General features: G+C 52.0%; 51 protein-coding genes (1 of these 51 only partly in view). 10 read left to right on the forward strand and 41 right to left on the reverse strand.

Annotated elements, in window-relative coordinates:
- Positions 1–102 carry the 3' end of a serine hydrolase domain-containing protein gene (locus MKX51_RS30995; RefSeq protein WP_340995094.1) on the forward strand. It extends 900 nt beyond the left edge of the window, so 102 of the gene's 1,002 nt are visible here — the last part of the coding sequence; the start codon falls outside the window, past its left edge; it ends in the stop codon at positions 100–102.
- Here MKX51_RS30995 and MKX51_RS31000 read toward each other — a convergent pair.
- The gene (locus tag MKX51_RS31000; protein ID WP_340995096.1) at positions 99–293 is read right to left on the reverse strand and encodes a hypothetical protein; all 195 of its coding nucleotides are present in this window, start codon (positions 291–293) and stop codon (positions 99–101) included. The two genes, MKX51_RS30995 and MKX51_RS31000, sit on opposite strands and share 4 nt — an antisense overlap.
- Positions 294–376: 83 nt before the next feature.
- On the opposite strand from MKX51_RS31000, the gene MKX51_RS31005 reads away from it, so the two are divergent.
- Complete coding sequence (locus tag MKX51_RS31005) at positions 377–1,219, forward strand: sialate O-acetylesterase (protein ID WP_340995098.1); 843 nt, start codon at positions 377–379, stop codon at positions 1,217–1,219.
- A gap of 328 nt (positions 1,220–1,547) precedes the next feature.
- On the opposite strand, the gene MKX51_RS31010 is transcribed toward MKX51_RS31005, so the two are convergent.
- Positions 1,548–1,970 carry an Lrp/AsnC family transcriptional regulator gene (locus MKX51_RS31010; RefSeq protein ID WP_445322090.1) on the reverse strand — a complete coding sequence of 141 codons (423 nt, stop codon included), beginning with the start codon at positions 1,968–1,970 and terminating at the stop codon, positions 1,548–1,550.
- A 170-nt stretch (positions 1,971–2,140) separates the two neighbouring features.
- On the opposite strand from MKX51_RS31010, the gene MKX51_RS31015 reads away from it, so the two are divergent.
- Positions 2,141–2,605: a VOC family protein gene (locus tag MKX51_RS31015; protein WP_326078279.1), complete on the forward strand. Its 465-nt coding sequence runs from the start codon at positions 2,141–2,143 to the stop codon at positions 2,603–2,605.
- A 69-nt stretch (positions 2,606–2,674) separates the two neighbouring features.
- On the opposite strand, the gene MKX51_RS31020 is transcribed toward MKX51_RS31015, so the two are convergent.
- From MKX51_RS31020 to arr, 6 genes are all read right to left on the reverse strand, one after another.
- Complete coding sequence (locus tag MKX51_RS31020; protein ID WP_340995104.1) at positions 2,675–3,541, reverse strand: SDR family oxidoreductase; 867 nt, start codon at positions 3,539–3,541, stop codon at positions 2,675–2,677.
- On the reverse strand, positions 3,538–4,047 hold the full coding sequence (locus tag MKX51_RS31025) for a hypothetical protein (protein ID WP_340995105.1): 510 nt from the start codon (positions 4,045–4,047) through the stop codon (positions 3,538–3,540). Before MKX51_RS31025 ends, MKX51_RS31020 begins: the two co-directional genes overlap by 4 nt.
- Before the next feature lie 130 nt (positions 4,048–4,177).
- On the reverse strand, positions 4,178–4,723 hold the full coding sequence (locus MKX51_RS31030; protein ID WP_340945898.1) for a MarR family winged helix-turn-helix transcriptional regulator: 546 nt from the start codon (positions 4,721–4,723) through the stop codon (positions 4,178–4,180).
- Between the two features lie 86 nt (positions 4,724–4,809).
- Complete coding sequence (locus MKX51_RS31035) at positions 4,810–5,691, reverse strand: anti-sigma-V factor rsiV (RefSeq protein WP_340995106.1); 882 nt, start codon at positions 5,689–5,691, stop codon at positions 4,810–4,812.
- 1 nt (position 5,692) lies between these two features.
- The gene (locus MKX51_RS31040; protein WP_340995108.1) at positions 5,693–6,190 is read right to left on the reverse strand and encodes an RNA polymerase sigma factor; all 498 of its coding nucleotides are present in this window, start codon (positions 6,188–6,190) and stop codon (positions 5,693–5,695) included.
- A gap of 306 nt (positions 6,191–6,496) precedes the next feature.
- A complete protein-coding gene (gene arr / locus MKX51_RS31045) occupies positions 6,497–6,913 on the reverse strand; it encodes an NAD(+)--rifampin ADP-ribosyltransferase (RefSeq protein WP_340995110.1) in 417 nt (138 codons plus the stop codon).
- Between the two features lie 605 nt (positions 6,914–7,518).
- Here arr and MKX51_RS31050 point away from each other — a divergent pair.
- From MKX51_RS31050 to MKX51_RS31060, 3 genes are all read left to right on the forward strand, one after another.
- A complete protein-coding gene (locus MKX51_RS31050) occupies positions 7,519–8,109 on the forward strand; it encodes an urea carboxylase-associated family protein (RefSeq protein WP_340995112.1) in 591 nt (196 codons plus the stop codon).
- Between the two features lie 85 nt (positions 8,110–8,194).
- Positions 8,195–8,821, forward strand: a complete 627-nt coding sequence (locus MKX51_RS31055) for a LysE family transporter (RefSeq protein ID WP_340945883.1) — start codon at positions 8,195–8,197, stop codon at positions 8,819–8,821.
- 92 nt (positions 8,822–8,913) lie between these two features.
- Complete coding sequence (locus MKX51_RS31060) at positions 8,914–9,687, forward strand: YqcI/YcgG family protein (protein ID WP_340995114.1); 774 nt, start codon at positions 8,914–8,916, stop codon at positions 9,685–9,687.
- A gap of 4 nt (positions 9,688–9,691) precedes the next feature.
- Here the strand turns inward: MKX51_RS31060 and MKX51_RS31065 are convergent, their stop codons facing one another.
- The 6 genes from MKX51_RS31065 to MKX51_RS31090 all read right to left on the reverse strand — a co-directional run bounded on the left by MKX51_RS31065 (position 9,692) and on the right by MKX51_RS31090 (position 18,470).
- Positions 9,692–11,002: an amino acid permease gene (locus MKX51_RS31065; RefSeq protein WP_340995115.1), complete on the reverse strand. Its 1,311-nt coding sequence runs from the start codon at positions 11,000–11,002 to the stop codon at positions 9,692–9,694.
- Between the two features lie 238 nt (positions 11,003–11,240).
- On the reverse strand, positions 11,241–11,720 hold the full coding sequence (rlmH, locus tag MKX51_RS31070; protein ID WP_036699737.1) for a 23S rRNA (pseudouridine(1915)-N(3))-methyltransferase RlmH: 480 nt from the start codon (positions 11,718–11,720) through the stop codon (positions 11,241–11,243).
- 157 nt (positions 11,721–11,877) lie between these two features.
- On the reverse strand, positions 11,878–13,083 hold the full coding sequence (locus tag MKX51_RS31075; protein WP_340995116.1) for a DUF4179 domain-containing protein: 1,206 nt from the start codon (positions 13,081–13,083) through the stop codon (positions 11,878–11,880).
- Between the two features lie 42 nt (positions 13,084–13,125).
- Positions 13,126–15,213: a M56 family metallopeptidase gene (locus tag MKX51_RS31080; RefSeq protein ID WP_340995117.1), complete on the reverse strand. Its 2,088-nt coding sequence runs from the start codon at positions 15,211–15,213 to the stop codon at positions 13,126–13,128.
- A gap of 2 nt (positions 15,214–15,215) precedes the next feature.
- On the reverse strand, positions 15,216–15,623 hold the full coding sequence (locus MKX51_RS31085; protein ID WP_076161349.1) for a BlaI/MecI/CopY family transcriptional regulator: 408 nt from the start codon (positions 15,621–15,623) through the stop codon (positions 15,216–15,218).
- Positions 15,624–15,878: 255 nt separating this feature from the next.
- Positions 15,879–18,470, reverse strand: coding sequence for an S-layer homology domain-containing protein (locus tag MKX51_RS31090; protein WP_445322042.1), 2,592 nt, complete (start codon positions 18,468–18,470; stop codon positions 15,879–15,881).
- A gap of 208 nt (positions 18,471–18,678) precedes the next feature.
- On the opposite strand from MKX51_RS31090, the gene MKX51_RS31095 reads away from it, so the two are divergent.
- Positions 18,679–21,039 (forward strand): helix-turn-helix domain-containing protein, encoded by a 2,361-nt coding sequence (locus MKX51_RS31095; RefSeq protein ID WP_340995118.1) that lies wholly within the window; start codon positions 18,679–18,681, stop codon positions 21,037–21,039.
- A 12-nt stretch (positions 21,040–21,051) separates the two neighbouring features.
- Positions 21,052–22,719, forward strand: coding sequence for an ABC transporter substrate-binding protein (locus MKX51_RS31100; protein WP_340995120.1), 1,668 nt, complete (start codon positions 21,052–21,054; stop codon positions 22,717–22,719).
- Positions 22,720–22,770: 51 nt separating this feature from the next.
- On the opposite strand, the gene MKX51_RS31105 is transcribed toward MKX51_RS31100, so the two are convergent.
- Positions 22,771–23,112 (reverse strand): ArsR/SmtB family transcription factor, encoded by a 342-nt coding sequence (locus tag MKX51_RS31105; protein ID WP_340995125.1) that lies wholly within the window; start codon positions 23,110–23,112, stop codon positions 22,771–22,773.
- 141 nt (positions 23,113–23,253) lie between these two features.
- Here MKX51_RS31105 and MKX51_RS31110 point away from each other — a divergent pair, with 141 nt between their 5' ends.
- On the forward strand, positions 23,254–24,666 hold the full coding sequence (locus MKX51_RS31110) for an MFS transporter (RefSeq protein ID WP_340995126.1): 1,413 nt from the start codon (positions 23,254–23,256) through the stop codon (positions 24,664–24,666).
- Positions 24,667–24,785: 119 nt separating this feature from the next.
- On the opposite strand, the gene MKX51_RS31115 is transcribed toward MKX51_RS31110, so the two are convergent.
- The 9 genes from MKX51_RS31115 to MKX51_RS31155 form a co-directional block, all read right to left on the reverse strand.
- On the reverse strand, positions 24,786–24,953 hold the full coding sequence (locus tag MKX51_RS31115) for a CxxH/CxxC protein (RefSeq protein ID WP_063829067.1): 168 nt from the start codon (positions 24,951–24,953) through the stop codon (positions 24,786–24,788).
- Between the two features lie 102 nt (positions 24,954–25,055).
- Positions 25,056–26,852, reverse strand: a complete 1,797-nt coding sequence (locus tag MKX51_RS31120) for a M3 family oligoendopeptidase (protein WP_340995127.1) — start codon at positions 26,850–26,852, stop codon at positions 25,056–25,058.
- Between the two features lie 433 nt (positions 26,853–27,285).
- Complete coding sequence (gene cydC, locus MKX51_RS31125) at positions 27,286–29,061, reverse strand: thiol reductant ABC exporter subunit CydC (protein ID WP_340995128.1); 1,776 nt, start codon at positions 29,059–29,061, stop codon at positions 27,286–27,288.
- Complete coding sequence (cydD, locus tag MKX51_RS31130; protein WP_340995129.1) at positions 29,058–30,827, reverse strand: thiol reductant ABC exporter subunit CydD; 1,770 nt, start codon at positions 30,825–30,827, stop codon at positions 29,058–29,060. The genes cydC and cydD overlap by 4 nt, the downstream gene beginning before the upstream one ends.
- Complete coding sequence (gene cydB, locus MKX51_RS31135) at positions 30,827–31,840, reverse strand: cytochrome d ubiquinol oxidase subunit II (RefSeq protein ID WP_036728016.1); 1,014 nt, start codon at positions 31,838–31,840, stop codon at positions 30,827–30,829. The genes cydD and cydB overlap by 1 nt, the downstream gene beginning before the upstream one ends.
- 3 nt (positions 31,841–31,843) lie before the next feature.
- On the reverse strand, positions 31,844–33,232 hold the full coding sequence (locus tag MKX51_RS31140) for a cytochrome ubiquinol oxidase subunit I (RefSeq protein ID WP_340995130.1): 1,389 nt from the start codon (positions 33,230–33,232) through the stop codon (positions 31,844–31,846).
- Between the two features lie 223 nt (positions 33,233–33,455).
- Entirely contained in the window at positions 33,456–33,686 is a 231-nt protein-coding gene (locus MKX51_RS31145; RefSeq protein ID WP_036699797.1) for a cold-shock protein, read from the reverse strand.
- A gap of 91 nt (positions 33,687–33,777) precedes the next feature.
- A complete protein-coding gene (locus MKX51_RS31150) occupies positions 33,778–33,978 on the reverse strand; it encodes a cold-shock protein (RefSeq protein ID WP_019914582.1) in 201 nt (66 codons plus the stop codon).
- Between the two features lie 393 nt (positions 33,979–34,371).
- A complete protein-coding gene (locus tag MKX51_RS31155; protein ID WP_340995131.1) occupies positions 34,372–35,619 on the reverse strand; it encodes a S1C family serine protease in 1,248 nt (415 codons plus the stop codon).
- Between the two features lie 355 nt (positions 35,620–35,974).
- Here MKX51_RS31155 and MKX51_RS31160 point away from each other — a divergent pair, with 355 nt between their 5' ends.
- Complete coding sequence (locus MKX51_RS31160; RefSeq protein ID WP_209879260.1) at positions 35,975–36,181, forward strand: hypothetical protein; 207 nt, start codon at positions 35,975–35,977, stop codon at positions 36,179–36,181.
- On the opposite strand, the gene MKX51_RS31165 is transcribed toward MKX51_RS31160, so the two are convergent.
- The 17 genes from MKX51_RS31165 to MKX51_RS31245 form a co-directional block, all read right to left on the reverse strand.
- Positions 36,150–36,956 carry an MBL fold metallo-hydrolase gene (locus MKX51_RS31165; protein ID WP_340995133.1) on the reverse strand — a complete coding sequence of 269 codons (807 nt, stop codon included), beginning with the start codon at positions 36,954–36,956 and terminating at the stop codon, positions 36,150–36,152. The genes MKX51_RS31160 and MKX51_RS31165 overlap by 32 nt on opposite strands.
- A 16-nt stretch (positions 36,957–36,972) precedes the next feature.
- Positions 36,973–37,713 (reverse strand): two-component system regulatory protein YycI, encoded by a 741-nt coding sequence (gene yycI / locus MKX51_RS31170; RefSeq protein WP_340945843.1) that lies wholly within the window; start codon positions 37,711–37,713, stop codon positions 36,973–36,975.
- Between the two features lie 48 nt (positions 37,714–37,761).
- Positions 37,762–39,054, reverse strand: coding sequence for a YycH family regulatory protein (locus tag MKX51_RS31175; RefSeq protein ID WP_340995135.1), 1,293 nt, complete (start codon positions 39,052–39,054; stop codon positions 37,762–37,764).
- Complete coding sequence (gene walK / locus MKX51_RS31180) at positions 39,051–40,883, reverse strand: cell wall metabolism sensor histidine kinase WalK (RefSeq protein ID WP_340995137.1); 1,833 nt, start codon at positions 40,881–40,883, stop codon at positions 39,051–39,053. Before walK ends, MKX51_RS31175 begins: the two co-directional genes overlap by 4 nt.
- Positions 40,883–41,614: a response regulator YycF gene (gene yycF, locus MKX51_RS31185; protein WP_036728027.1), complete on the reverse strand. Its 732-nt coding sequence runs from the start codon at positions 41,612–41,614 to the stop codon at positions 40,883–40,885. The genes walK and yycF overlap by 1 nt, the downstream gene beginning before the upstream one ends.
- Positions 41,615–41,816: 202 nt before the next feature.
- Positions 41,817–43,367 (reverse strand): M23 family metallopeptidase, encoded by a 1,551-nt coding sequence (locus MKX51_RS31190; RefSeq protein ID WP_340995139.1) that lies wholly within the window; start codon positions 43,365–43,367, stop codon positions 41,817–41,819.
- 255 nt (positions 43,368–43,622) lie between these two features.
- Positions 43,623–44,300, reverse strand: coding sequence for a hypothetical protein (locus tag MKX51_RS31195; protein WP_340995141.1), 678 nt, complete (start codon positions 44,298–44,300; stop codon positions 43,623–43,625).
- 427 nt (positions 44,301–44,727) lie between these two features.
- Positions 44,728–46,014, reverse strand: a complete 1,287-nt coding sequence (locus MKX51_RS31200) for an adenylosuccinate synthase (RefSeq protein ID WP_340995142.1) — start codon at positions 46,012–46,014, stop codon at positions 44,728–44,730.
- 215 nt (positions 46,015–46,229) lie between these two features.
- Positions 46,230–47,591 (reverse strand): replicative DNA helicase, encoded by a 1,362-nt coding sequence (gene dnaB / locus MKX51_RS31205; RefSeq protein WP_036699821.1) that lies wholly within the window; start codon positions 47,589–47,591, stop codon positions 46,230–46,232.
- 1 nt (position 47,592) lies between these two features.
- The gene (rplI, locus tag MKX51_RS31210) at positions 47,593–48,039 is read right to left on the reverse strand and encodes a 50S ribosomal protein L9 (protein ID WP_036728030.1); all 447 of its coding nucleotides are present in this window, start codon (positions 48,037–48,039) and stop codon (positions 47,593–47,595) included.
- Positions 48,036–50,039 (reverse strand): DHH family phosphoesterase, encoded by a 2,004-nt coding sequence (locus tag MKX51_RS31215; RefSeq protein ID WP_340995144.1) that lies wholly within the window; start codon positions 50,037–50,039, stop codon positions 48,036–48,038. The genes rplI and MKX51_RS31215 overlap by 4 nt, the downstream gene beginning before the upstream one ends.
- Positions 50,040–50,050: 11 nt before the next feature.
- Entirely contained in the window at positions 50,051–50,968 is a 918-nt protein-coding gene (locus tag MKX51_RS31220) for a DUF2232 domain-containing protein (RefSeq protein ID WP_340995146.1), read from the reverse strand.
- Between the two features lie 6 nt (positions 50,969–50,974).
- Positions 50,975–51,277, reverse strand: a complete 303-nt coding sequence (locus MKX51_RS31225) for a MazG-like family protein (RefSeq protein ID WP_179090524.1) — start codon at positions 51,275–51,277, stop codon at positions 50,975–50,977.
- A 158-nt stretch (positions 51,278–51,435) separates the two neighbouring features.
- Positions 51,436–51,861 (reverse strand): CBS domain-containing protein, encoded by a 426-nt coding sequence (locus MKX51_RS31230; protein WP_036728036.1) that lies wholly within the window; start codon positions 51,859–51,861, stop codon positions 51,436–51,438.
- A gap of 190 nt (positions 51,862–52,051) precedes the next feature.
- Positions 52,052–53,104: an LCP family protein gene (locus MKX51_RS31235; RefSeq protein ID WP_340995148.1), complete on the reverse strand. Its 1,053-nt coding sequence runs from the start codon at positions 53,102–53,104 to the stop codon at positions 52,052–52,054.
- A 394-nt stretch (positions 53,105–53,498) separates the two neighbouring features.
- The gene (gene opp4A, locus MKX51_RS31240; protein WP_340995149.1) at positions 53,499–55,220 is read right to left on the reverse strand and encodes an oligopeptide ABC transporter substrate-binding protein; all 1,722 of its coding nucleotides are present in this window, start codon (positions 55,218–55,220) and stop codon (positions 53,499–53,501) included.
- Between the two features lie 230 nt (positions 55,221–55,450).
- On the reverse strand, positions 55,451–57,415 hold the full coding sequence (locus tag MKX51_RS31245) for an endonuclease MutS2 (RefSeq protein ID WP_340995150.1): 1,965 nt from the start codon (positions 57,413–57,415) through the stop codon (positions 55,451–55,453).
- Positions 57,416–57,671: the final 256 nt, after the last annotated feature.

Here is a 57,671-nt window from a genome sequence, read left to right on the forward strand (position 1 = left end):
GTTAGAATGTATAACCAAGCAGGTTCAAATCCACCGGGGTACGACTACTTGGAGGATATTAAAGCATTTGGAGACAAAGTCTTATCGTGTACTTTGAACTAATTATTAATTCCGCTTATTGCTTTAGCAATAACCCCGCGTTGTACATGCGATGCCGAGACGACGCCTATCCAATAGGAACGCAGATGGAGAACCGTATTTCGAATAAGTTGTTCAAGACTTGAGCCAGCCAATTCTTGAATATTACCGCTGACCGCTTCCTCAAAATTACACAACGTTTCTTTCGTATTCATTGCTGAACCCAGCATAGAACAACGCTCAGACTATAAAATAATTCAATTAGTCTATAATAGTTAGGTAAAGGAGTGAAAATTAAATGATAAAATCATTTTTAATGTTGGGTCAATCTAATATGGCAGGCCGTGGATTCTTGCATGAAGTCGACCCTATATATAATGAAAAAATAAAAATGCTGCGTAACGGACAGTGGCAGATGATGACAGAGCCGATTAATTATGACCGTCCGGTTTCCGGAGTAAGCCTGGCGGCGTCTTTCGCCGATGCCTGGTCGAAAGCGAATTCTGACGAAGAAATTGGTTTGATTCCTTGTGCAGAAGGTGGCAGCTCTTTGAATGATTGGCATCCGGAGGGCATTCTTTTTCAGCATGCTTTGTCCGAAGCCCGCTTCGCCTTGCGGTCCAGTCAGATCTGCGGAATTCTTTGGCACCAGGGTGAGAGCAACAGTTATCATTCGCTGCATGAAACGTATTACGAGAAGTTAACCCTTATCATCGAGACCCTAAGAAATGAATTGAATCTTGATGAGGTGCCGTTAATTATTGGCGGACTTGGTGATTTCCTTGGGAAGACTGGTTTTGGACAACAAGCGACAGAGTATAGACAGGTCAATGAACAATTGTTGCGCTTTGCTAACGAACAGCAAAATTGTTATTTTGTAACGGCAGCAGAGTTGACCGCGAATCCTGATGGCATTCATATGAACGCAGTCTCGCAACGCAAATTCGGCTACCGCTATTTCGAAGCTTATTCGAACAAGTGTCATGTCCTGGAGCCCCTCCAGGGGGAGGAGCAGTCACTGAAAGTGAAGCGCGACTATTCGAAAACAGAACAAATCTACCTTCACAGCATGGATTTGGCTTTGGGTAAAATCACTTACGCCGAATTCGAGGCGCAGATGGTGAAGGTTATGAAGCTTTGATCCCTTAAGCTTAACGGGTCTATCGGGAAAACAAAGGGCGGCCCGGAAGGCCGCCACTGTTGTTTATATTATGAATAGATAGGCTTGATTCATAATGATTCTTTATAATAATTCCTTCAGTACATTTTTAGCCACACGTACCTTCTCCTCGGCGTTCTATAATCGGAATAGCGGGAGATATTCGCTTTTTCCATCATTGTTGCAAATCGTTTTTCAAACTGTGGTGCATCACGCATCATATACTTGAAATTCATCACCCAGAGCTTCATCAAATAATGCTATTGTAACATACCATCTTTGCTGGGGAACAAGCTGCGCACGTAACAGGTTAGAGCAAAATCCTGTTTTCCAATATATTTTTCAAACTGATATGAGACTTTGAAGGTCCGAACTTTATAAGGTAATCTTGAAATTCGGCAAGTTCCTCAATAGATGCGGTTTGTACCTTAATGAGATAATTGTATTCCCCACTAATGCGAAATAAATCAGTTACTTCCATAGCATTCTTACAAAAATCAGTGATCTCTTGGCAATGTTCTGTTTTTAATAGAATAAAAGTGGTCGTACCCCGATTCAGATCCCGTAAATTAAAAACTGTGTTATACCCAGAAATGATGTTTTTTTCTTCTAACTTGATCATTCTTTCTTTAACGGATGGTTGCGACATCGAAACCTCTTTGCTGATTTGAGAAATGGATATTCGCGCATTGTACTGAAGTAATGCCATGATCTTTTTATCAATGTCATCCATAAGATGTTCCAAATCAAGAACCCCCTGAACCTATTTAATAAAATAAACCCATTTAACTAAAACACCTTGTATTCAATAACCATATTACTATAAAACCCTTATCTTTTGTATGTATCTCACATTTTAATATAACTATAATAAACATATATTATTTAAGGGAGCGATTTTAGATGAGCGTAAAAGGCCTTTCACATGTAGCGATCCAAGCCAGAGATTATAAAGAAACTATTACATTCTATATTGAAGTTCTAGGGTTCAAGTTAGGGCATCATTGGAGTCTACCACTATTTCAAATCAAAGAAGCTTCCATGCTGATTTCACCTGACCAAAGAACCTGCATTGAGATCTTTGATAACGATGCAGTCATCCCAGCTCAAGGGAAGAAAGCATCTTCCGAAGAAGATATAGCTCACGGAGCGTTATTACATTTTGCCTTCTATGTAGATAATGTAGATGAAATGTATCAAAAAGCCCTTGCTCATGGAGCAAAGGCTTTTATAGAACCGGATAACCTTTCTCTCGGCGAACCGCCTCTTCTGATAAAGAACGCGATCATTCACAGTCCCAACGGAGAGATTATCGAATTAATTGAAGATGTTGATTTTGATATGTCCAACAAAAACCAAGTAAATTAAGCTTTTCAGAAAAAACTTGCCCCTACTTATGATACGGTTCACCGGAATGTTCCTTAAACTATGGTGCCTCTACCGGAAATTGTCTACACTCTCATGCAGAAAATCTTCCAGCTTGCGCGGCCCTCTGCCAAGCAAGCGCTGCACAGTGTCATTTGGACGTTCTGGAACCACCGTAGCCATGGATTGAATTTCCACCACGTGGTTCGCAAGCCAAGGAGGCATATGCCCGTGTTCGATAAGATTACGGAGTAGCTCTTGGGGTTCCATGTTGATGTAACTTATTGGCCGATTAAGCAGGACGGATAGCCGGTCCGCGATCTGAGGATAGCTGAGAATCTCTGAACCCGTAAGCGTATATATTTGGCCTGATACCTCAGGGTTGGTTAGGGCTTCTGCAGCAACATCTGCGATATCCCGGCAGTCAATGTAGTTACACGGTGAATTGCCCATGGAGCCGAAGAAAGCATTTTGGGTTGTAATCGTTGGTACAAAGCGCATGATGTTTTGCATGAACGCATAAGGGCGCAACACGGTGTGGGTGAGACCTGATTCCCTCAGCACTTTCTCGATTTCCTGATGCCAGCCCGCGACTGCGACGGGAGAGCTCTGCTCAAAGGCAGGGCTGGATATTTTCACGATGTGTTTGATTCCAGATTCGCCTGCAATCTGAATGATTGAAGTTTCCAATTCGATTTGTCTTGGACTGTTGGACATGGCGAGGAAGAGCTGGCTGGCACCTGTAAATGCGCGGCGCAGCGATTCGGGGTCGGCAGCATCTGCCGATGCGACCTCGATAGTCGACCGGCCTTTTTCTCCGATCTGATGACGCAATTTCTCTGGGTCTCTGCTCAGAGCCCTGACGGGCACGCCAAGATCAACCAATCGTTCCACCAGCGCACTGCCTATCGTACCTGTTGCTCCCATAATAACTATCATTTTTCTCTTCTCCTTTTGGATAAAAAATTATTTGTGACGGCCAGACGCCACCGCCATGTCACTATCGTGCTTGCTATGAATCCGGACAACGGGAAATCGGTCCAGACGCGATCGACCCAGGCCAAGTGATGGCCAGGCATCATAAGTTCTAGTACACCAGATATCACCCATGCCACGCATAGGCCACACAAGGACCCGGCTAATGCGAACCCTCCTAGCACAACCAAGTGAGGTGCACCTATGACCCATCGCATATGGCCCACTCGGCTGCGCAACAAAAGGCCCAGCATCAAGGCCATGAAGGCCGATGCACCGCCGATTGTGGTCAATGCCCCTATCTGAAGCCCCCTATCAGCAGTAACCAATCCCCCAATACCTGCCATGATGGCAGGAGCGACATAGGCCATTACAACTTCACGCCATAGTACAAAGGCCTTTTTTCTGGAACCCACAGTCTTGATACCATGAACATCATCTGTCTGATTCGGGTATTTCATCTGGTTCATTTCGTTGCTCCCTTCTTTCTTAGAGATCATTCAATCAACGATACTTTCAGCGAAATATAATTAGGAGCCTAACTATATAGGAGTAAAAATAGGCTAGCATTACTAGCCCATTCTACTCATTACTGATGTTTCACTTTGGTTTCGTGCCTGGTTCGTCCGTAAGTGCAGAGATGCCTTGTGTAACCCGGCCTAGCAAGTCGAGGAATACGCTGCGCTCGTCTATACTGAGTAAGCCCACCGTGGCCTCCAGCCAAGCGAAATGCTCAGGAGCCATTTCACGTAGCTTCTTCGCTCCTTCTTCCGTCAAAATAACCGATCTCTGGCGGCCATCTTTTGAGCTTAAGCGTCTAGATACTAGGCCATCTCGTTCAAGAATGTCGATCAGACCAGTCACTGTAGCACGTGTAACGCCTAGATGCTCTGCTAATTGCGAAGGCAGCTCTTCTCCTTCGTAATCCTCAAGATCTGCCAATACACGATATCGGCCTGTTGATAAGCCGAATCTGGAGAAATGAATCTCCGAGGCCTGACCAAGCTGGGCTCCCGCTGCCATTAGCCTAGACGCGACGAGTATAGCCTGGGCGTCTATGTCCAGGTTATAGCGATCAATCTGACGCTGGGATTGTACAAGGGAGGGAATAGCCTCCATGTCATTTATTTTTCTATTGTTCTTCATACACATAGTATGGCACCTAATTACTTTCGTGTCAACAAGGAGATGCTCCCGCATGTCCCCACTTCAGACCGCCCTGCCGCTATGCCCTAATTAATATATTCCTGGCTGACCAGCAGCGAGTTAATTACTTCTGTCGGTATTACAAATTGAACAGGTCCCATAATTCCCGGAGCAACATCATATTCGTTAAAGGAAATAACCAATTTTCCGTCTGCATTAATGTAGAAGCTCTGAGTCTTCGAAATGCTGTCGAATCCACGTGTCGGATACTCCTCACTTTCGCCCTTTATCCAATAATGCTTATTATCTGGGTCCGCCTTCATTTGCTCGTACATTTGCTCCTTGATATTTTCGCTGATAACAGATACATAACTTCCATCCTTGAAGAGACTTGGCAAAGTGAGCAGCACTTGATTTTTTTTGTCAATCGTATCGTATTTCATCGTTTCATAACCGGATGCCGCCGTTTGCACGACCCAGCGCCGAATAGAGAGAAGCTGATCCGTATCGGTGACAACCTCATACCCGCTGTCTACTCCCATATTGGGTCTGCCCTTGTCCTTCAACTGATCAATCTCGGCCATGAATTCCTTGTACAGCTTTTGATCCTCCGCAATATACTTCTCGTTCAACATATCTTGCAACTTCATATCGGGCATATTCGTAATTGCTGGAACCTTCACATCCGCATGGTAGCCGTCTCCCTCCGCTGTATATTCCGTGAAGGTTACCAGCTTCACCAATGCACCGACAGCCGGCAGCTCTGACATGGATTGTGCAAACGTCGGGCTTATATTCACCCCAGACACGAACAGAGCAATCGCAGCTGCCGCCGAGCCAAGGTACCATTTGATGCTGCGTTTGCGCTGCGGGGCAGGCCGCAGCGATTGTGTGACGAGCGTATCCAATTCAGTAGGGATTTGTATATTCATATAATCTTGCTTGAGCTTTTCCATTTTTTTGTCCATATTAATAGGTCTCCTCTTGCTTCATATTGATGCGAAGAATTTTCAGTGCTTGATATAACCGGGATTTAACTGTGCTTAACGGTATATTGAGAACGAGAGCCACATCCTCCAGCTTCATATCCTCGAAGAACCTCAAAATAATGACTTCCCGATACATCATAGGCAGCTCCTCTAAGGTCTCTGACAGATGCAAATCCTGAATCACATCATGATCATTCACTCCCTGCTGCTCCAGCACCTCATCAGCAACGGGAACGAGCTTTTTTGCTCTCCGCAAATAATCGAGCGCCGTATTGACCACGATGCGGTAAAACCAGCTCTTTATGGATTCTGGCTTTGTCAGCGAATCGCTCTTGGTCAGCGCCTTCTGTATCGCATCCTGTACCACATCCATGGCGTTCTGCGGATGCTTTACATAGCTGTAAGCCAATCGGTACACATTCTCCTTGTAATCCCTCATAAATTCTGTCAATATCTTGTGAAATAGCTTGCTATTCATCAATAGGCCTCTCTTCCTTCTTTACTGCGCGCGCATTTCTTTATTTACCGCCTTTCATTATGCAAGACGAATCAGACCGTGAAAAAGTTTGAAGCCATAATTTTCTGCGAATTGCGAAATGCCATAGCCGATGTCGTCAACCATATTTTCAAAGTGAGGATGCAAGAGGTTTGGGGTGAGGGTACAACGTCCTGCGCGGATCAGTACCTCATGACGGAATGAGGGATCAACAAATTTCCAATATAACCTATACGTTTGCACTTGGTGACAGCGACGCTGGTATTACCCCATTTAATAATGCAGGATTCAATCATATATTATATTTTTTCCTTCTTCAGTCAGTTTTTTCAAAGATGTAAGCATATGATTTATTTCCTCATCGGAATGTCTTTCCCATGAACTTAATTCCGCTACTATTTTCAGAGGCGATTTAGACCTGTATGAACGTGTTGGGTTTCCTGGAAATCTTTTATCTGTTAAGTTTGGATCATTCTCGAAATCACCTACGGGCTCCACAATATAAATTCTCTCTTTTGAATTAGATTTTGCCAATTCAGCCCCCCATTTAGCAGCGTCTAAGGTTGCAGTAAAATATATATGATTAGATTTTTTATCCTGATAATTGGATACATACAATGGTTCAAGCAAGTCTCCTATCTTCAATGCTGCTTTAGTCCCATGAAAAAACGGACCTGGATCTAAGATGTTTTTTTTGTCATTCATATAGGCACACCCCTTTTTGTTTTAGACTTTCGTTTAAGAGTATACGGCTATAGGGGCGCAAAAAGTAGTCTATAAAATAATTCCAAACCCGGTTAACTACTGCAAAAAGCACAAACCAATGGCTTGCGCTTTTGTTTCTAACGAACTTTTTTGCCCTCGTTAATGGGGAGGGGAAGGAGTTAGAGATGATAACGGACGAGGATATGAAGAGAGTGATGAGACGGGCGAGTGAGGTTTTGGAGGAGTTGTGTTGGAGGATGGGGATGTAGAGAGAGGTACTCATAGCGAGGAAAATACCTTTTAGCGCTATTGTGAATTTACTTTCCATAAATCAAGAAGAGCCAGACCAGTCACATGTCTGACTCTAACTTTCCGCTTACTACTACTTATGATACGGTTTACCGTAACATTTATAGAGCGAAATTTTAATGGCACCTAATTGATTGACCTTATCCACTAGTCGCTATTAAGGCGTTGGTTCCCCCGGCCCCTAATAAGATAGATCTCTTTTCTCATAGCTATAATGGCTCTTACTATGCATGACTTTTTTGACAAACAGCCATACTAACTTGTATAGACTATGAACATCCAAGAGGAGATTACTGATGACTGAACAACAATGGCTGATACCAGCAACGCAGAGATTGGGCTTCAAGCTGGACAAAGGGCAGATCGTCCGAGTGACCGATGTGGAGGGAGAGCAGGTTGCTGATTTTACTGCCTATAATGCCTCTCGCCCCAATGAGCGGATTGATCCCGGCGTAACGATAGATGCTCTCGGGAAGATAAATGTAATGCCAGGAGACATCCTCTATTCCAATCAATATAGACCCTTACTTACAATTATGAAGGACACCGTGGGCCGCCATGATTTCATTAATTCTGCCTGCCGTCCCGAGATGTATGAGGTGTTATATAACAGAAAAGATCACGCCAGCTGCTACAACAACCTAAATGAAGCCCTGAAAGAGTTTGGTCTGCCCGCTCCCGATCAGCATTATCCATTCAATCTTTTTATGAATACCGTCATTGAGCCTTCCGGAAAAGTTAGCGTGGAGCGTCCGCTATCTAAAGCAGGTGATTACATTGAATTGCGGGCTGAGATGGACCTTATTATTGCTATATCTGCTTGCCCCTGCTCCGAAAGTGCTTGCAACGGTTACAAATGTACCCCTATTGCGGTGAAGATCCTTTAGAATCCATTAAGCTCGTCTTCTATCTGGCCCACTTTTTGAATAGAATGACTTGTACAAGATACTTCTCATTCAAGGGGCGATGTCCATGAATAGCTTTTTAACCTATATAGTGCTAGGGATTTCTTTATCTGCACCTATGGGCCCCATCAATGTAGCCCAGCTCGATCGGGGAGCGCGGATGGGATTCTTGCAATCCTGGATGATCGGACTGGGCGCCATGTGTGCAGATTTAGTATACATGCTGCTCATCTACTTTGGGCTAGCGCACTTCCTTAATACCCCATTCATGAAAACCTTCCTGTGGACTTTCGGCAGCTTTGTTCTTCTTTATACCGGGATTGACACCTTAAAAAACATGAATACCGCTTCCCAAACCGCCTTGCGCGGTGAACAGACAAGCATCAGCGCCTTTCATTCTGGATTTCTGATGGCACTGATGAACCCCCTCAGCATTTTGTTCTGGTTAGGTATTTACGGCTCAATTCTGGCCAAAAGCATGGAGAATCAACAGTTCGATCAAGTGCTGTGGAATAGCATTGGTATTTTTGTTGGCATCTTATTCTGGGATCTGGTAATGGCAATGATATCCAGTTTATTCCATCAGTTTACCGGCCCTGCTGTACTTCGATTCATTTCCCTTGCGGCTGGCATTTGCTTGCTTAGCTTTGGTCTGTATTTCGGATATCAGGCATTTATACAATTGTTCGCCTAATAAGTTCACCTGGCAAGAGTGTTTCTATGCTTTCACCCATCCCCCTTCTAGCGCATAGGATGTTTTGTGCGTAACGAGGAGGGTGTTTTAGGATGGTCTATTTGAAAACAAAGCAATGGCTGGATGAACATATGTCCGAGATACCGGACTGGCAACAGGATGCTTTTCGCCAATTTACAGCTATGATTGCAGATCCCGAAGGGAAATATCCCTGTATTCCGGGAAGGCAGGGTTTTTTGTCTAATCATTTACGTTTTGGATTTGCAACTGATCCACGAAACGAAGCGTCAACTTTGGAAGTCGCCGATTTCCTTCGCCAATATGGCGAGTGCTCGCGGGATACCGGCAAATATGCTTCACTTGTTCTCTTTTTCGAAACTCCGGAAGATTTAGCAGAGGGCCGCTCCATTGAGGACAATGAAGCTTTGTTCTGGTCCGTCCTGAGCCGCGTCAGCGCGGTAGATACAGTACCTTGGCCGGATCAGATTTCTACAGACCCCTCGAACCCTTCCTGGGAGTTCTGCTTTGATGGGCAACCATATTTCGCCTTTTGTGCAACCCCGGCACATCAGTTGCGGAGAAGCCGCCATACTCCTTATTTTGTGATTGCCTTTCAGCCTCGATGGGTATTCGAAGATATTAATGATTCTACTGCATTTGGCCGCAATATGAAGAAGCTAATCCGCAAGAAGCTTGCCGACTACGATAGTATTCCCGCGCATCCTTCCCTTAAATGGTATGGGCAGGAGAACAATTTGGAATGGAAGCAATATTTTCTACGCGATGACGAAAGTGCACCCTCTAAATGTCCCTTTACGTATATGAAGAACAAGTTCAAAGGACTAGGAACCAAATTCCACTCTTGAAAGCTTAAAAAAGCTGTCCGCGCTTCTTCCCGTGATGCTGCTTAAACCAAGTGATCAAAATAATAATACCGACGAGCAGAAGGCTAGACCAGAAGCCGGGACGACCGCTTTTCTCTAAGAGTACACCTGCCACGGCAGCAATAATCAGCACCATAGCGATACTCGATCTGATCCATCCCCCCATCTTCGGCTTCAATAACTTAAGGTACGAAGCTAAGATGAATAGCCAAGTGTACAAAATAACTAATCCTGCCGCTGTGGTGATATGCTCGAATATTTGCTTCGGCAGCAGTACGCCTAGCACAATCGTCACGCACAGGCCCAGCGTATTAATGCCAAGTGCGTAGATCGGCAGTTTTCTTTTCCCTTTGGTCACCGCTAGCCAGGAAGGAGCATCTTTATCCTCAGCCAAGGCTACCAGCATAGTTGAGACCGCGTACAATGATGCAACGAGGATTGAGAATCCGGCCACTATCATTACTCCATTTAGCACATACACAAGGATGGGTAGGCCCATCGCTACAAGTGCAGCAATTATTGAGCTTTGGGCAGGAGTTACTTTCTCAGGACTGACGAATAGCAGCGCAAGCCCTATAGACAATACATATAGTATGGTCACCCCTAACAGCATAAATCTTCCTGCTTTTGGAGCTTCTTTCGGATTACGTAGATCCGCCGCCATAAAGCCCATCACCTCAATGCCTCCAAAAGCATAGAACGCATAGAGTAGCCCTTTCCAGGCCCCTATCCATCCTTTATTCAGCCATGCTTCCAGGCTGTAAACCGTAACCCAGTTTCCCTTCCCCCTCACAAGTGCGGCCACGGCGACCCCTATGAACGTCAGCACAGCTGCGATTTTGATCATGGCAAATAAATTTTCCGCTTTATTAATCCCTCTGCTACCTAGAAGAATAACCAGCAGCCCCAGCACTGTATAAAATAAGGTGAAACTCCAAAGTGGCCAACTGGGAAACCATAACCGCGAGAACAGTCCCAAGGCAGTCAATGAACTCCCGATTATTAGAATCTCTGAACACCAATAGATCCAGCCCATACTGAAGCCGGCCCAGCTACCAAAAGCATCTTTGGCATAACTGCGGAAAGATCCCTTTTGAGGATTCTGCATCGTCATTTGACCCAAGGCTTCATAAACGAATAAAGCTGCTATAGCGGCTAACACAAAAATAACCAACACCAATAATCCGCTTTTTCGGATAGCGATGCTGGAACCAAGAAAGAAACCGGTGCCAATCGTGCAGCCAACACCAAATAAAGTTAACTGCCACCAGGGTAATTTACCTGTTGGAGTACCCAAAATCTATAATCCCTCCCTCTGCTTCTGCTGTTACTATGTGCTTCGCAGTGTTATTCTATTCCGCAATAGAACGATGGGAAAGTCTGTGCTGCAAATGATGGGTGCGACAGCGCAACTTAAAAGGGTACAAATCTCTCAGAACGTAAGTCTCGGAATGCGTGAGCGTAGTAAACAGGGTAAGTTCGTGGAATCTTGAAAAACTATAACTACATTGGAAAAATTCAATACTAATTTCGCCCTACTTATGATACGGTTCCCCCCTATTAATCTTCACCGCCCGGTACACCTGCTCCACCAGCACCAGGCGCATGAGCTGGTGGGGCAGCGTCATGCGGCCGAAGCTCATGCGCTGCTGGGCGCGGCGCATGACTTCATCGGAGAGGCCGTGGCTGCCTCCGATGACGAAGACGACGTGGCTCGTCCCGTAGGTGCCGAGCCGGTCGATCTCGGCGGCAAGCTCCTCGGAGCTCCAGAGCTTGCCGTCAATCGCGAGCGCAATGACATGCGCCTCGCTCTTAATCTGCGCGAGGATACGTTCGCCCTCGCGCACCTTCACCTGAATAACCTCTGCGTCGCTGAGGTTATCAGGGGCCTTCTCATCCGCCACCTCAATCATCTGGAACTTGAGGTAGGGCGTGAGCCGTTTGGCATATTCTGCGATGCCGAGCGTCAGATACTTTTCCTTCAATTTTCCTACGCTTATCAGTTGAATTAACATAGTTCCTCCATCGGTCTGATCTTGTCATGTCCCTGTATTTTATCACATCCCTGTCCATAACATGCCCTCCATAAGAGACAATCCCCGCTCACCCTATACCGACACAAGAAGAGCCATCCTTCACGGATGGCCCTAAGATACTTCGGATGCCCTTCCCTTATTGGTTAGGCATATCCACAATCAACTGCTGTGTAATCTTACGGTCTTTCATATTGGTGAAATCCAGGCGAAGCGATTGCGGCTTATTCAAGAAGAAGTAGCTTTCCGACACGATTCTCATCTCATGGTCTGCATAGGTATAGGCAGAAGCTCCCTCTTGCGATTTATAATCACCGGTTCCGTTCTTGACCAATAGCGATGGATTATATTCCATATAGAAGGTCTCCATAAACTCTCTGTTTTTAAACAAAGCTTCGTCTGAGGATAGTGTGGTTACCGTCGTGAACGGTGTCAATTCCAGCTTCACTTTGATCTTATGCCCTGCCACATCAATGGTTTCCTCCGGCATCAGTGTCCGGGTCTCCTGCTTCCAGACCTTGGGATTGATATCAAAAGCCACCTTCAGCACAGGGCTATACTTCACGTTGGACTTGAGCGCGTTATACTTCTTTAGCAGTTCAGGACTGTAGCTGAACGATGAGGTCTGGTCCGGGTCGTCCGCATGGGCCTTTTCGGCGGCAGCGAGCATTTCAGCATCCAGCGCCTTTAACTGATTCAGCTCAATGGCGGTTAAGGTGCCTAGCTGAAACTCAGCAGCTACTTTTTTGGGCGGCGTGGTCAATGGACTGCTTAACCGGATTTTAGCAATTCCATATAGAATATGATCTTTCTTTGCCGGACTTGCGCCTATGACTAGAGCATCATTGAATTTTTTGCCACTGATGACCTTGCCTGTAACCGCATCGGACAATTGGAGACTATGACCCTTTGGCGGCATGGACACGAATGCTCTCTTACTGTCGGCTTGGGCTGTAAAAAGGATGATCAGCTCATATTTGTCTGCGATAAAACCATTTACTATCAATTTATAACCGTCTTTTTTGACGACTGTGTTCAGCGGCTGCACCAGATTGTGTTTGATGGCATACTCAACCTGTCGATAACCCTGAATCTCGGGATTTACAAAGGGGGCAAGCGCTGCCGACGGTTTCGCGGCGGTTGCCGAGGCGGCCAAAGCTTGACCTGTCACGGCAAAAGGGCTAAGCACCAGCGCTGCGGTTGTCATGACTGCGACGATGGCGGTAGATAGCCCGGTCCTGGAGGACCGCCGTTTATCTGGCGCTGACCCTTGCTTTTGCTCCTGTATGGGCTGCGCCTGCGCCGCATGTGAGATATCCAGTTCATTCCGCTTCATTCTAATCATTGTTACACTCTCCTTCAATACAAGTTGGTTGTTTCATCCGGATCAGCTCTGATCCTGTCCGGGGACATCAAAGGTCATCTGGTATGTATGCTCAAGATCATTCATTCCAGTAGGTTTCGCCGGACTCTTCATGAAATCCAGCCGCAGAGATTGCAACTTATCCAACAAATAATAGCTTTCTGTAACCATCTTCATTTCATAGTCTGTAAACGTAATTGATGAAGTGCCTGGCTGCTGCCTATAGTCTCCCGTTCCAGTCTTGCTCCACCACAGGAAGGGTGAACCGTACTTCTCATGGAATGATTTAATAAATTCCTTATTCTTAAACAAAGGTTCATCTGAATAAAAAGTGGCTATGGTTGTTAAGGGTGTCAATTGTAATTTCACTCTGATCTTGTGTCCGCCTACATTAAGCGTTTCTGGCGATGTGATTGTATGCGTCTCTTGCTTCCAGTAATTTGCCCTCACATCAAAGGTTGTCTGGAGTGCCGGAGACTCCTGAATGTTGGACTCATTGGCTGCCAGTGTGCGCAAATGGAACTCCACCTTAATCTTTGAGGGCAGGTCCGTCAAAGGAGTCGCGAACTTAAGTCTGGCAACCGCATATGCAATATGCGGCTCCGGGCTGCTGCTGCTGACCAGCGCGTGGGTCCGGCCGTTAATCACCTTGCCAGTAATACCATCCGTAATGATGCATTCTACAAAACGAGGATCACTGGAGAATAGTGACCTACCGCCGTCCACTTTCGCAGTATAGAAGATAAGGAATTGGTTCTTGTCTGCCATGAAGCCCGTCACTGTGACCTGGTAACCATCTTGCTCAATCTCCACATTCATCGGCACCAGAAGATTATGCCTGATGGCATACTCCGTCTGTTGTTCATCTATGCTCGTTAACGGCACCAGAGTCTCCCCTTGCTCCGTTGCCGTATCTACGCGTTCCCCCACAGCAACGCCTTCTGCATGAGTACCAGCGGAATTGGCCTCAGGTTCCGTGACAGCAGAGTCACCAGCTTCTCCAGAGACACCTGTAAGCGTCACGACGCTGAGCAGAGCTACCAGAACTACAGCGGTTGCGGAGATGCGGTAGGAGCCTTTTTTGAAAGATTGAATCATACTGATTCTTCTTCTGATCTGTTGCCGCTGCTGCGGATTGAAGAAATAGAGCTGCTCCCGCCTCTCCCGGACTCTTGAAAAGCGCTTCAGGAACTCTACCAGAGTAAGCCCGTAATCAATTGCCTCCTCTTCTCCCAATACCTCCAGCACATAGGCGTCGCACGCAACCTCCCTATCGATCTTCATCCGCCGGATCGCCAGCCACATCAGGGGATTGAACCAATGTATCGTTGCGGCTAGGCTCCCTAGCAGGTTCCACAGCATATCCCTCCGCTTGTAGTGGGCAAGCTCATGCGCGAGGATGTGCCGCAGCCGGGAAGCATCCAGTTCCCGCAGAGCTTGCTCCGGGACAAAGATCCATGGACGCAGGAGTCCTGACAGATATGGGTTGTTAGCGGAACCTCCGGTATAGATAGGTATCGCTCTCCTTATTCCAAACTGGCGTCTGGTGGCAAGAACCACCTTAAGAATCTCCGGGGCATTCACCCGTCTAAGCTGTCTGCGTTCGCGGTGCATCCGCCGGATGTACAGGAGTCCATTCAGCAGCATAAGCATAGCGCCCAGCAGCCAGATCACGGTGCCTATCTTCATCCAGAGCGGATAGCCTGCGGCCCCCGCAGAGCTGCGGTTAACGGCTGCCGATTCATCGTTCTGTTCGATTGGGCCTGTCTGTCCCGCTTCATTCAGGACGTTACTATTCGCCGGATATGTAGTCTTAGCTCCCTCTCCAGGCGGAAGCTCCTGATAATCACCCTTAGAAGCTCCAGTGCCCGGCCCCTTGTCCAGGACAGTAGTTAAGAAGTGCTTACTATTGCCAAGAATATGCAACATGCTGACAGGGCTGTCCGGTACAGCAGGCAATAACAGCCGGGCGATAACAAGCAGCCACAGGAGGTAACGCACCCGGGCGTTGATGAATCTCCGCAGAACATATTGAATGAACAACACAGCCAGAATCACCATGCTTGCCGCGAGTGTCTGTTCTGCGATACCGGCAAACCATCCGTAGACCATATTCATTCCTGCTTACCTGAGTTGCCGCTGGTGCCCTGCGACTTCTTCTCCCTCAGCAGCTGTTCGAGTTGTTCAATCTCCTGCTTGGACAGCTCGACATCCTCCAGGAAGCTGGTCACCATTAACTGGGTGGCCCCGCCGAATACGCGCTTCAGGAAGGAGCGGCTCTCGGCCCGGACACACTCATTCTCTGACACCAGCGGATAATAGAGATAGCTCCGGCCGGATTTCTCATACGCTATCGCGTTCTTCTTAAGCAGCCGGGTGACGAAGGTGCGCACCGTCTGCTCGCTCCATTCCACAGATGCAGGCAGGAGCCGGGTGATTTGTTCCGAGGTGAGCGGATGATGCTCCCAGATAATCTTCATAATTTCCCATTCAGCTTCCGAAATCTTCGGGGTTGTACTCATCATTACAGCTCCATTCCGTGGCGGCGGCATTCGATCTACAAGTGTAAATACAAGATCTGTTCTATACATTACACTTGTAGATTTAATTTGTCAAATATGCCCACATTGTGATGAAAGCACGCGAAACGACACCCGAAGTGGCTAAGTAGCCGTAACCATAGCAAAAAGCACAAGCCAGCGGCTTGTACTTCCTGCATCCTATTCATAAGAACTTACTTACTCCTGTCACTCACTTGCAGCTAACAACCCTGCCGCTTACAACCCCGCAATCAAAGCCTTAACCGAGCTGTCGCTCTCCAGCGCGCGGATGATCACAGCCACCGCTTCGGCACGGGTAGCCTGATTCTTTGGAGCGAACGCTGAAGCAGAGATGCCCTTCACCAGATTGGCCGAAGCAGCCTGGCGGATGGCGTCAGCCGCCCAGTAGCTGCTGCTGACATCCTTGAAGCTCACCGGAGTGCCGGTCTGGAGCACGCCGAGATCAAGCACACGGCCAATGATTGTGACCATCTCAGCGCGGGTAATGGTCGCGCCTGGCTTGAAGCTGCCGTCCGAGTAGCCGGTTACGATGCCTTTGTCCGCCAAGACACCGATATAGCCTGCCGCCCAATTGGAGGCTGTATCTCCAAATTTAGAGGCCGCCGATGTAGTGCCTAGCCCGAAGGAACGGGCGATCATCGCCGAGAATTCGGCTCTGGTCACCGGCGCATCCGGCCGGAAGGAGCCGTCTGCATAGCCGCTGATAATCTGCAGCTTCACGGCTGTAGCGATGGTGCTGCTGCCCCAGTGGCCTGCGGTGTCCTTGAAGCTGATGCTCTGATTCTTCGTGGCTGCAATAGCTTCAGTCACGGTCTTGTATACCGCTTCTCTGCTGACCACTCCGGATTGGAACGGATCAACTCCGCTCTGTGGCTGTTTCTCCGGTTCAGCCGGAGTAGTGCTGCCGTTCCCTGGAGTGGTGCCAGTGGTGCCTGGTACTGTTCCGGTATTTCCAGCCGGAGTACCCGGCGTTCCGCCGCCAGTTCCACCGCCGGGACCAGGATTCCCGCCGCTTGTCGTATCTGTAATACTAAGCGCAATCTGATCGCTCAGGTATACTACCTGGGTGTTATATTTGCTTGGCAGTCCTTCAACCTGCACGGAAGCAAACTGCCCGCTGCGCTGGCTGACGCCATGCGTAATGAGCGGAATCAGGCCGCTGCCTGGAACGTAGCTGTTCGCGAAGTTCACCTTCAGCTTCCCGTCAGCCTTCACCTCACCCTTAATCTCAAGGACATCGTCTGCTCCGGTAAGGCTCAGTACAAGCGTACCTTCGGAGGCCTGGGTGAAGCTGCCGCCAATCACTATTTTACCGTAGACGTTCTCAACTACAGAGCCGCCGGTATTCGTCACATTCCCTTTGCCGAAGGCTGTTGCCGAGTCTCCTTCCAGGACACCTGCGTTCACCTCTGTACCGCCGGAGTACGTATTGTTGCCCGCCAGCTTCAGCGTGCCTGTACCCTCCTTGGTCAGTCCGCCCGTCCCGGAGATATCATTGCGCCAGCGGTCTGCGGCGTGGAAGCCGCCCTTCGCAGCGTCCATCGCTACCGTTACATGCTCAGCGAATGCACCGTACCCGTCAGCAGCGGCGAACAGGTTCAATCGTCCCCAGCCTTCGGGATCATTAAGCAGCGGATAACCGGAAGGGATTGCCGTTGTAACGAGAACTGCTCTACGCTGATCCGCAGTCAGGTAAGGCAGGCGGGTCTCCAGCAAGACCTCCGCTCCCTTAGGAGCAACGGCAGGCTCAGTCGTGGAGTGAATCTGCGGGAAGCCGTAGGTCAGCCGCTGCGTATACTGGGCCTTATTCTTCGCATAATCTGTGAACCGGTCTTCTGCGGTGCCCGTCTGTGTAAGCAGCACTTCATGAGCCTGAGTATAGGCCGCCTGCTTCAATGCCGCATTATCCGGGTCATTCAGCGCTCCTGCTGCGAAGGCCATGGCCGTCACCCGTCCGCCCATAACATCCAGCGGCGAGTGCATCCCGGCGACAACCCGGTTGTTGCCCATCTCCGAGGCCCGGGCCATCAGCTCCTGGAAGCGCTCAGGTACAGAATACGCCAGAGCCAGGGCTGCCAGATAGGAAGCGTTGGTATGTCCGCTCGGGAAGCCACCGTCTGTGGCAGGCGTACTGCTTCTCGCCGGCACCAGCGTCGGCACAATGACGGAGATATCCTTCCAGCGGAAAGGACGCATGTAGCTGTAGAAATTCTTAGCCTGACTCGTTGAAGCATAATTGCCGCGGACAATCCCGATCAGGTCCACCATTTTGCCCAAGCTGGAATTGGAATCGCCTGCCTTGTTACTGTCATTGCCGTCACTATATTTCACGGAAGTAGCATCATCAGGGATGCTGTTAATGGTCGTGAAGGTTCCTGACATCGAACGGTACACCTCAGACAACGGTCCAAGGCCGTCAGCCGCTCCATAGGTCTGGTTCCGCCGGTCATCGTAATACGCGGCCTCCTCCTCTGCCGGAGTACGGGTCTTAGACAGATCCGCCACATATTGAATGTTATAATTCAGTATATCGGGATTCTTCATCTTCCCGGTATCCCAGGTGGCCCCCGGTGTCCACAGATCCAGGAAGCCGGAGAGAACACCGATCGAGGGGTTGGAATACACCGCCGTATTCACAGGTGTGTTATTCTTATAAGTATCTACGAAATGTCCCCATGCCGGAGCAGCCGGCAGCCCGGTTAATGAATTACCCGTGGCCGCCTCTGCAGGATGTACCGCGATCGAATTCGTGAGGAGTACCAGACCTGCCGTAACAGACAACAGCTTTCTTTTCGACTTCAAGTTCAATGTGTCAGCCCCTATCCTGTTATTTTGATTGCCTGAATCGGACTCAATATAGCACCTGCCTCCACCGCCGCTCAATAACACAATTTCGCAATTCTATGATTTTGGGAACAATTCAGCTTTTTTCCGGCCATTTAACATTGATTTAACATGAATCCCGAACAGATCTGTGAGGGGCTAGTGTATAATCCGCCTGGGAGGAGAATACATCTTGCGAAAATGGAACTCTGCCTTTGCCGCCCTAGCCGCTTCATACATCTCTGTTGTGTTAGTCATTGTCCTCTTACTCTGCTCTGCCTTCTATCTGTATTTCTCGAATCATTATAAGGAAGAGCTTCAGGGCCGCAACCGGCTCATCCTTGACAATACCGCCCGTACCCTTGAAGCTTCCGTGCTTCAGCGGGTGCAGCAGATCTATCTGGAAGTCTCCCTGAACCAGCGGGCTGCGCTCCGTATGCTGCCTGATGCTTCACTTCCAGCGAATCTCAGCAAGGTAAGCAGTCTCCAGGAGTCGCTGAACATGCAGGTATCCAATCATTCGGACCTGATTCAAGCTGTACATCTGTATGCTCCCAGGCAGCATCTCCTGCTGTCCTCGCTGTATGGGCTGAAATTCCGTGCAGACAAGCAGGCGGGTGCCGCCTACTGGATGGATTGGGTGAACGGCATGAACCTGAATTCCCGTAACAGCCTCTGGACAGAGGCCCGGTTCGTGCCGGACGATATCGTCTCCAGCATCCCCGGCGGCAGCGGCAGCCAGCTGATCACCTATGTGCACAGCTATCCGTTCCAATCTCCCGGGGCAGCCAGTGAGCTGCTGATTGCCATTGATCTGAAGGAGAGTGCGCTGCGCGCCATTCTGCAGAATATGATGCCTGCCCGCTATCAGAGCAGCTTCATTGCTATGCCCTCCGGGGGAATCGTGGCCGGATCGAATCCGGATGCTGCGGCTCAGGCCGATACTTATGCTGCCAGTATCTCGAATGCCCTAGCCTCTCCTGAAACATCCGGGAACATGAGCCAGGAGATCGGGGGCAGTACCTACGTCATCTCCTATCAGGACCTGCCGACCACCGGGTGGAAGCTCTTCAGTGCGGCTCCGGCGAACCTGTTCTATGAGAAATGGCTCGTTGTCCAGAGGGTCATCCTCTCCCTGTGTCTGCTTGCTCTATTGGTAGGAATCTGTCTGTCCGGCATTCTGGCCAAATTGAATTACAGTCCGCTTAAGCGGCTGCTTCGCACTATTAAGGACCTCTACGGCCCGGGGCCAGGGGTACCTGAACTTCCGGGACAAGCCCTTAACGAATTCGGAATTATTGACTCCGCTTTCATCCGCCTGAACGACAAAGTCACCACACTGGAGGGAACGCTTGAGGCCAGCAGTCCGCATATCCGGCAGAATATGATCCTGAATCTCCTTCAGGACAGCCCTGCCCAAGGCAGCGTAACCGTAGATCCCCAATTCCTGGGACTCTCTCCGGAGCACCGTTATTACTGCTGCCTGCTCCTCAACACCCGTGGAGCCTATGCCCGCATGAGTCTAAGCGGCTTGCAGGCAGCCATGAGCGGGATCACCGGGACGCTTGAGGCGATCCGGCTTCACGGAAGCCGTATTCTGGCCGAGGAGCTGCCGGACAAGCAGACAGTTGTCATTATCAGCGCGCTCGAAGCCTCCGGGACGCTGCTCGAACAGCTCTCGGACCGGATTACAGCAGCGGCGGAGCAGCAGTTCCAGCTGGATATTCAGCTCTCGCAGGGCTGCTGGGTGGATGCCATCAGCCTTCTCCACACCAGCTATGCTGAAGCGCAGACTTTAATGAAGTATGCTTATTTTCTGCCGGAGAGCAGGATCTTGAAGGACCGGGAGCTGCTGAAGAAGGAGCAGAGTCTTGACGAGATTCCGCAGCCTGTGCTGATGCGGTTCAAGGATAAGCTGCAGACCCGTCAGCTGGATGAGACTCTGGCCGCGCTGGAGCAGCTCATAGCCGTCATGCGGGAAGGCAGCTACCCGGCGGATTATTGCCACTTCGTGCTGGCGAACACCGTATTTATGTACTCGGATTATCTGAAAAGCATCCGCTACACCCCTTCCGCCTACGGGCCTCTGGATCTGTATAACGAATATATTGGCCTGCCGGATATCCGGCAGCTGCAGGAGTGGTTCGCGGCCTCTATCGGCACCTTCATTATGGAGACACAGAAGCGGAACAGTGACCGTGCACTCTCGGCCATTGAAGCGGCCAAGGCCTATATCGGGGAGAATCTGTCCGAGGATCTATCGCTGGATGCCGTATCTGCCAAGGTCTTCATCAGTCCCAAGTATCTAAGCAAGCTGTTCAAGGAAGAGCTGGGGATCACCTACACCGACTATATCACCGGCATACGGATGGAAGAGGCCCGGCGGCTGATTGAGAACAATAACATGTCGATCGAACAGATTGCCGGTACAGTCGGTTATGCAACGACTCCGTACTTCATCAAGCGCTTCAAGGAGATCTACGGCTGTACGCCGGGGAATTATCTGCGAACCGTGAATACACTACCGCCGCAGGCGGAGATTAGCATGGGATAAGGAGGGTGCCTTATGTATAAAAGATTAATGCTCTTGCCCCTCCTGGGGCTGATCTGCGGCTGCAGCGGGCAGCCAGCTTCCCTCCCGTCCGCGCCTGGACAAGGGCTGCAGGATGCCGCCGTTTCCGCTGCTGATTCTGCTGTTCCCGCTGCCTCTGCCCCGAAGCTCAAAATCTCTTGGACCATGCATCAGAATCTGCCTGTTGCGGAGGATGCAGTGATCGTGCGGGAGCTGGAGCAGAAGTTCAAGGTAGATCTGGAGTTCTGGAATCTGCCGAACAACAAATACGAATCTCTGCTCGACCTGAAGCTGGTGCAAGGCAGCATTCCCGACCTGTTCCGTGTCAGGCAGACCCAGGATCTGCTGAAGTACCAGCAGCAGGGCGTGCTCGCCCCTATTCCCGAGGATATGCTGAACACCTACGCTCCCAATATCCTTAAGGCCATCCGCGAGAATGCACCTGCCTATCAGCAATATGGCCGCATTAACGGGGCCTATTACGGCATTCCGGTCATTAATCCTACCAATATCTATCGGGTCCCCGTGGTCTACCGGCAGGATTGGCTGGACAAGCTCGGCCTTAAGGTGCCGGACACCTTGGCCGATTTCGAGAAATTCATCTATGCGGCTACGAACGAGGACCCGGACGGCAACGGTATCCGGGACACCTACGGCTTGTCGCAGGAGGGCATGAATGTGGTCTTCGGCGCATTCGGACAGATGGTCTTCACGGATCAGCTCTACTTCAGCCGGAAGGATCAGGGGCTGGTCATTGGCGCTCTGGAGCCGGACATGCAGGAAGCGCTGCGTTATCTCCGCAAATGGTACCGGGACGGGGTCATCGATCCCGAGTTCATCACCGGGGAGAATAGCGGAGGCTACAAGCATCTGTCACATGCCTTCATTAACGGACGGATTGGCATGACCTCCATGGGCAATTATTATCACTGGACACAGGCAGGGGATTATACGGACTGGAGACTGGATGACCAGAAGGCAGCGAGGCTGGTTCCGGTAGAAGCAACGTTTAACGTCAAGGAGTTAACCGCCAAGCATCCGCAGGCCAAGATCGCTTTCGGGCGGCCCTTCAGCGGTCCGGACGGCAGGCGCGGCTCCAAAGCCTACGATATGCTGATGAGCTTCACCGCCATTGGCGCGGATGCTACCCAGGAGCCGGGCAAGCTGGAGAAGATCCTCCAGCTGCTGGACTACGTCAGCGCAAATCCTGACCCTGATGAAGCGGCATCTCTGCAGTACGGTATTCAGGGGACACACTGGGACTGGGCCGGAACGGACAAGAAGGATATCATCCTGCTGCCGCCGTATAACCATAAGTTCAGCTACCAGAATACGATCGGCGCGGGGATCGGCATGACCCTGCCCATCCTTCCTGCCGGCCGGAGCGAGCAGTGGGCGGCAACCCTGGGGCTGGATCACGACGGCATCTATAATGCCTTGGAGGTGGCTACCCCCTCTCTGATCAGGAACAGCCCTGGGCTTATTAACCTAAGAGACCAGGCGTATATTGCCTTCATCACCGGGGAGCGTCCGCTGGAGGAATTCGGGGAGTTCGTGGAGGAGTTCCTGGCGGCGGGCGGTGCCGAGGTACTGGCGGAAGCAAATGAGTCCTATAAGAAGCTTGATCCACATCAAAAAGGTGAGCAAGAGGCGAGACCATAGTCTCCTCTGTTGCTCACCGGGTGTAGATTACTTCATTAATCTGCTCCACATCTATTCTTCCGGCTCCCCGAATCCCTCATCCGGCCCGGGTCTGACGTAAGCCTGCAATACAGAATCCAGCAGCCCGGGGAACCGCTCGTCCAGATCTTCCGTCCGCAGGGATAGAATACGCTGGGTACCCTGCACCCGGGTATGAATGACACCCGCTTCGCGCAGCGTCCGGGCATGGTGGGTCAGCGTGGACTTGGCAATCGGCACCTTGAAGCTGTTGCAGGACTGCGGGCCGTGGTTACAGATCTCCGACACTACATATAGACGGATCGGGTCGCTAAGCGCATAGAGCACCGAGGCGAGCTGAATGTCCTTGCGTTCCGGATGATGGAGCTGCTTCATGAATAAGACTCCTTCAGAGTATATAATAGTACTTCTTTTCACGATGATTTCCTAATTGCATTTTACATTAGCGCATGCTATATTTCAATAGTTCGTAAGTAATCGAACAATACAATAAAAGAATGAAGGAGTGGCTTTCTCATGACCTCATCACCTGCTTCTGAGGGCGATCAAGAGCATTCAATGGCTGCTCCGCAAGCGGCTCTTCCACGGGAAGGACTGTTAACTCTGCTATTCAGCGTTGCTGTCGTCCTCGTGATTATGAACACAGCGATGTTCAATTTGGCCCTGCCTGATGTAACCGAGACCTTCGGCATCACCGCAGCGTCCGCCTCCTGGATTGTAACCGGGTATTCCATCATGTTCTCTATTGCCTCAATCACATACAGCCGGCTCTCGGACTTCCTGCCGATCCGCCGGCTGCTGGTTATCGGGCTGCTCACCTTAGGGCTTGCAGCTGTGGCCGGATTCTTCAGCACCAGCTTCATTTTCCTGCTGATTGCGCGTATTCTGCAAGCCTCGGGTGCAGGCGCCGTGATGTCACTGTCCCTTGTCCTGTTCACCCGCTACATTCCGCAGGCCCGGCGCGGCAAAGCCATGGCGACGATCATGTCGGCCGTCTCTCTGGGACTCGGTCTGGGTCCGGTAGCCGGCGGCTCCATTGTTGAATACCTCGGCTGGACCTGGCTGTTCGCGGTCACTGCTGCCATTCTGCTGCTGGTGCCGCTGTTCCTGGTCCTGCTGCCCAAGGAAGTTCCGGCACGCGGCTCATTCGACGTTCTGGGCGGGATCTTCCTCGGCGTGGGTACCACCGGTCTGCTGCTGTTCCTGACCAGCGGACTGTGGATCGCGCTGATCGCCGGCATCGCCGCGATTGCCTTATTCGTAGGGCGCATCCGCACGACTCCTGATCCATTCGTGCTGCCTGCGCTGTTCAGCAACCGGCCATATCTGGTACTGGCGCTGATCGGGGTTGCCTCTTACCTGTGCAGCTTTGCTACCCTGTTCCTGCTGCCGCAGATTCTGACTCACCGCTTCGGCTTCAGCGCCAGTCATGCCGGGCTTGTCATCTTCCCGGGCTCGCTGCTGGCCATCTTCGTCTCCCGCCTGGTCGGACGGATGATTGACCGCTACGGCAACACCGGAATTCTGCGCTTCGCACCGCTGCTGGTTCTGGCCGCCACCGTATTGTTCGCCCTATTCGCCGGACAATCCTGGATCGCCGTTATGCTCGTCTATATGATCATGAGCCTGTCCTTCACTGTACTGTCGAGCAGTGTGTCGAATGAGATCTCGCGTATCCTGCCTGCTTCGCAGATCGGCTCCGGAATGGGGCTCTTCCAGCTGCTGCAGTTCTTCAGCGGTGCCTTCAGCGTCGCGATGGCCGCCAGCGCCCTGGAATGGCAGCGCAGCCTGCCGCTTCAAGCCGCTTACTCCAACATCTACTGGGGCTTGTCGGTTGCGGCAATCGTGGCGATTGGCTCCGCCTTCATCTACCTGCGGGGCAGTGGGCGCGGACCGCTGTCCGAGATGGCGAAAGCCGCAGACTGCTAGATCCATTTTAGGTAATGCTAAATCCGCAACTGCACCACTCGCACACTCGCACATACGCCCGCACGCCAAAACACCCTGCAGCCTTCACGGCCACAGGGTGTTTCTTATTCCAGCCGTCCTCAGACGACCAGATATTCCGCATTTCGTTCACATTCCGCACATTTCGCCGGCGGGTCCCAGTCCGAGAACTCCGTCTCCTTCAGATCGACTACATCTGGTGCATCCTCGTACTCGTCCACAAATTTGTCGATGGCCAGCTCTACGTGTTCCTTACAGACTACATACATTCAATCAAGCATCCCTTTCTGTGCCGCTGCGGCGTAGACTTATACTACTGTTCTACCACACTTCCCTGCAAAAAGGAACCTCCCGCAGCGCAAAACGCCCCCTTATTCCCGCCCCGTAAACTTCCGGACATCCCCGGCAATGAATCCGAGCGCCTCCTGCCAGAATTCCAGAGAATGTACATCAATATCCATCAGCTTCGCAGCGTCTGCAATGCTCCGGGTACTGGTCGCTGAGAGGAACTGTTCATAGCGGCTTACGAACGCCTGCCCCTGCTTTTGGTACTGGGCATACAGCCCCTTAGAGAACAACAGCCCGAAGGAATACGGGAAGTTCAGGAACTCATTGCCTGCCATATAATACCCGGCCTTGCTAATCCACTGGTAAGGATGAATGGACCCGGGCAGTACACTGTCCCCATAAGCCGCGGCCATCGACTCCAGCATCAATGCGTTAAGCTCCTCTAATGGAAGGGGACCGGATAACCGGCGGGCATAGAGCGCGCTCTCGAAGCAGTACCTGGCATAGAAATCGACAATATAATACCCCGCATCCGAAAGACTCCGTTCCAGGATCGCATCCGCTTCCTCCGCAGGCAGCGAGTTCAAGAGTTCAACATGAATCAGACTCTCGCAAAAAATCGACGCCGTCTCCGCAATCGGCACCGGGTACTCCGTGTTAACCATTGTATGTCCTGCGAGACGGCTGCTATGGTACGCATGCCCAATCTCGTGGGCCAGCACACTCACATCTATATATTGGCCGTGGAAGCTCGTAATAATCCGGCTCTCTCCTATCGGGACGATATCGACACACATCCCGAAATTGCCTTTCCCGCTGCGCGGCTCGGCATCAATCCAGCGCTCCCCGAACACCTTGCGGGCGAACCCGCCCAGCTCAGGACTGAACCCGCTGAACCCCGCGATAATCATCGCCTGGGCCTCAGCATAGGTTACGCGGGCTGAAGACTCCGTCCCTATGGGCGCAAAAACATCCCAGAATGGCAGCTGTCCCCCCGCATGCCCCAGCCGTCTCGCCTTCTCGGCATAATACTGCCGGAAGACCGGCAGGCTCTCCCGGATGGCCTGAAGCATCACCTCCAGCGTCTCCTGATCCATCCGTGCTGCTTCCAGCACCTTATGCAGCGGGGAAGCATAGCCCCTTAGCTCATAGATGGCTGCCGCCTCACCGGAGACAGCATTGATACAGGCAGCACTCTGCTCCGCTACACTGCGGCAAGCCTCATGCTCTGCTTCAGCCGCCGCCTGCCGTACCGCAGGATCGGGATCGTAGACCAGATTCCGCAGCTCCGCCAGCGTCACACTGCGGGTCACTCCGGCCAGCTCCAGATCGGTCCGCAGTGTAGACAGCGTCTGCATGTACAGCCGCTCCCAAGCCTTGGAGCCGGTGCGCTGCATCCGGGCAATTACTGCCTCGCCTTCCGCGCTGAGCATATGCTGCGATTTACCCTGTAATCCGCGCAGATAGAAGCTATGCTGCTCCAGATAAGCGCTGGAACGGAGACTCCGCTCCAGTTCATCCGCACTTACACCTGCCAGCCATTTGCTGTAGCGGACCAGGGCTTCCCCCGCCCCGCTGGTCACCTCTTCCAGCTCGTCCATCAGATTCACAGCTTCCTCACACTGGCTGTCCGCACTGAACCGCAGCTCCGCGTAGCTGAACAGACGCAAATATAGCTGTTGATACGCATTATATTGTTTAAGGAACTCTTCCATCAGTTCGGCAGGAGCCTGCCCGCTAACGGGCTGCGAGGCCGACCATGTGTTCAGCTCCCCGGCAAGTCTCTCCACCTGCCGGCGGTCCTGCTGAAATCCCTCCGACTCGAACGAGGGATAGATCCGGTCCAGATTCCATGTTAATTCGCATGTTGTTGATTCCATTGATTAATCTCTCCTTATTTATAATCGCAGGAGCCCTCCGTTATCACATGCTTCCACCCCGTTCTAATTGATCCTGACAGGATCATCCATTTCAGTATACCTTAATTCCTGAACGTCTCCCATCCACAGCCAGGCACCTTTTTTCGCATACACCCGGCCCCAACACCCAGCACTTTCGCCCAATGTGATCGGTTTTCCGATTACATCCCGACCCAACACCCAGCAACTCGCCCAATGTGATCGGTTTTCCGATTACATCCCGCCCCAACACCCAGCACTCGCCCAATGTGATCGGTTTTCCGATTACATTGGGCGCACGTGCAAAAAAGCTCTTCCTGCCCCCAGCGGGACAGGAAGAGCTTTTACCTTTGTACTCACACACTTACCTCGGCTCTAATCCTAGCCTCTACACACCATCTGCCCCATTCAGATATTAACCCGGCCGGTCCAGTTCATAGAGCTTGCGGTAACGCGGCTGCTGCTCCATCAGCTCGGCATGGGTGCCGCGCATCTCCACTTGGCCGTTCTCCATGAAGATGACCTCGTCCATCTGCTCGGCACCCACCAGATGATGCGTGACCCAGATCAGCGTCTTGCCGGCCATTGCCTCGAACATCGTGGCCAGCAGCTCGCGCTCCGTGCGCGGGTCGAGGCCAACCGTGGGCTCGTCCAGCACGACTACCGGCGTATTCTGCAGCAGAATACGGGCCAGGGCCATGCGCTGGCGCTCTCCGCCGGAGAAGCGCTGCCCCGCCTCGCGTACCGGAGTATCATAGCCCTCCGGCAGCGAAGAGATCAGCGTATCCAGCTTCGCCAGGGCTGCCGCCTGCTGGACCGCTGCCTCTGAAGCCTCCGGGTCCCCGAGCCGGATATTGTTCACCACCGTGGTGTCGAACAGATGAGGGCTCTGGTTCAGCACCGCGATGAGCTGCGGAATCCGCTCACCGTAAGCCGCAGCATCGATACCGTTAATCGTCACAGAGCCGACGGTGGGCGCTATCACGCCCTGCACCAGCTTGAGCAGCGTCGATTTACCCGCTCCGCTGCGGCCGATAACTGCAACCTTCCGCCCCTGCGGCAGCGCAAGGTCCAACCCCTGAACAGAGAAGTCGTCACCTGCCGCATAGCGGTAGCCCACCGACTTCAGTTCAATCTGAACCTGCCCGCTGGCCTTAGCCGCCTGCAGCGCAGCGTCAGCCTGAGCTTCCGCTCCGGTACTCCCAGCAGCAGTTCCCGCGCTAAGCGGCGCATCTCCCGCTGCGGCTTCCACGCCCTCCAGCCGCTCCAGTGAATTCCGGTATTGCGGAATTTTCTCCACAGCCTCGGATACGGGCAGGAAGGCATCCGCTACCGGGAAGACTACCAGCACGAACGCCGCAATCAGCGTTCCGGCAATCGCCCCTTCAGCATACTGTCCAGCCGCCCAGTATAACAAGGACAACACGGCCAGGCCGACAACCGCCTGCCCGATGAACATACGCAGCCGTGCCCAGCGCCGCAGCGAACCGTCTACGCGGGCAACCGCCTGCTCGTCTGCTTCGTACATATCGACGAACTGGTTCTGCCGCCCGCTGATTACCCAGTCGCTTAAGCCAAGCACAGCATCTGTCAGCTTTTGATACAGCCGGTTGCGCTCCTGCTTCACCTGACGCTGACGCTTCTGGGTCAGCAGGAGGGAGATCAGCGGCAATACGACAACCAGCACCAGCATATAGAGTCCCATAAGCAGAGCAAAGGCCACATCAAACGTCCCGAGCGCAATCATCGCCGCTGCATAGATCAAGAGCGCGATAATACCCGGAAAGACCGTACGCAGATACACATTCTGCAAATATTCGATATCATCGGCAAGCATACCGAGAATATCCCCGGTACGGAAGCGTGTGGATAAGAACAGTGCCTGCGGCTCCAGCATATGGTACAGCCGGACCCGCATCTTCGACAGAATGCGCAGAATCGTGTCATGTCCCACCAGCCGTTCCACATAATGAATGACAGCCCGGCTGGTCCCGAAGGTACGCACACCAACAATGGGGACATAGATCATCAGTATATTTTCCGGCGGAATCGAGGCCTTCGAGATCAGGAAGCCTGAGGTGTACATCAACGAAGAAGCTGAGAAGATCGTCAGTGCGCCCAGCAAGATAATTAACACGAACCGCCAGAAGTAGGCAGAGTAATAGGGAGCAAACCATCCTTCACGTTTCAATGGATTCCCTCCAATTGACTTTGAATAAGCTCATAATAAGCACCCTTCCGCGCAGTCAGCTCGTCGTGTGTGCCTATTTCAGCCACCCGTCCCTGCTGCATAACGACAATCAGATCCATGTCGATCATCCAATGCAGGCGGTGTGTAGCCAGGAATACCAGCTTGCCTTCGAATAACGGCAGCATCGTCTCCTTCAGCTCATATTCCGTCTCAATGTCCAGATGGGCCGTCGGCTCATCCAGCAGCATAATGGGGCGGCTGCTCAGCAGAGCGCGGGCCAGAGCCACACGCTGCTCCTGTCCGCCGCTGAGCGAACGGCCGCCGCCGCCGATCATTTCGTTCAATCCCTCTGGCAGCGAGGATACCAGCTTCGATAAACCTGCCGACTTCAATGCGGCAGCTACCGCTTCCTGGGAAGCCTCAGGATAATAGAACCGGACATTATCAGCCAGAGTGCCGCTGAAGATATACGGGCGCTGCGGAATATAAGCCGTCTGCTTCCGCCACCCCTCATCGGTCAGCGCGCTGACACGGTTTCCATTGATCGTAAGTGTCCCAGAGGTTGGATGAAGGAAGCCGCCCAGAATATCTACAAGCGTAGACTTGCCGGCCCCGCTCTCTCCGATAATGCCAATCTTGCGATAACCGCTGAATTCAAGATGAACAGCTTCAAGTGACGACACTCCATCCGCTTCATAGGTCACGCCAACCCCTTCAAGCTTCAGGCGGCTGTTATTGTTCCACGTGAAAAAGTCGCCGGACCAAGCTCCGCCCAGGCCTGTCATCTCCTTCTGCCCACCCGGCTCCAGCAGCTTCGCCTGGACCGTCTCACGGTCAATGATGCTCTTCATCGCTTCTCCGGCTTCCTTGCCGTCCAGTGTGGCATGGAAATCTGCACCCACCAGCCGCACCGGCAGGAAATATTCCGGCGCGAGAATCAGGATCGTCAGTCCGGTAACCAGCGTCATCTGCTCATTAACCAGACGCAGACCAAGACTTACCGCTACCGAAGCGACAGACAGCATGGTGAAGAAGTCCAGTGCAAATGAAGACAGGAAGGCAACACGCAGCGTACGCATGGTTGCTGAACGATAGCGGTCACTGACCTTGGCAATACTCTCACTGTGGCTGCGGCTGCGTCCAAGAAATTTCAGCGTCTCCAGACCGCGCAGCGAATCCACGAAGTGATTCGATAAGGTACGGTAGGACTTCAGCTGACGGTCCATCTGCTTGCGGGCTGTCATCCCGATCAGGATCATGAATACAATAATAATCGGCATCGTTAAGGTAAGAATGACACCGCTGGACGTATCCAGGGTGAATACATAGATAAGCAGCAGAGCAGGCGTTACCGCCATACCGACCATACGCGGAATAATCAGCTCCAGGTACGTTCGGAACTTCGTTACTCCTTCAAGCACTAATGTGACCATATTTCCGGTCCCCCGGTCGCCAGCCAGCCTTGGTCCCAGCTGGAACAGCTTGTCCATCATCTGTCTCCGCATGCTGCTGCCGGTCGCTTCCGCGAAGCGGTACGCCGCCCGGCTCATCAGCAGAGCGCAGGCATGGCGCACAAGAAACGCAAGAAGGAACAAGAGCGCTCTAGCCCCTTGTTCCTTCAGCGGTTCTCCCGCAAACAGCGCAGAGACAGCTTCTGCCAGCGACTTCGCCAGCAGAAGAATGGAGAAGCTTTGCACCAGGGTCAGGAAGCCAACCAGCAGAAAGACAGGCTTAACTCCTTTGTACCCAAGCAAATTTTTATCCATTAGTATTCAAGATGCTCCTTCTCATGAACCCGTTTGTGGAAGATGAAATAACTCCAGATCTGATAGCCCAGCACGAACGGCAGCAGGGTCAGCGCTACAATCGTCATCACCTTCAGCGAATATTGGCCGGAGGCCGCATTCGTAATCGTCAGGTTGAACGCCTGATCCAGCGAGCTGATCATAACCCGCGGGAAGAGTCCGATGAAGATCGATGCAACAGACAGCGCCATCACAGCGCCGGTCATCCCGAAGGCATAGCCGTCCTTCTTCTTAGTCATGAAATATCCGGCCAGCAGATAAGCGGCGACAGCGAGAACAACTACAATCCACAGCAGCGTTCCGCGTTTATCGAAGATATCCGTCATAGTATATGTCATCACAACGAAGGCTACCAAGAGCGCCGCCAGTGGAATCAGCAGCTTCTGGGCCAGCTTACGCGCCCGTTCCTGCAGATCTCCAAGCGTGCGGAGCGTAGTGAACATCAGCCCGTGCACCAGACACAGCAGGACAACCGTAATCCCTGCAACCACCGTATACGCATTGACGATATCGAAGAATCCGGCATACATCTGCATATCCTTGTCGATCGGCAAGCCCTTGATGAAGCTGGCGAATACCACGGCGAGCAGGAACGGCGGCAGGAAGCTGCCGAAGAAGATGCAGACATCCCATGTTTTCTGCCAAGCCTTGGAATCGCGCTTGCCTCTGAATTCGAAGGCGACACCACGGGCGATCAACGCCAGCAGAGCAAATACAAACGGAATATAGAAGCCGCTGAACAGCGTAGCATACCAGTGCGGGAAGGCCGCGAACATTGCACCGGCACCCGTAATCAGCCATACCTCATTCGCATCCCAGAACGGCCCGATCGAATTGATCAGTATCCGTCGCTCCGTATCATTCTTAGCCAGAATCTGCGTCTCCATCCCTACACCGAAGTCGAAGCCTTCCAGGAAGAAGAACCCGACGAACAGCACCGCAATCAGCAGAAACCATAATTCATTAAGTGACATGGGTTAGCCCTCCTTGTTATACGGATCGTGGGATTCACCGTGTTCGTTATCCATAGCATAAGGACCTTTTTTGATCACTTTGACGAACAGGCCGACCAGCACTGCACCCAATATGGCATAGATCGCGGTAAAAGAAATCACCGAGAACAGCACCTGTCCGCTCGTAATATTAGGTGATACACTGTCTTCTGTAGTCATAAGTCCGAATACAGTCCATGGCTGACGCCCGATCTCTGTCATAATCCAGCCGGCCGTGTTGGCAATCGGCGGAAGCAGCAGTCCCCAGAACATGAAGCGCATGAACCAGGTATTGGGTCTGTCCATCTTTTTACGCCACATGAGGTAGATAGCATATACCCCGAACAGCATCATCAGCGTGCCGGCAGCAACCATGATCCGGAAGCTCCAGAAGGTTGTTTTGACCGGCGGAATATAATCTCCTGGTCCGTAGGCTACTTCATACTCCTTCTGCAGCTCCAGCATCCCCTTCACATCACCGGAGAATTTACTGTAGGACAGGAAGCTCAGCAGATACGGAACCTGAACCTCATTGCTGTTGGTCTGGTTCTTCACATCGATATTGGCAAATACGGTCCAAGGTGCCGGGTCGCCGCTCTCACCCCACAGCGCTTCGGATGCTGCCATCTTCATCGGCTGTGTCTCTACCAGATATTGAGCCTGTGCATGTCCTGCAACAGCAACGCCGAAGGAAGAAATAACCCCTACAATGGCTGCAATCTCGAATGATTTCCGGAAAAAAGCAACGTCCTGCTTCTTAAGCAATTTGTAAGCACTGATCCCTGTTACCAGGAAGGCGCCTGTAGCGTAGGCGGCAAGCACTGTATGCGGGAATTCCACCAGCAGCTGGCCGTTCGTAATCAGTGCGAAGATATCATTCATTTCAGCCCGACCGTTATTTATTGCGAAGCCGACCGGATGCTGCATGAACGAGTTAGCCAGCAGAATCCAGAATGCCGACAGCATCGTTCCGAAGGCGACCAGCCAGATGGATAACAGATGAATCCGCTTGGATACCTTATCCCAGCCGAAGATCCAGATTCCGATGAACGTGGACTCCAGGAAGAAGGCCAACAAGGCTTCAATCGCAAGCGGAGCCCCGAACACATCACCGACGAAGCGCGAATAATCCGACCAGTTCATCCCGAACTGGAACTCCTGCAAGATCCCTGTTACTACACCTACTGCGAAGTTAATCAGGAATAGCTTCCCCCAGAATTGCGCCATTCTTTTGTACTCTTCATTGCCCTTTCTTACGTACATGGTCTCCATAATGGCAATTATGAGCGCAAGTCCGATCGATACTGGCACAAAGAAATAATGAAAAATTGTCGTCGACGCAAATTGTATACGCGACAGCAGTACTGTATCCATATTTCTCCCCTTCCTTCTCCCCATTTCGTTATGTCTATTTTGTCAAATTTCTATCACTCAAAGTGTGATAATCATCACATTATACGCCCCGTTTAGGCATAAAAAACAATAAATTTGTGACAAATATCACAATTTTGCATTTAAAAGCAAAAAAAATAAGACGGTTTCACCGTCTTGAAGGTGCCCTGCATATATAGTTGTCTTGACTCATAAAGGTATTGGTCTAGGTAATGGAAATACCTTTCTTAAGCGATTTGAGATCGCCATTTGAATTAAGCAATTGCGGCAGCATCTTCATGCTACGAACCATTGGGGAATGACAGAGACGGCAGGAAGGCGCATGTTCAAATGCGAAATTATCCCTCATCCATCCATTGCAATCCTCATTGGTACAGGCCCAAATTGCGGTATTTTCTTCCGGTACTTCCTCCAAAGGCTTTTTCCGGTAGTTCATTGCCGTTCCTCCCTTCCTTTATGTTGCAAGCAAGTAATGATAAAAAAAGACCGTCCCAACTTTCACAAGCGGGGACGGTACCTTCTATTAATTACAGTTTTACAACGTTTTCGGCTTGTGGTCCGCGGTTGCCTTGAACAACGTTGAATTCAACGCGTTGGCCTTCGTCCAAAGTTTTGAAGCCGTCGCCAGTGATTGCGCTGAAGTGAACGAATACGTCGCTTCCGCCTTCAACTTCGATGAAACCGAATCCTTTTTCTGCGTTGAACCATTTAACTGTACCTGTTTGCATGTGTGTTACCTCCACAAATTTAAATTAATATGTTCTTTTTATCTTCAGACAAAGAAAAAATTCACACATTGAGAAAGGTTGTAGCTTTGGTTGACAGCCCTTTTCAATGCGAGAATAAGGTATCAATGTAAGAATAATTTCATGTTACCACACCTTAATAACAAAGGCAAGCTGTTCTATCCTAATTCCTCCGTTTTTTCCCTTATAAGGACTACTTCCCAATGTAAGGGCTACCAGTCATATTAAATTGTAATATTTATACCCAATGCTACCAATTACCCCATTTATTTATTCTTGAAACAGCCCCGCCCTCTTCTTTTTTCCTGAAAAGGACGGCTTGAACTGTTTCCGTAATCGTGACTGCCTCATTATTATATACGGCCATTTCCAATTTTATTCCTCTGGCTTCTCAAGAAGCTGGACCGTGGTCTGCTTCACTTCACCATTGCGGTAAAAGGTAATCTTCAGCTTATCGCCGATCTTGGTATGATCGTACAGATATTTGCGCAGCGACAGGGTGGAGGTAATCGGCTTATCGTTGAACTTCGTAATTACATCGTTAAGCTGCAGACCCGCATCCTTCGCCGGTCCCACCGCATCCAGAACTACAACCCCATCGGTTACTACAGACGGAAGATTAAGCTCCTTGCGCTGGTCGTCGGCCAGCGGCACATACGGATTATTCAGATCCACTGAATAGACGCCCAGATATGACCGGGCTATCCGGCCTTTGGAGGTAAGCTCATTGGCTGTATCCACCACATGATTGGCGGGAATCGCAAAGCCCAGTCCCTCTACCCCCGTATCGGAGATCTTCATCGTATTGATACCAATCACCTTGCCGTCCAGATCCACTAGTGCGCCCCCGCTGTTGCCCTCGTTAATGGCCGCATCCGTCTGGATCACTTCCTGCTCCCAATCGTACACGCCGTCCTGGTTCAGTGACACCGGTATCGTCCGCTCTGTATAGCTGACAATGCCGGAAGTCAGTGTATCTCCAAGCCCCAGCGGATTGCCGATGGCAATGACAGTCTCACCCAGACGCAGCTTGGAGGAATCCCCGATCTCAGCAATCCGGTCGATTCCCTTGCCGTCAATGGAGAGTACAGCAATATCGCTCACCTTGTCGGCCCCTACCAGCTCCGCCTTGTGTGTCACGCCGTCTACTGTAACCACTTCCAGCTTGCCGGCACCCTCAATGACATGATTATTCGTGATGATAAATGCCTTATTGTCATCCTTCTTATAGATAACTCCCGACCCTAGCGCAGATTCATCGAGAATATTAAGTTCCTTATTGTCTTGTTTATGATTAATGATGCTCACTACCGCAGGGCGGATATGTGCAGCAGCCTGAATAATCCGGTCATACGGATCTGCGCTGCTCGCAGCCACCTTATCAATAACCACCGGAGCCTGAGCTCTCTCAGCGGCGAACTGTCCCGTTACCAGACTGAACAGCAGCACAGCCGCTACAGCACTGCAGACAGAGCTAATCAGCGAGATCTGCCAGGTTGCCAGCGACCGCTTCGATTTGCGGACAGCCCACTTGCCGTCAGCATAACCGCCGGTTGATTTAGATTTGCCGCTTTTGCGCCGTGACACCTTGGTTGAATAGAAATCATCATCGAATAATCCCATGTTACACTCTCTCCCCTCTATTGCCACCGCATTCACGACTGAACGCCAAGCAACCACGCCCGAGCTTAACCGCTATATCTCTTAGACTTCACGAAGTACTAAAAGGTTTCACTTGATTTATTCACCACATTCCAGTGGGTTCTAAGCGCAAGGGATGTCTATTATTCTAATAAGCTACTAAAAAGTTTAACAGCTTGTATCCGGAATATTTTGCAACTTAAAAGACTACAATAGGATTAGAACGCTCTATATGATTGTATCACAGGCAGCCGCGCTGCCCACATGTTTTCTATGTTAAATAAATGTAAATTATTCACAGCTTCATTACTATCCATTTCACAAGGAGGGCCCGACTATGGAATCTTTTTCAACAAGTAAAGATCTGGTGCAATTCATTGGCAAGCTGGGGGACCTTAAGGATGAACATTATCAGCTGATTCTTGTCCAGCATGCAATGATTGAGCTGTTAATCGATAAAGGGCTATTCTCCCGCCAGGAGCTGGAGCACAAGATTACCGAGGTTGACCGTCTTATGACTGGCTCACCTTATCCCATGGCGTAGGCCGGTCATAGTAGGTGTCGCAGAGCCTGAACTCACTGTCTTTGTAAAAGCAGCCCCGGTCCTCCATAGCCCCGCGCACGGACATCTTCGCCAGATCCATCATATTATGGTCTCTGCTCAGATGTGCCAGGTAAGCGCGCTTGGTCCGCCCGCTCAGAATCTCGCTGAGCGCTGCGCCTGCCGCCTCATTGGACAGATGCCCCAGATCGCCGAGAATCCGCCGCTTCGTATTCCAGGGATAACGCCCCATCCGCAGCATTTCGATATCATGATTCGACTCCAGCACCAGCACATCGGCATCCGATATGGCCGTTCTCACCTTGTCGCTGACATACCCGAGGTCTGTCGCAACACATAGCTTCTCCTTGCCATCATAGAAATTGTAAGCCACCGGCTCTGCAGCATCGTGGGAGATGGCGAAGGATTCCACCCGCATACTGCCGAAATCCCGGTGCTGCCCGGTTTCCATAACGACCCGGTTATGCTCCTCAATCTTGCCAATCCCCTTCTCAATGGCTCCCCAGGTGTTCGAATTCGCATAGATCGGAAGATTATACTTGCGGGCCATCGCGCCCAGCCCCTTAATATGATCCGAATGCTCGTGGGTCACAAGAATTCCGTCCAGCTCCGCTCCCGTCAGTTCGCGCATGGCCAGCAGCTCGTCAATCCGCTTCGCGCTCAGACCCGCGTCGATCATAAGTGTGGTCTCGCCATTGCGCACCACTGTCACATTCCCGGTAGAACCGCTGGACAGTACTGTAAATGAAATCCCCATATCTCTCCTGCTCCTTCTACTCTGTTGTCTTCGGACTGATAATGTCCGCACTGATCGCATCCATATAATAGGCGCTGCCGTCCTCCAGCATGAACCGCCACATCGGCGAAGCCACCTGGCTCTCGGAGTTGAACAGCTCGCCGTAATAGCCCAGCTCAATCTCCTTCACTGCGGCATCCGCAGGAAAATACTTCTCGATCAGACTGCTAAGCGCCTGCGAAGCCGGGAGCACCTTCTGCAGATCCTCGCTCCGGCTTGCTGCGATCTCAATCTTCGGCCAGCGGTAGGCCACAATCTTCTGGTCACTGTTAATCAGCTCCAGCCGCACTCTGAACAGAGACCACTTGTTATCCACCAGCGGATGCAGGACGAACCTGCCGACCTCACTCTCCTGTGAATCGAACCGGTAATTGGCAATGTCGGGAATCTGGCTCTTCAGCAGATTGCTCAACTCCGAGAACGAGGAGTACATCAGCTTGCTGTCGATCGGCTCCTTAAGCTTCACAGGCAGTTCATTCTGCTCTTCGGCCGAATAACGGTACGTGATATCAGGCAGCTGCGGAGTAGCAGCCGGAATCGGACATAGCAGCCGGATATTCTTCTCCTCCATCACCGCCTGAGTCTCTGCGGACAGGGAAGTGAAGTCAAGTCCCGCACTGACCTGATCGCGCACATCGATCCATAGCTGATAGCACAGCAGCAGATTCAGCACCAGAAAGGCATATATCAATACACTCTTGGCCCTTCCCCAGTCCATAACGTCCCTCCTCGAATCGGTATTCTGTCCGCTTGGCTTAACTCCGCCCTAATTCAATGTAAGCTCACTGCCATCACTAAGCGTAACCCGCCAGACGGGATGAAGCTGCAGCTTCTCCCCGGCCAGCGCAGGCATATAAGCAGGCGTAAGCTCAACAATCCGCAAGGAGCTGCCGATCTGCGCCAGCCGCTGCTTCAGCAGTTCGCCGCCGGGCAGCTCGACAATGGTCTTCTCAGACTTGTCCTCATTCGTATACATCAGGGAGCGCTCATAGGAAGAGACCGTTCCCTGCTGGAGCTCCAGATGGATTACCCCATACTGAAGCTGCGGGTTGCTCATAATTGGATAGGAGCCGGATGGATAAGCGCCATAATATTGCTGAAAAGAAACCTTGCGGTCCTGCCGGCCCTCCTCCGTAGCAGCCAGCCTGTAGGTTCCGTTCCAGCCGCCGTGCCGGTTCACGAAATCCACCGCCTCCAGCGCATCTTTTGCCGGTGTACTGTCGCCATCGGGCAGTGCAGCCGGGTCGCTATAGCTCATCCAGTTCTGTTCCTGGTCTACCTGCAGGCTGCGCTTGCTGTCCGTATAAATCTTGGAGCCATCCTTCTCCGGAATGTATCTGGTGCTGCCCGCATCGAAGAACAGATTGCTCTGCATTTGCTCAATGGTATACATACCCGCAGGCATCACAACTTTAACCAGCGGAACATCCGCCTCAGGAACATAGTACTCACCGTTCACGGCTGTATACAGCGTCAGATTCTTGCCGAAGTCCACATGCTGCTGCACATCCTGGACCGTAAGGTCCGCCTTGGCCGCCTCGTACACAATATCCCCGCGTGTGCTGAAGAAGATGGCATGGGCTTTGGAGTCATTTTTGATATTATAGATCCAGATCCGGTCAATGCTCTCCCCCTCGAACAGCGAATCCGGTGAGATCTGCATGACCCGCTGCAGCAGCGTTACCGGAATGCCTGCCCCGAACGACAGCTCAATGCCCGGATTCTCGCTGCGGATCTTGTCCCAGTCGAAGTCCTGTACGGACCGCCGCTGGAAGCTCTCGAAGCTGCGGCCCTTCAGGCGGTTCATAATCAGATTATAGAAGGTGGAGCTGGGGTAGAACAGCGTATGCTTGTCCCCGCCCATATGAATGATCATTTTATCGGGGTAGAGCAGGTTCTCCACCTTCTCCTCCGGCCCCATATTATCCGTCTTCACATATAAGGTCTTCGACAACACTGCCGAATCACTACCGGGCAGCCTGTAGATCAGATAATAGCTCTCTACGAGACTTCCGAGTATAAGCAGGACCAGCATCCATGACTTGATTCTCTCCTTCACGCCTCACTCCCCCTTTGCTTCATCAAAGGCAGTGTGAACGTGACCAGCGAGCCCTCATTCAGCTCCGATTGCAGGGAAATGGAGCCGCCGTGGGCTTTGACAATTTCCCGGGCAATGGACAGCCCCAGACCTGTTCCACCCATGTTCCGCGAGCGTGCCTTATCGACCCGGTAGAAGCGTTCAAAGATACGCTCAATATCCTTCTTCGGAATCCCTATACCGGAGTCGCGGACAGACACGGCCAGCATGCCGTCCTCGCTCTTATGCGCCTCCAGCTGGATTGTCCCGCCTTCTGGCGTATACTTGAGGGCATTGGAGACCAGATTGCCCAGCACCTGATCAATCTGGTCGCGGTCCAGCCAGGCTGTAGCGACATCCTTGCGCACCCTGGTGCTGATGTGAATCCGCTTCTGGCGGATCTGGAAGGAGAAGCGGTCCGCCACATCCTCCAGCATCTCGGTGATATCCGTCTGCTGAATGCGCAGGCTGGATTCCTTGGAATCCAGCCGCGACAGATGCAGCAGATCCGTAACCAGCCGGATCATGCGCTCCGTCTCATTACGGATAACGCCGACGAACCGCACGGCAAGCTGCGGATCTTCAAGTGCGCCGTCATCCAGCGCCTCTGCATAGCTCTTGATCGTCGTAAGCGGCGTCCGCAGCTCATGCGACACATTCGCCACGAACTCCCGCCGGGACTCCTCCAGATTCTCCTGCTCCGTAACATCCTGCAGCACCGCAATCGTCCCGGCGATCCGTCCGCCTTCGCGGCGGTGAATCGGGGTGAAGGTCACCCGCACAATATTGGGGTCCTCTCCGCCCATGGGAGACAGATGGAGCATAGCCGACTGGGGAACGCCCTGAGTTACCGAGACAGACTGCTCAGGCTCCAGCCCCAGCAGCCCGCCAAGCGAGGCTCCTGCCGGAAGCGGTCCTTCCGCGCCCAGCATCAGGGCAGCGCGGGTATTCATCAGAATCACCGCGCCACTCTCGTCTGTGGCTACGACACCGTCACTCATATTGGCGAGAATGGACGACAGCTTCTCCTTCTCCTCTTCGTTCTGCAGCAGCGCCTCGCGCAGCCGGTCCGTCATATAGTTGAAGGCCTGGCTCAGCTGGCCAATCTCATCATTGCCGAACACAGGAACCTTCCGGTTGAAGCGCCCTTCGGCCACAGCCGTGGCATGCTTGGTCATCTCCTTGATCGGATGTGTGATCGTATGGGCCAGAATGACCCCCAGCACGGCCGTGAGCGCCAGCGCCAGCAGCAGCCCCGAGAGGAATACACTGTTAATCCGGCTCATGGTGGCATATAAGTCTTTCATATCGGCAGCTATATAGATGGCGCCTACCACCTTATCACCGGAAATTACCGGCTTCGCCACTACCTTCTTGCGCACATTATCATCAGCGATGATATATTCCTCATTATCACTGATCCCCTGCAGCGCACGGCTGACCACGGTCTGCGTGTTCCGCTGGCCGACATAGTCATTCTGCGAAGGGATCGAGGTGGTAATAATCTTGCCGCTCGCATCCAGCACCTGAATTTCTGCACCATTGATATACAGATTATTCACCATGCCGCGCAGGCTCTCCACCGCCGATTCCTCATCGGCTGTTCCTGTCTCACTGCCGAATTTGTCAGCGGTGAGGATCGAGAGCATCTCGGCCCGGGCCTTCAGATCCTTGGTGAAGTTATCCGTCAGCGAGTTCTTCATCGAGCTGACAAAGTATACGCCGATCAGCTGCATCGCAATCAGAATCAGCAGCACGTAGATTACGATAAGCCTGGCCTGAATCGTCCGGAAAAAGGACAGTGCCTTCATTACAACCCTCCGTTTTTGGGGCTATGCATCAAATAACCGAGTCCGCGCCGGGTATGAATATACTCCGGCTTGCTGGGATTCTCCTCAATTTTTTCTCTGAGCCGGCGGATGGTCACATCCACCGTCCGCACATCGCCGAAATATTCGAAGCCCCACACAGCCTGCAGCAGATGCTCCCGGGTCATTACCTTGCCCGCATGGCGGATCATATAATAGAGCAGCTCATATTCACGATGCGTCAGATCCAGCGGCTCACTATCCTTGTAGACCATGTACATATCCGTATCAATGAATAATCCGAAATGATAGACCCCCTGCTTGCTCTCCACTGTCTCACTAGGCGCTTCCGACGGAGACGGCTTATGCTGGCGCCGCATTTGGGCCTTAACCCTGGCCAGCAGCTCACGGGTACTGAACGGCTTGGTCACATAATCATCCGCACCAAGCTCCAGACCCAGCACTTTATCAATCTCCCCATCCTTGGCGGTAAGCATAATGATAGGAATATCCAGATGGGCAGAGCGCACCTCACGGCAGACATCCATTCCGTCCTTACCGGGCAGCATGAGATCCAGCAGCATCAGATCGGGGCGCTTGGACAGAGCCAGCTCCACCGCACTGTTGCCGTCGAAGGCGCAGATGACCTCGTAGCCCTCTTTTTCCAGATTGAATTTCAATATATCAGCAATAGGTTGTTCATCATCCACTACAAGAATCGTTCCCATTTGCATATGCTCAGCTTCACCTTTCTAACGATACTCGAAACCCTGATTCCTTTATTTTAACATACCTGCCTTGGTGTCACATCAAAACAGCCCCACAAAGTGAGGCTTTAGCTCCGAGATTGCTCAGAAACTTTCCGCGGGACACAAAAACCGCCCGAAATCATCCGGACGGCAGAGAATTATAGAATCGAAGCCTATCAGCTATTCACTATTTCAGGAATTTCATCGGATTGATGGCCGTCCCGTTCTTGCGGATCTCGAAATGCAGATGCGTCCCCGTCGAGCGCCCGGTGCTGCCCATAATTCCGATGGGGCTGCCCTGTCCCAGCTTCTGTCCGGCAGAGACCGAAATACTGCTTAAATGCCCATAGTACGTAACGTATCCGTTATTATGGTTAACGATCACCACATTGCCGTACCCGTTCTGCACACCAGCGAAGCTGACCGTCCCAGCGTCCGCAGCCTTGATCGTGCGGTTGCCCGATACCAGATCGACTCCCTTGTGTGTGCGTCCCCAACGCTCGCCGTAGCTGCTGGAGATCATCGCTCCGCTAACCGGCCAGGCGAACATTCCTGTTCCTTCACCTACAACCTTGGTGGCGGAATAGACCACTTCAGGCAGGGAAGCCTTCACTACGCTCTGGCCCAGCCACTCCTCCTGAACCACCTGTCCGTTCTCTTTGGTCAGCCTGTACTTCATTGTTTTGAGCCCGGTTTGTCCGGGGCGGACTACCTTCCGCTTGCCTGCCGGCAGCTGGTCACTCTTGCGGATAATAACCTCAGGCTCCGTGACCACCTCTTCGGTTACCTGTTCTACGGTCACTACCGTTAGGTCAGGCTGTGGTACCGTTAGCTGCAATTCATCCCCAATCTGCAGACTAAGCTCCTTCACCTCGGGATTATTGCGGAAAATCTCCGCCTGAGTGATATTGAACCGGGAAGCAATAGCGGAGACTGTGTCGCCTTCCTGAACCGCATAGCGCAGCGGCGCCTCCCTGCCTTCGGTCAGCATCTTCACTGCCTCTTCTACACTAAGCACCTTATTGGGATCTGCCTTCACCGGAACGATGTTCACTTCCTCCCGGATCTTGACCGACTCCACCTGATCATTGGCGGCTGAACCCGCCGCTCCCGCCTTGGCCGCTGTCTTCTTCAGCTTCGCACCCGGAGCTGCCGCATTCTGCGGAGCGTAATGCGACTTAACGGCCTGAAGCACCGCCGCCGCCGTCTCCTGATCCTTCACGATCCCGAGCGGTTCCCCGTCCACAGCCAGTTGTACGCCTACAGCATAAGCCTTGAGCATACCATCCAGCTTGTCCAGTGTAGCCTCGCTGTTAATCTCCGGCTTGTAAGCTCGCTGGGCCTCGGTCGTAATACCGCCGGTCTGTAGTACCATCACAGAGTCAGGATACTTGAGCTGATATTCCCGTCTCTTCTCCTCGAAAAGCTTGTTCAAATCCGCCTGCTGGTTCAGCGCTCCAATCTCCTCACCGTTCACCAGCACTTTGTAATAGGTTACTGTATTCGCTGCTACCTGCTTCTTCTGTGCCCCCACCAGGAAGGTGGTCAACAGAACCAGACCGGCAGAAGCCAGTATCCATGAACGCCGGCGACGGAATTTCATCTCCGGCTGAAAGACACGGGGTTCACCCGCAGTCATTGCATCCTTACCTTGTTCACCTGCTGCACCAGATCCTGCGGATGCTTCTACGCGGTTCCGCAGGTTCCCCATCCGGCGCATAAATTTAAATCCTTTCATGGAACTCTCCCTTTCGGCTGTAAAAACAAGAATGTATATGCTTCGCGCACCCGATTTGCATGAGTACGAATATGACTGTGTGACGCATACGTGAAAAGGTTACAAAATATTAACCCTTATTAGTCCTTTTTTACTGTACCATAGCCTGAAGAAAAATTTCAACTTTGCTCCAACAGCAAAACCCGCGAATTTCGCGGGTTTATTCCCAAAATATGCGTTTTAAACGGAAAAATCGTGTCCAAAAAATGACAATTTTTAATTCTGATTCGTCCCTCCGCTATCTGGTGTAAGCATTTTCATCAGCGCCTTATATTCATCCTCATCCACGTACTTCTCAATGATTCCCTGTAGTTCCGTTACTTCGCTCTCTGTCAAGCCGCCCTCCAGAGCAGCGGAGATCTTAACCATCTCCTCCGGGGGAAGCTTGTTCATCAAGATATTGAAGATATTGGATTTCTCACTCGCGGGGAGCTTCTCCTTCAAGTCGTTCATAGCCTCGGGTGTCATCACCAGATTCTGGTCCAGTCCCTGCTCACTTTGTTCTTCTCCCGCCGAAGCTTGTCCCATCACAGGCAGTGCATTGTCCGGCACCGTCTCGTCCATTGGTTTCTCCTGATTATTGCCGCTCTTTCCGCCGCTGCTGTCCTTCTTCGCCCCATCCACCTTGCTCACATCAGCTTCCTTCGCAGAGTTCTTCGTCCCGCTTGAGGCCGCTTTGGAGTTCTCCTTGGAGGCCGTTCCGCTGCCGCCTATACCGGTCAGACTCTTCACGAAGCCGCCGATTCCCGGCCCCGGCCCGTCCAGCTTAATATCGAAGCTGGCCAGCACCGACTGGATATACGTATTCACCACATAGGCCGTTGTCAGCATGGACAGGCCGCTCGCCAGCACCACAATCAGGCAGACGCTCAGCGCACGCTTCACTATTTTCATCAACATCACTCCCTTACACCCTGCTCTATTCAATCTCTGAAGAATCAGTTCGCTATTGATCCCATTCTCACAGTATTGACTAGATCAACGCCCGGGAAACGTCCCCGAAGCACAGAAAAGCTGATTAACCTGCTGAAAAACATCTATATAAATTGAACTAATGATTTTAATGCTTTGGAATTAGCCGTGACTCCAGAGAAGTTTTGGACTTCCGGCCGCTGTTGTCTACAGATTTCATGATTTTTTACCGTTTTAACGGTTGAAATCCGTAGACAAAGGCGGTCGCTACCGCTCCTCCAGTTCCAAAATTCCCCTCCGTCACTTTTCCTTTAGCTTAAATTTTTAGTTCAATCCATATAGACATACAGAAACAGGAGCCTCACCGAGGCCCCTGCTCCTATACGTATCTATTTAGTTCTGCTTCAGTCTAGATATAGATTGGCAGTACTTGATTAGTCTGTTCACGGTTGCGGCCCACAGAGAAGATCGAGATCGGAATACCGGTCAGCTCCGATACACGTTCCACGTATTTGCGTGTGTTGGCCGGCAGATCCTCCAGCGTCTTCGCCGCAGTGATGTCTTCGCTCCAGCCTGGAAGCTCCTCGTAGACCGCCTCACACTCTGCCAGCATTTTCAGGCTTGCCGGGTAATGGGTGATAATATCTCCACGGTACTTGTAGCCGGTGCAGATCTTCACAGTCTCAAGACCGCTCAGGACATCCAGCGAGTTCAGCGACAGGCCGGTGATTCCGCTGACGCGGCGGGCGTGGCGCACAACCACACTGTCGAACCAGCCCACGCGGCGGGCGCGTCCGGTTACGGTTCCGTACTCATGCCCGGTCTCGCGGATATAATCACCGGTCGCATCATTCAGCTCTGTAGGGAACGGGCCGTCTCCAACGCGGGTAGTATAAGACTTCGCCACACCGATAACCTGCTGGATCTTGGACGGGCCCACGCCCGAACCGATGCAGACGCCGCCAGCCGAAGGATTCGATGAAGTAACGAACGGATAAGTTCCCTGGTCGATATCGAGCATCACGCCCTGCGCACCTTCGAACAGCACCCGGGAATCCGCATCAATCGCATCATTCAGTACCACCGAAGTATCAGTTACATAGCCGCGCAGCACTTCTGCATACTCCAGATATTTGGTCAGAATCTCTTCCACATTCAGCGGCTCAGCGCCGTATACCTGAGTGATCACCTGATTCTTCTCTTCCATCAATGGACGAAGTCTCAGCTCGAATTCCTCAGCGTCCATCAGATCGGCAATCCGGATGCCGTTACGGGCAGCCTTATCCATGTAGCACGGGCCGATCCCCTTGCGTGTTGTACCGATTTTGTTCGGGCCTTTGCGGTCTTCCTCAAGCGCATCCAGCACCATATGATAAGGCATAATGACATGGGCACGATCGCTGATGACCAGATTCTTCGTATCGAAGCCATTGTCATGAATATAATTAATTTCTTGGATCAGCGCTTCCGGGTTAATGACCATTCCGTTGCCGATAACACAAGTCTTCTCTTTATAAAATACACCCGATGGAATCAAGCTCAGCTTGAACTTCTTTCCGTCAATCAGAATCGTGTGACCGGCATTGTTACCCCCTTGATACCGGGCGACCACATCTGCACTTTCCGCCAGAAAATCCGTGATCTTGCCTTTGCCTTCGTCTCCCCATTGTGTTCCCACGACGACTACCGTTGACATGTACATTCCTCCGTAGGTGCTAGCAAGCACCATTATTTTTCCGCTTATCATAGGGGCTCTGTACGCGCTTCATCTTGTACGCAGCCCTCCGGACACAGGCGGGCAGGCCGCCAAAGCACAATAATCAGTGTAACAGCGGCACTTTTTAAAGTCAAATAAAAACGAACGATCACAGACTGAAATGTGCGATCGTTCGTGTATTGTGCGAAGTTTGCCTAACCTGCAAATGGTTCTGCATGGGCCCGCTCGTAGTTGACGAACTTGTTGAAGTTCTTGAGGAACACAAGCTCCACCGTCCCTACCGGACCGTTACGCTGCTTGGCAATAATAATTTCGATAATATTCTTCTTCTCGGTATCCTGATTGTAATAATCATCACGGTACAGGAACGCTACGATATCGGCATCCTGCTCGATAGAGCCTGATTCACGAAGGTCACTCATCATCGGCCGTTTGTCCTGGCGCTGCTCCACACCGCGGCTGAGCTGGGACAAGGCAATAACCGGAACGTCAAGCTCACGGGCGATCTGCTTCAGGGTACGGGAGATTTCCGATACCTCCTGCTGGCGGTTCTCGCCGGCCTTGCCCCGGCCCTGGATCAGCTGCAGGTAGTCGATGACAATCATTCCGAGTCCCTTTTCCTTCTTGAGCCGGCGGCATTTCGCCCGGATATCGGTAACCGTGATGCCCGGAGTGTCGTCGATGTAGATTTCGGACTCGGACAGCGACTGGATGCCCATCGTGAGCTTGGACCAGTCATCATCGCTCTTGAAATCACCGGTACGCATAATATTGGCGTCCAGATTGGCCTCTGCGCAAATCATACGCTGAACCAGCTGGGGCGCCGACATTTCCAGACTGAAGATGGCTACCGTCTCCTTCGCCCGCACCGCCACATTCTGCGCGATATTCAGAGCGAAGGCCGTCTTCCCGACGGAAGGACGGGCCGCCACAATAATTAAGTCATTGCGCTGGAAGCCGTTCGTCATATGGTCCAGATCAACGAACCCGGTTGGAATCCCCGAGGTTCCGCCTTTATTCTGATGGAGCAGCTCGACCCGGTCGAATACCTGCATGAGCACATCGCGGATGGCAATGAACCCGCTGCCGCTGCGGCGGTTCGAGATCTCCAGGATTCGCCGCTCGGCGTCACTCAGCATAATGCCTACGTCTTCGCCGCCGGTATAGCCTTCGCTGACAATCTGCGTGGCTGTGCGGATCAGCCGCCGCAGCATCGCCTTCTCTTCAATAATCTGGGCGTAATAATCGACGTTGGCCGCAGTCGGCACCGCATGCGCCAGCTTCGCCAGATAGCTGACCCCGCCGATATCCTCAAGCTCCCCTTTATCCTGGAGGCGGGAGGTCAATGTAATCAAGTCAATCGGCTGGCTCTCTTCTCCGAGCTGCACCATCGCCTCAAATATCATCTGATGCGGTTTGTCGTAGAAGTCTTCGGTATTCACCCGCTCCATCGCGGTAATTAGCGCCTCATCCGACAGTAGAACTGCACCCAGTACGGCCTGTTCTGCCTCCAGATTCTGCGGGGGAACCCGATCGAAAAAGAGATCTCCACCCATCCTACTCCTCCGTTACCTGAACCGTGAGGTTAGCCTTTACTTCAGTGTGCAGCTTAACTGTTGCCTGGAACGTGCCTACATGGCGGATCGAATCGCTCAGCTCAATTTTGCGCTTGTCGATCACGATGCCCTGAGTAGCTGCCAGTGTCTCGCCGATCTGCTTGCTGGTAATAGCGCCGAAGAGACGGCCGCCTTCGCCAGCTTTGGCCTTCAGAGTCAGAGTCAGCTCATCCAGCTTTTTGCCCAGCTGTACCGCTTCCTCCTTCTCCTGATCCTTGCGGCGCTGTTCGGCTGCCGCCTGGTTCTCCAGTGTCTTCACATTGCCGTCTGTAGCCGGACGCACCAGCCCGCGCGGCAGCAGGAAATTGGCTGCATAGCCTTCCGACACCTCTTTAACCTGCCCCTTCTTGCCTTGACCCTTAACATCCTTCAAGAATATGACCTTCATTCAAATAACCCCTCTTTCGCTTCAATTTCGGCCAGCACTGCGAGCAGTCTGGCTTCCGCTTCTTTGGTTGTTCCTTCAAGCTGTACAGCCGCGTTGGACAGATGTCCGCCGCCGCCCAGCTTCTCCATGACTACCTGCACATTCATCCGACCCAGAGAACGGGCGCTGATGCCGATCAGGCCGTCAGGACGTTCACTGATGACGAAGGATGCCACCACATTCGTCATCCCAAGCAGCGTATCCGCCGTCTGGGCGATCAGCAGCTGCGGTATCTTCATCCCGGGCTGTGTGACCACCAGTGCTATCTGGTCATACACCATACGCGCATGCTTGATGATCTCCGCCTTCGAGATGTATTCCTGCAAATCCTCCTTCAGCATGCGCTGAATGAGAATCGTATCCGCCCCGACCCGGCGCAGGAACCCGGCCGCCTCGAAGGTCCGCGAACCTGTATGCAGCGCGAAATGCTTCGTATCGACCGTAATCCCGGCCAGCAGCATCGTGGCCTCCAGCGGGCTGAGCTTAATCTTGTCATGAATGTACTGCAGCAGCTCCGTCACCAGCTCACAGGTCGATGACGCATACGGCTCCAGATACACGAGCACAGCGTCATTGATGAACTCTTCACCCCGGCGGTGATGGTCAACCACCACAATCCGGCTGGCAACCTGCACCAGCCTCGGCTCCATAGTCATGGAAGCCTTGTGTGTATCCACAACAATGAGCAACGTATGCTCCGTCATCATCTGGAGAGCCTGCTCTGGCGTGATGAAGGTCTTGTAGAGCGCCTCATCCTTACGAATCTCCTCCATCATCCGGGTAATCGAAGGATTCGGTGTCTCCATCACAATGCTGGCTTCCACATTGTACATCTGTGCCGCCTTGAGCAGGCCAATCGCCGCCCCCACCGCGTCAATATCCGGTATCCGGTGCCCCATAATCAGCACCCGGTCGCTCTCCTGCATCAGATCCCGCAGGGCGTGGGCGATCACCCGCGCCCGGACGCGGGTGCGTTTCTCGGCGGCATTGGTCTTGCCGCCGTAGAAGGAGAGCCGCTGGCCCGCCTTCACAGCGGCCTGGTCCCCGCCTCTGCCGAGCGCCATGTCCAGACTCGACTGGGCAAGCGCTCCCAGCTCACTGGCCGATTCCGAGCCGTAGGCAAGGCCTATGCTCAGCGTCATCGGCACCTTGAGGTCAGCCGTCATCTCACGGACCTCATCCAGCACCACGAACCTGCTCTCCTCCAGGGCCTGAAGGCTGCGGTGATTCAGCAGCATCAGGTAACGCTCGGAAGACAACCGGCGCAGATATACCTCGAATTGTTTGCTCCACTCGGTAATCTCACTGGCAACCTTGGCGATTAGCGAAGTGCGCTGCTGATCATCCATCCCCTGGGCGGCCTCATCCAGATTATCCATCATGACAATTCCAATCGCCAGCTTCTCTTCCTCATACCGCTCACGCAGCACCACAAGCTCGGTAATATCGAATAAATACAGCAGCCGTTCGCTTGGAATCACCACGACCTCATAATAACGGTCATCCACCGTAAGCTCATGGCGCTGCTCCTTCAATACCCCTTCCTTAACCGGTTCCCGCTTGGACGGCAGGCTCTGCAGAGAAGCCATAACCTCAGGCATCAGCTCCTGCATATCTTCACCCACAAGAGACTTGCGGGAGAAGATCTGGCCGGCATTCCGGTTATGCCATTCCACCGCCCGGTCCTCACTGTACAGGATAATTCCGAGCGGAAGCATGCTTACAGCCTCCCCCTCCACCCGCTTGATGCGGAAGGACAGGCCGTTGATATAATCTACAAGGTTGCGGCGGAACGACAGCTCGGCCTGCAGCATGGTGAAACACAATGTGCCGGCCAGGAAGAGGCTGGCAACACCGAGGACCCAGTTATAGATACTCACTACTATAATCAGGACCAGCAGCAGTAAGAACGCCCACACGGTATGATAGCCGTGCCAGCGTCTTTGCAGAAATTTTGGCATGAGCCCTCACCCTATCGTTTCGATTTCTTCACAAGCTCCCGCAGCGGAAACGCCAGGTCCACCACACCAATAATCCAGAATCCCGGCAGAGCAATAACAGGAATGGCCAGCAGAAGAGCGATGATCTTGCTCCACTTCCGTTCATGCACCAGGAAGAAGAGGAAGCCGATGGTCTGAATCTTGAACGCAATCTGCAGCAGCGGCAGCAGATTGGCCGAGACCATTAGCATGAAGCCGCTGTCGGCACCGCCGAACAGCAGGCTGATTACGACGCCAAGCAGATAATACCAGATGAATGCTCTGGCCAGTCTCCATTCCCGCGCCGGCTTCAGCTTGGGCACCGCATATCCCATACTGTTCAGAATAGGGCGGACAATGGAATGGGTAATGACCGCAATCACGAACGCACTGAGGATCAGCGTCATCGGTATCGCCTGGATCGTCAGCCAGCTCATCTGGCCAATCTGATCGGAGGAGAGGGCGATCTCGGACAGCAGCGGATTGCTTGCCCCCATACTTGCCAGCCAGTCTGCATAGGTCTTCAGAACATCATAGACATAGTCGTACAAGTTGAACTTAAGGAACGTCGTACTGATCAGCAGGATCAGCAGGAATTCAGCTAGGATAGCGACCATACCGGCAATCAGTGTAGAAATCGCTGAAGCACGCTTCTTGTACCATCGTCCCATCACAAGGGCCGGGATTAAGAAATAAGCCGCAATCAGGATATACATCGGGGTAATCAGGCCCACAATCAGCAGAACCGGTAACAGATGCAGAATGAACTGCTTGGTGTTAAGGGTCGTAAAGAGCACTATGGCCGGAATAATCATAAAGAATGTTGTAATAAGCAAAAGCGGGGTTGACAGGGATAACAGCAGCAACAGATAAGCTACGCTCCAAGCCACAGATGTCCAGCGAAATTTCAACAGTATTCACCTCTTACGCATATGTTCTTCTAATGCAGATATATCCTGGTACCATTCTTCCAGCTGATGGCCCTCCTGCCTGTGCTTTCTCAGCTTCTCCAGCAGTAAATCATCCAGCTCGCGATAAGGGATACCGAGTCTGCGCCCCAAGATGTACGAGCTCATAATCAGGCTGGCCAGACTGTCGCCGACACGCGTGGTACTGCCTTCCCACAGCGCTTTGAATAACCTTGAGACTTGATCAATAACTTCCGTCTTTAACCACTCAATTACCTTGGCGCGTTTGGCCACATCCAGATCCTTCGGCACATTGGGCACTGTCTCTCTACCTCCGGCAAAAAGCATTATTCTCCATTATAGCATAAAAATTTCCGAGCCACACGGACGCCTGCCGCCCCTGAATACCGCCTTCCATCTTTCAAAAAAGGCCCGCATTCCGCTTCGCCGGAAATACAGGCCTTGGTACCTTATAACGATTCGAGCGATTGCCGTGAGACAAATTTCTCGCAGTATTCAATAATCTGGCTCCGGCGTACAATGCCGATGAACCGCTTCATGTCGTCGACCACCGGTACGAAGTTCTGGACCTTGGCCAAATTAATCAGATCTTCCATATCCGCATCAATCGAGACCGCCAGATTGTTCATCCGCAGCGGAACATCCTTAAGCAGAAATTTGGAAGCATTCTCAAAAGTGACCGCGCCGCCCGACTCCTTCATATACCAGAGCAAATCACCTTCAGTAACCGTTCCGGCATATTCACCGTTGCGGTTCAGGATCGGCACTGCTGTATAGCGGTGAAACTCCATCCGTTCCAGGGTCTGCCGCAGCGTCGAATCCATGGTAACACATGCGACCTCCTGCTTCGGAAGTAAAAAAAACGCAATGTTCATCTCTTGATCCTCCTCAAAGAATTCCGAAGGAATGCTACTTTACCTTCCTTGCACTAAAGCCCACCGTAGTAATACGTCTGCCCTCAGCAATAAGTTCCATTCCATTATAGCATGAAGACAGTAAACAGCAGCCATTAACCTTGAGGGAATGGCTGCTGTTTTTACACGGACAACAATGGCCGTTCTAATCCTATTGTACTGCAGGTGTGGCCGAAGGCTCAAGCGCATTGCCGGCCTTGCCCGGCTCAATCAGCTGGTCAACCGGTGTGCTTGGGTTCATCCAATTGTCGATCAGCGCCTTGGCTTTATTCAGATCCTCTTCGTTCACTACATCGTAGTAGACCCCGTCCATCCGTTTGCCTTCCCCCATCACCGTGAAGCTGGAGATATCCATGTCCTTGCCGCCCATGAACTTCTTGGCGAGACTGATGATCATCGAGGGCTGAATATCCGTTTTGAAGTTGTCGCCCATGATATCCAGCAGCTCAGGAATATTGCCGATCTGGCTGATCGATAACATTTTATTCGCTACGACATCAATAAAGACCTGTTGACGTTTGGTCCGGTTGAAGTCGCTATCCTCACGGTAGCGGGTATAGTTAAGTGCCTCTTCACCGCTATAATTCGACTTATTGGCCTTAATGGTGAATTTCTCATGGTCTTTGCCTTTGTTGACAATATCCTTCTTGATCGGGAGCGGCACACCGCCAATGGCATCGACAGCATCCTTCAGCCCCTGAAAGTTGATGGTGGCATAATATTGAATATCATGGCCGAGGAGCGCTTCCAGTGTGTCCTTGGACATTTGCTGCCCGCCGAACGCATAAGCATGTGTAATTTTATCCTTCTTATTGTCCTTGTATCCGATAATTTCCGTGTAGGTATCCCGGGGAACGGAGATCAGCAGAATTTTATAATCCTCCGGCCGGATCACCGCATACATCATGGTATCTGAGCGTGCGGTTTCATTCTTCCGCTGATCTGTACCCAGAAGCATCAGAGAGAACGGATCGCTTTTGAGTGCCACGGGTTCAGCCTTAACGGAAGTCGGTGTCTTGCTGGTGTTATTCTCCAGAGGCACATAAGATTCGTTTGCCAGCTTGGTCTCTACCTGATCGGACAAAAAGAGGTCGAAGGCCAGCACAGCAAGCGGCTTCTGGAACAGAAACCCTCCGGCGGCAATCACCAGTACCAGAATGAGCGCAATGTATCTTTTCTTTATTTTTTTAAGCTTATTCATCATTATTGATTCCTTCTTTATGGTGGAATGTACATATTATGAACGTAATCTATTTACAATGGCCGCTTGGGCTTCCAAGACAGTCATGAGTGGGCTGTTCTAGCTGCTGTACGCCGCCCTGCTTCAGATGGTATTATTCCCCCTTTCCGGGATTCGGGTCGTTCTAATTGTAGAATAAACCTGGAAAACGGCTTTGACACATAAACAATATTTCTATTGTAATCACTTCACAACTAAAAAGAAACAACAAATAACGACAACATTGGCATTTAAGCCGCTTATATTCCATAAAGTATATGACGCAGCAAACGGCGTTTCGATTCTTTTTCAGGGAAAAAAATAAAAAAAGACAGTCTGTTCAGCCACTTAACACAGCAGATCAGACCGTCCTCTTAGCCTATTCAGTATCCTTAATCCACCAGCTCTGCGGATTGATGATATTGCTTAAAGCGTTCATTGTTACCCCTTGCAGGCGCTTATTCACCGCAGTAATATCCGAGCGTTCAGCGAAAAAGATCATCGGAACCTCATCATTGATCAGCTTCTGCCATTCATAATAGATTTCCTTCCGGAAGTCCTTATCGTACGCCTTCAGGCTGACTCCTTCCCGGATCAGGTCCTCACTGCGCTTCGACGTCCACCGGGGGTAATTCCACGAATCGGCAGCGCGCCATAAGCCCGAAGGATCAGGGTCGCTGGCCAGTCCCCACACGCCGTTGAACAGCTCCACTGCCGGATCATCCGACTCCACCGCTTCATAAAAGGTATTCAGCTCCTTCAGGCTTCCTCCGCTGAGCCGCACATCCAGCCCGACATCACGCCAATTCTGGAGAATGGCTGCCGTCCGGGCCTCAGCTGTCTTGCTGCCGCTCATCGCATCATAGTGAATAACGAGCTTCTTGCCGCCGGGATCTTCGCGGAGTCCATCCCCGTCCATATCCAGATACCCGGCCTCATCCAGCAGCTGCCCAGCCTTTTCCGGAGAATAGGGATAGGTGTCGATCTCCTCATCCGCGATCTTGGCCCAGCTGGAGCTGGGGATAGGTGTCTCGATAAGCGTCCCAAGGCCATAGGAATATTTATCTAGAATCCCTTGCCGGTCAAGTGCATAATACATTGCCTTACGCAGTCGTTTATCCTTGAACTTGGGATTATCCATTACCACCTGACCGTCTGTCTCATCCCAGTGTCCAAACTTGAACCCGATATATTCAAACGACATTCCTGGTGTGACTCTAATCTCTACATTATCCAATTGCCCCGCGGCCTCATAGGCATCACGCGGCAAAGCCGCCATATCGACAGTTCCTGCTTCAAGCAGAGCGGTAATATCCTTGCTGTCGATCGCCTTATAAGTAATCCCGTCCAGAAGCGCTCCGCCCTTGTAATAATTATCGAACCGTTTCATTTCCACCGTCTGGCCCGGCACAATGCTGGTTACCCTGAACGGACCCGTGCCAATTGGCTGCTTGCGTACCTGATCGCTGTCCGGCATGTCCTTAACAGCCACTCCCTCGAAGTACCGCTTGTTCATCGGGTAGGCCCACAGATTGTCAATCATGTTCACCCGTGCTGAATTCATTGTAATGCGCAGCGTATACGGGTCCATCACCTTAAGCCCTGTAATTTCCTTCGCCTGGCCCTGGTGGTAAGCTTCTGCGCCCTTGATCATCTCAACGCTATAGTATCTGGAACCCGTATACTCCGGGCTGGCGATAGTCTCCAGAGCAAACTTCCAATCCTCCACGGTCAGCTCATCCCCGTTATGCCAGCGGACCCCGGGCTTAATGGTGAATGTGAACACCGTATGATCCTCGGACTCCTGCCAGCTGGCGATATTAGGAGCAGTGGACAAATCATCCTTCACAGTGAACATGGCCTCAGTGGTGAACTCCAGCACATTGGAATCATCTTCTCCTTCGAAGAATGCCGGTTCAAAAATCCCTTGAAAAGCCGACGGGTAGCCGAAGGTCACAGTCCCGCCTGTAATGGGTTCATCGGCTGTTTGGCTAAGGCGCGCCACAACATTCTTGACGGCCGGGCTTGGCCCGCTGCATGCCGACAATGCCACCAAGAGCGCAAGCGGTAGCATCAGTCTGCCGATGAGTCGGTTTGACATATATTTCTTCCCTCCCGGGTTGGATCACACAGTAATGTAAGCGGTTTCCACACTGGATTTTACTGTAATGCCTATTATGCAGATTATGGACAATTAATTATTCCACATTATAGAGGATATACAATATTCACTGTAAAGTGAAGTCTTTAATTTATTTCGGGGCATCCAAGAACCCTTCCGATGTTAAAAAAAGCCTGCCCTGGCGGGCAGACTTCAGCTACAGCAGCGCCTTAATTTTCCTCTCCCGGGTGGATGATGCTAAGGCCCTCCACATGCTTTTTCCGCATCAGCTTACGCTTCTTCCGGGTCTCCTTGCTCTCAAAAATAATATCAAAATCATAATCCTCAGGATACAGCTCTTCCTTGGACAGATAAGGCTTCAGCCGCTTATGGTTAATGCTCAGCTTCTGCTTCTGAATCATCACTCCGACCCTCCCCCGGCTGTCCTTCCTCTCATAGACAATTCCAGTGCGCCCCAGAGAGCTGACATAGACAGCATCCCCTATCGCAAATTCAGGTACTGGAGTATGCGCCTCCTGTGGTGCACCGTTTACCTGTTGTCCTTCAGCCGTTCTATCCGCCTTTGCAGATATTTCAGCCTCCGCTGCTTCTTTAGCCCTCTGAGCAGCTCTGATAGCGTCCGTCCACGGGCTGTGGCCGCCTCTGTGTCCCTGCTGCTCTGTCACAAGCTGTTTGGCCCGCTCGATAACGGAATGGAGAATACCCAGCTTCTCGGCGATCTGCAGCGCGTAGCTCTCGCCAGCCTCGCCAATCGTTAGCTTATACAGCGGCTGCAGCGTGTTCTGATCGAACTCCATCCGTGCATTCTCGAAGCCTGCCGTTGCCGCCGCGAAGGCCTTCAGCTCATTGAAGTGGGTCGTTACCACGATATTAGCCCCCTTCCGGTTCAGCTCCTCCAGAATCGCGATGGACAGCGCGAACCCTTCACCAGGGTCTGTGCCGGCAGCCAGCTCATCAATCAGCAGCAGCACGCCTCTGCCGGCATCATAGAGCATTCCTTCAATACTCTTCATCTGTGCCGAGAAGGTGCTTAGGGACTGTGTCAGGCTCTGTCCGTCTCCGATAACGCTCATTACATTGGTGAAGACCGCGAAGTCACTGCCGGGATCAACCGGTACCAGCAGGCCGGACTGTGCCATTAATACGAGCAGGCCCAGAGTTTTGAGCACCACCGTCTTGCCGCCTGTATTCGGCCCGGTTACGATCAGCGATTTATATCCCTGACCCAGCTCCAGACTAACCGGCACCATATCCTTCAGCAGGGGGTGACGGCCTCCATTCATCCTCACATACCCGCGTTCGTTCAGAGCAACCGGCCCCGCATCCATTACCCGGGCAACCTTCCCTTTGGCGAAAATAAAGTCATACATGCCCGTTACCTCAATATTAAGCCGGATAGCGGCCTGCTCCTGCTCTAACAGCCCTGTCAGCATACTCAGGATTATTCCTTCCTCGCGGGCCTCGTCAGCAGTCAGGAGCCCGATCTCTCCCTGTAACGAGGCCACCTCATCCGGCTCCACGAATACCGTCTGCCCACTGGTGGACTGATCCAGCACCGAGCCCTTAATTTGCTTATGATACTCCCGTTTCACCGGGATGACATACCGCCCGCCGCGCATACTGACCAGACTTTCCTGTAAAATAGATTTGTGGCGGTTCATGATACTCTCCAGCTTCCGGTGCAGGCGCTCCTTGGCGACCGCCAGCCGTTTGCGGACCCGTTCCAGTCCTTTGCTGGCCTGGTCATCAATGACCCCCAGCCGGATACACCGTTCTATCTCGTCCCGAACCCCATTCAGCTCCTGAAGGGATGCCCCGTAAGCGGCGATGCGCGGCGCTATCTGCTCCTTGGCGGCCATGTATTTCCTGAGCTGTCCGCAGCTGTTCAGAAACAGCGAGACTGCAGTGAAATCCTGCTCATTATACATATAGCCGGTTCCAAGCAGCGACAGCACCCATTCAATGCCCTCCAGCGAGGGAATCGGCACACTGGCTCCGCGTTCCAGCAGCTCCTTCGCTTCTTGCGCCTCCTCAAGCGCCCGGTGTATCGCCGGCAGATAGATCATCGGCTGAAGCTCACTGACAATCCTTCTTCCCTCATAAGATACCGCATGACGCAGCAATTCCTGCTTAATCGACTCATATTCCAATGTGTGCAGACTTTGCAGATTCAAGCTGAATTCCTCCTTGTATACAAGTATATTTCTTATCCCAATCCACTGCGCATAACGCAAAAAGAGGGCAAAGAACCGCCACCACGGCAGTCTTCGCCCTCTTATTGCTGCTGCTTCTCTTTGGCCTCAGGGTCCCGACTCTGTCGGCAGGACACCTGAAAACAGAAAAAACCGTGCTGCAAGAGCACGGTTAATCACAAAGAGAACAATAGCCGGATCAAGAGGCCATCATGACGCTTCGCGTGTGTTCTTAACT

It is taken from the genome of Paenibacillus sp. FSL M7-0420, assembly GCF_038002345.1.
In the GTDB taxonomy this organism is placed as follows: domain Bacteria; phylum Bacillota; class Bacilli; order Paenibacillales; family Paenibacillaceae; genus Paenibacillus_AQ.

Excerpts from the sequence above, each read along its gene's own strand:
- MKX51_RS31115 (WP_063829067.1), bottom strand. The coding sequence starts at position 24,953 with ATGTATGTAGTCTGTAAGGAACACGTAGAGCTGGCCATCGACAAATTT.
- rlmH (WP_036699737.1), bottom strand. The coding sequence starts at position 11,720 with ATGTTAATTCAACTGATAAGCGTAGGAAAATTGAAGGAAAAGTATCTG.
- MKX51_RS31140 (WP_340995130.1), bottom strand. The coding sequence starts at position 33,232 with ATGGATACAGTACTGCTGTCGCGTATACAATTTGCGTCGACGACAATT.
- MKX51_RS31010 (WP_445322090.1), bottom strand. The coding sequence starts at position 1,970 with ATGGATGACATTGATAAAAAGATCATGGCATTACTTCAGTACAATGCG.
- cydB (WP_036728016.1), bottom strand. The coding sequence starts at position 31,840 with ATGTCACTTAATGAATTATGGTTTCTGCTGATTGCGGTGCTGTTCGTC.
- MKX51_RS31160 (WP_209879260.1), top strand. The coding sequence starts at position 35,975 with ATGGAATCTTTTTCAACAAGTAAAGATCTGGTGCAATTCATTGGCAAG.
- MKX51_RS31235 (WP_340995148.1), bottom strand. The coding sequence starts at position 53,104 with ATGATGAATAAGCTTAAAAAAATAAAGAAAAGATACATTGCGCTCATT.
- MKX51_RS31120 (WP_340995127.1), bottom strand. The coding sequence starts at position 26,852 with ATGGAATCAACAACATGCGAATTAACATGGAATCTGGACCGGATCTAT.
- MKX51_RS31060 (WP_340995114.1), top strand. The coding sequence starts at position 8,914 with ATGGTCTATTTGAAAACAAAGCAATGGCTGGATGAACATATGTCCGAG.
- MKX51_RS31165 (WP_340995133.1), bottom strand. The coding sequence starts at position 36,956 with ATGGGGATTTCATTTACAGTACTGTCCAGCGGTTCTACCGGGAATGTG.
- MKX51_RS31215 (WP_340995144.1), bottom strand. The coding sequence starts at position 50,039 with ATGCCAAAATTTCTGCAAAGACGCTGGCACGGCTATCATACCGTGTGG.
- MKX51_RS31055 (WP_340945883.1), top strand. The coding sequence starts at position 8,195 with ATGAATAGCTTTTTAACCTATATAGTGCTAGGGATTTCTTTATCTGCA.
- yycI (WP_340945843.1), bottom strand. The coding sequence starts at position 37,713 with ATGGACTGGGGAAGGGCCAAGAGTGTATTGATATATGCCTTTCTGGTG.
- MKX51_RS31110 (WP_340995126.1), top strand. The coding sequence starts at position 23,254 with ATGACCTCATCACCTGCTTCTGAGGGCGATCAAGAGCATTCAATGGCT.
- cydD (WP_340995129.1), bottom strand. The coding sequence starts at position 30,827 with ATGGATAAAAATTTGCTTGGGTACAAAGGAGTTAAGCCTGTCTTTCTG.
- dnaB (WP_036699821.1), bottom strand. The coding sequence starts at position 47,591 with ATGGGTGGAGATCTCTTTTTCGATCGGGTTCCCCCGCAGAATCTGGAG.
- MKX51_RS31000 (WP_340995096.1), bottom strand. The coding sequence starts at position 293 with ATGAATACGAAAGAAACGTTGTGTAATTTTGAGGAAGCGGTCAGCGGT.
- MKX51_RS31200 (WP_340995142.1), bottom strand. The coding sequence starts at position 46,014 with ATGTCAACGGTAGTCGTCGTGGGAACACAATGGGGAGACGAAGGCAAA.
- MKX51_RS31195 (WP_340995141.1), bottom strand. The coding sequence starts at position 44,300 with ATGAAAATAGTGAAGCGTGCGCTGAGCGTCTGCCTGATTGTGGTGCTG.
- rplI (WP_036728030.1), bottom strand. The coding sequence starts at position 48,039 with ATGAAGGTCATATTCTTGAAGGATGTTAAGGGTCAAGGCAAGAAGGGG.
- MKX51_RS31105 (WP_340995125.1), bottom strand. The coding sequence starts at position 23,112 with ATGAAGCAGCTCCATCATCCGGAACGCAAGGACATTCAGCTCGCCTCG.
- MKX51_RS31085 (WP_076161349.1), bottom strand. The coding sequence starts at position 15,623 with ATGAGTACAACCCCGAAGATTTCGGAAGCTGAATGGGAAATTATGAAG.
- MKX51_RS31035 (WP_340995106.1), bottom strand. The coding sequence starts at position 5,691 with ATGGACAAAAAAATGGAAAAGCTCAAGCAAGATTATATGAATATACAA.
- MKX51_RS31145 (WP_036699797.1), bottom strand. The coding sequence starts at position 33,686 with ATGAACTACCGGAAAAAGCCTTTGGAGGAAGTACCGGAAGAAAATACC.
- MKX51_RS31075 (WP_340995116.1), bottom strand. The coding sequence starts at position 13,083 with ATGATTAGAATGAAGCGGAATGAACTGGATATCTCACATGCGGCGCAG.
- MKX51_RS31230 (WP_036728036.1), bottom strand. The coding sequence starts at position 51,861 with ATGAACATTGCGTTTTTTTTACTTCCGAAGCAGGAGGTCGCATGTGTT.
- MKX51_RS31020 (WP_340995104.1), bottom strand. The coding sequence starts at position 3,541 with ATGATAGTTATTATGGGAGCAACAGGTACGATAGGCAGTGCGCTGGTG.
- MKX51_RS31005 (WP_340995098.1), top strand. The coding sequence starts at position 377 with ATGATAAAATCATTTTTAATGTTGGGTCAATCTAATATGGCAGGCCGT.
- MKX51_RS31040 (WP_340995108.1), bottom strand. The coding sequence starts at position 6,190 with ATGAATAGCAAGCTATTTCACAAGATATTGACAGAATTTATGAGGGAT.
- MKX51_RS31030 (WP_340945898.1), bottom strand. The coding sequence starts at position 4,723 with ATGAAGAACAATAGAAAAATAAATGACATGGAGGCTATTCCCTCCCTT.
- MKX51_RS31015 (WP_326078279.1), top strand. The coding sequence starts at position 2,141 with ATGAGCGTAAAAGGCCTTTCACATGTAGCGATCCAAGCCAGAGATTAT.
- MKX51_RS31150 (WP_019914582.1), bottom strand. The coding sequence starts at position 33,978 with ATGCAAACAGGTACAGTTAAATGGTTCAACGCAGAAAAAGGATTCGGT.
- walK (WP_340995137.1), bottom strand. The coding sequence starts at position 40,883 with ATGAAGGCACTGTCCTTTTTCCGGACGATTCAGGCCAGGCTTATCGTA.
- arr (WP_340995110.1), bottom strand. The coding sequence starts at position 6,913 with ATGAATGACAAAAAAAACATCTTAGATCCAGGTCCGTTTTTTCATGGG.
- MKX51_RS31100 (WP_340995120.1), top strand. The coding sequence starts at position 21,052 with ATGTATAAAAGATTAATGCTCTTGCCCCTCCTGGGGCTGATCTGCGGC.
- MKX51_RS31155 (WP_340995131.1), bottom strand. The coding sequence starts at position 35,619 with ATGGGATTATTCGATGATGATTTCTATTCAACCAAGGTGTCACGGCGC.
- MKX51_RS31080 (WP_340995117.1), bottom strand. The coding sequence starts at position 15,213 with ATGGTCTACGGATGGTTTGCCGGTATCGCAGAACAGACACTCGCGGCA.
- MKX51_RS31025 (WP_340995105.1), bottom strand. The coding sequence starts at position 4,047 with ATGAACCAGATGAAATACCCGAATCAGACAGATGATGTTCATGGTATC.
- MKX51_RS31190 (WP_340995139.1), bottom strand. The coding sequence starts at position 43,367 with ATGAAAGGATTTAAATTTATGCGCCGGATGGGGAACCTGCGGAACCGC.
- yycF (WP_036728027.1), bottom strand. The coding sequence starts at position 41,614 with ATGCAAATGGGAACGATTCTTGTAGTGGATGATGAACAACCTATTGCT.
- opp4A (WP_340995149.1), bottom strand. The coding sequence starts at position 55,220 with ATGTCAAACCGACTCATCGGCAGACTGATGCTACCGCTTGCGCTCTTG.
- MKX51_RS31050 (WP_340995112.1), top strand. The coding sequence starts at position 7,519 with ATGACTGAACAACAATGGCTGATACCAGCAACGCAGAGATTGGGCTTC.